The organism is Aedoeadaptatus acetigenes, from assembly GCF_025566985.1.
Lineage (GTDB): Bacteria > Bacillota > Clostridia > Tissierellales > Peptoniphilaceae > Aedoeadaptatus > Aedoeadaptatus acetigenes.
In genome coordinates this window covers 9,930-67,600 of record NZ_JAOQJD010000011.1, presented here as the reverse complement: position 1 = coordinate 67,600, position 57,671 = coordinate 9,930, and the positions used below count along the sequence as shown (strand labels likewise).

54 protein-coding genes (1 of these 54 only partly in view) are annotated in these 57,671 nt (G+C 49.6%); 33 read left to right on the top strand and 21 right to left on the bottom strand.

The genetic code is table 11. The annotated features are described in order from the left end of the window. The 25 genes from rseP to OCV31_RS07140 form a co-directional block, all read left to right on the top strand. Positions 1–418 carry the 3' portion of an RIP metalloprotease RseP gene (rseP, locus tag OCV31_RS07260; protein WP_148473874.1) on the top strand. It extends 581 nt beyond the left edge of the window, so only the last 418 of its 999 coding nucleotides appear in the window; the start codon falls outside the window, past its left edge; its stop codon occupies positions 416–418. A 14-nt stretch (positions 419–432) separates the two neighbouring features. Continuing rightward, positions 433–1,485 carry a flavodoxin-dependent (E)-4-hydroxy-3-methylbut-2-enyl-diphosphate synthase gene (gene ispG / locus OCV31_RS07255; protein ID WP_394800647.1) on the top strand — a complete coding sequence of 351 codons (1,053 nt, stop codon included), beginning with the start codon at positions 433–435 and terminating at the stop codon, positions 1,483–1,485. Then, positions 1,482–5,696: a PolC-type DNA polymerase III gene (locus OCV31_RS07250; protein ID WP_267303867.1), complete on the top strand. Its 4,215-nt coding sequence runs from the start codon at positions 1,482–1,484 to the stop codon at positions 5,694–5,696. Before ispG ends, OCV31_RS07250 begins: the two co-directional genes overlap by 4 nt. A gap of 73 nt (positions 5,697–5,769) precedes the next feature. Further along, on the top strand, positions 5,770–6,231 hold the full coding sequence (locus OCV31_RS07245; RefSeq protein WP_267303866.1) for a ribosome maturation factor RimP: 462 nt from the start codon (positions 5,770–5,772) through the stop codon (positions 6,229–6,231). A gap of 17 nt (positions 6,232–6,248) precedes the next feature. Continuing rightward, positions 6,249–7,538, top strand: coding sequence for a transcription termination factor NusA (gene nusA, locus OCV31_RS07240; protein ID WP_148473867.1), 1,290 nt, complete (start codon positions 6,249–6,251; stop codon positions 7,536–7,538). Positions 7,539–7,550: 12 nt separating this feature from the next. Then, positions 7,551–7,820, top strand: coding sequence for an RNase P modulator RnpM (rnpM, locus tag OCV31_RS07235; protein ID WP_148473865.1), 270 nt, complete (start codon positions 7,551–7,553; stop codon positions 7,818–7,820). 26 nt (positions 7,821–7,846) lie between these two features. After that, on the top strand, positions 7,847–10,261 hold the full coding sequence (gene infB, locus OCV31_RS07230) for a translation initiation factor IF-2 (protein ID WP_148473863.1): 2,415 nt from the start codon (positions 7,847–7,849) through the stop codon (positions 10,259–10,261). A 1-nt stretch (position 10,262) separates the two neighbouring features. Further along, positions 10,263–10,625 carry a 30S ribosome-binding factor RbfA gene (gene rbfA / locus OCV31_RS07225; protein WP_108831742.1) on the top strand — a complete coding sequence of 121 codons (363 nt, stop codon included), beginning with the start codon at positions 10,263–10,265 and terminating at the stop codon, positions 10,623–10,625. After that, positions 10,618–11,604: a DHH family phosphoesterase gene (locus tag OCV31_RS07220; RefSeq protein WP_148473861.1), complete on the top strand. Its 987-nt coding sequence runs from the start codon at positions 10,618–10,620 to the stop codon at positions 11,602–11,604. The genes rbfA and OCV31_RS07220 overlap by 8 nt, the downstream gene beginning before the upstream one ends. Then, complete coding sequence (gene truB, locus OCV31_RS07215) at positions 11,601–12,476, top strand: tRNA pseudouridine(55) synthase TruB (RefSeq protein WP_148473859.1); 876 nt, start codon at positions 11,601–11,603, stop codon at positions 12,474–12,476. The genes OCV31_RS07220 and truB overlap by 4 nt, the downstream gene beginning before the upstream one ends. Before the next feature lie 7 nt (positions 12,477–12,483). Further along, the gene (locus OCV31_RS07210) at positions 12,484–13,422 is read left to right on the top strand and encodes a bifunctional riboflavin kinase/FAD synthetase (protein ID WP_148473857.1); all 939 of its coding nucleotides are present in this window, start codon (positions 12,484–12,486) and stop codon (positions 13,420–13,422) included. Positions 13,423–13,520: 98 nt separating this feature from the next. Further along, a complete protein-coding gene (gene rpsO / locus OCV31_RS07205) occupies positions 13,521–13,787 on the top strand; it encodes a 30S ribosomal protein S15 (RefSeq protein WP_108831746.1) in 267 nt (88 codons plus the stop codon). Positions 13,788–13,843: 56 nt separating this feature from the next. Further along, a complete protein-coding gene (locus OCV31_RS07200) occupies positions 13,844–15,970 on the top strand; it encodes a polyribonucleotide nucleotidyltransferase (RefSeq protein WP_148473855.1) in 2,127 nt (708 codons plus the stop codon). A gap of 43 nt (positions 15,971–16,013) precedes the next feature. Continuing rightward, positions 16,014–16,457, top strand: a complete 444-nt coding sequence (gene dut, locus OCV31_RS07195; protein WP_148473853.1) for a dUTP diphosphatase — start codon at positions 16,014–16,016, stop codon at positions 16,455–16,457. A gap of 131 nt (positions 16,458–16,588) precedes the next feature. Next, complete coding sequence (locus OCV31_RS07190) at positions 16,589–18,772, top strand: DNA translocase FtsK (protein ID WP_267303865.1); 2,184 nt, start codon at positions 16,589–16,591, stop codon at positions 18,770–18,772. After that, on the top strand, positions 18,769–20,094 hold the full coding sequence (rimO, locus tag OCV31_RS07185) for a 30S ribosomal protein S12 methylthiotransferase RimO (RefSeq protein ID WP_148473849.1): 1,326 nt from the start codon (positions 18,769–18,771) through the stop codon (positions 20,092–20,094). Before OCV31_RS07190 ends, rimO begins: the two co-directional genes overlap by 4 nt. Continuing rightward, positions 20,078–20,611: a CDP-diacylglycerol--glycerol-3-phosphate 3-phosphatidyltransferase gene (gene pgsA, locus OCV31_RS07180; protein WP_148473847.1), complete on the top strand. Its 534-nt coding sequence runs from the start codon at positions 20,078–20,080 to the stop codon at positions 20,609–20,611. The genes rimO and pgsA overlap by 17 nt, the downstream gene beginning before the upstream one ends. 8 nt (positions 20,612–20,619) lie before the next feature. Further along, positions 20,620–21,876, top strand: coding sequence for a competence/damage-inducible protein A (locus tag OCV31_RS07175; RefSeq protein WP_148473845.1), 1,257 nt, complete (start codon positions 20,620–20,622; stop codon positions 21,874–21,876). Continuing rightward, positions 21,863–22,900: a recombinase RecA gene (recA, locus tag OCV31_RS07170; RefSeq protein WP_148473844.1), complete on the top strand. Its 1,038-nt coding sequence runs from the start codon at positions 21,863–21,865 to the stop codon at positions 22,898–22,900. The genes OCV31_RS07175 and recA overlap by 14 nt, the downstream gene beginning before the upstream one ends. Positions 22,901–22,903: 3 nt before the next feature. Beyond that, positions 22,904–23,884 (top strand): metallophosphoesterase family protein, encoded by a 981-nt coding sequence (locus tag OCV31_RS07165; protein WP_148473842.1) that lies wholly within the window; start codon positions 22,904–22,906, stop codon positions 23,882–23,884. Then, a complete protein-coding gene (locus OCV31_RS07160) occupies positions 23,881–25,320 on the top strand; it encodes an AAA family ATPase (protein ID WP_148473840.1) in 1,440 nt (479 codons plus the stop codon). Before OCV31_RS07165 ends, OCV31_RS07160 begins: the two co-directional genes overlap by 4 nt. Before the next feature lies 1 nt (position 25,321). Then, on the top strand, positions 25,322–25,561 hold the full coding sequence (locus OCV31_RS07155) for a hypothetical protein (RefSeq protein WP_148473838.1): 240 nt from the start codon (positions 25,322–25,324) through the stop codon (positions 25,559–25,561). Next, on the top strand, positions 25,558–26,220 hold the full coding sequence (locus OCV31_RS07150; protein ID WP_148473836.1) for a P-loop NTPase family protein: 663 nt from the start codon (positions 25,558–25,560) through the stop codon (positions 26,218–26,220). Before OCV31_RS07155 ends, OCV31_RS07150 begins: the two co-directional genes overlap by 4 nt. 147 nt (positions 26,221–26,367) lie before the next feature. Next, a complete protein-coding gene (rny, locus tag OCV31_RS07145) occupies positions 26,368–27,912 on the top strand; it encodes a ribonuclease Y (protein ID WP_148473834.1) in 1,545 nt (514 codons plus the stop codon). A gap of 63 nt (positions 27,913–27,975) precedes the next feature. Then, positions 27,976–28,980, top strand: a complete 1,005-nt coding sequence (locus OCV31_RS07140; protein ID WP_148473832.1) for a tyrosine recombinase XerC — start codon at positions 27,976–27,978, stop codon at positions 28,978–28,980. Positions 28,981–29,348: 368 nt separating this feature from the next. On the opposite strand, the gene OCV31_RS07135 is transcribed toward OCV31_RS07140, so the two are convergent. Further along, a complete protein-coding gene (locus OCV31_RS07135; protein ID WP_148473830.1) occupies positions 29,349–29,606 on the bottom strand; it encodes an AbrB/MazE/SpoVT family DNA-binding domain-containing protein in 258 nt (85 codons plus the stop codon). Positions 29,607–30,198: 592 nt separating this feature from the next. Beyond that, positions 30,199–30,432 (bottom strand): LysM peptidoglycan-binding domain-containing protein, encoded by a 234-nt coding sequence (locus OCV31_RS07130; protein WP_267303864.1) that lies wholly within the window; start codon positions 30,430–30,432, stop codon positions 30,199–30,201. Between the two features lie 297 nt (positions 30,433–30,729). Here OCV31_RS07130 and lexA point away from each other — a divergent pair, with 297 nt between their 5' ends. Together lexA and OCV31_RS07120 are read left to right on the top strand one after the other, a co-directional pair. Then, the gene (gene lexA / locus OCV31_RS07125; protein WP_148473825.1) at positions 30,730–31,353 is read left to right on the top strand and encodes a transcriptional repressor LexA; all 624 of its coding nucleotides are present in this window, start codon (positions 30,730–30,732) and stop codon (positions 31,351–31,353) included. 139 nt (positions 31,354–31,492) lie between these two features. Then, a complete protein-coding gene (locus OCV31_RS07120) occupies positions 31,493–33,058 on the top strand; it encodes a helix-turn-helix domain-containing protein (protein ID WP_148473823.1) in 1,566 nt (521 codons plus the stop codon). Positions 33,059–33,107: 49 nt separating this feature from the next. Here OCV31_RS07120 and OCV31_RS07115 read toward each other — a convergent pair whose 3' ends face one another. From OCV31_RS07115 to OCV31_RS07030, 18 genes are all read right to left on the bottom strand, one after another. Continuing rightward, positions 33,108–34,337: a methionine gamma-lyase family protein gene (locus OCV31_RS07115; RefSeq protein WP_148473821.1), complete on the bottom strand. Its 1,230-nt coding sequence runs from the start codon at positions 34,335–34,337 to the stop codon at positions 33,108–33,110. Further along, positions 34,306–35,244: a tRNA (adenosine(37)-N6)-dimethylallyltransferase MiaA gene (gene miaA, locus OCV31_RS07110; RefSeq protein ID WP_148473819.1), complete on the bottom strand. Its 939-nt coding sequence runs from the start codon at positions 35,242–35,244 to the stop codon at positions 34,306–34,308. Before miaA ends, OCV31_RS07115 begins: the two co-directional genes overlap by 32 nt. Continuing rightward, complete coding sequence (mutL, locus tag OCV31_RS07105; protein ID WP_267303863.1) at positions 35,241–37,091, bottom strand: DNA mismatch repair endonuclease MutL; 1,851 nt, start codon at positions 37,089–37,091, stop codon at positions 35,241–35,243. The genes miaA and mutL overlap by 4 nt, the downstream gene beginning before the upstream one ends. Next, entirely contained in the window at positions 37,084–39,645 is a 2,562-nt protein-coding gene (gene mutS / locus OCV31_RS07100) for a DNA mismatch repair protein MutS (protein WP_148473814.1), read from the bottom strand. The genes mutL and mutS overlap by 8 nt, the downstream gene beginning before the upstream one ends. Next, on the bottom strand, positions 39,632–41,008 hold the full coding sequence (gene miaB, locus OCV31_RS07095) for a tRNA (N6-isopentenyl adenosine(37)-C2)-methylthiotransferase MiaB (RefSeq protein WP_148473812.1): 1,377 nt from the start codon (positions 41,006–41,008) through the stop codon (positions 39,632–39,634). Before miaB ends, mutS begins: the two co-directional genes overlap by 14 nt. 96 nt (positions 41,009–41,104) lie before the next feature. After that, positions 41,105–41,650: a rubrerythrin family protein gene (locus OCV31_RS07090; protein ID WP_148473810.1), complete on the bottom strand. Its 546-nt coding sequence runs from the start codon at positions 41,648–41,650 to the stop codon at positions 41,105–41,107. A gap of 96 nt (positions 41,651–41,746) precedes the next feature. Further along, positions 41,747–42,814: a peptide chain release factor 1 gene (prfA, locus tag OCV31_RS07085; RefSeq protein WP_148473808.1), complete on the bottom strand. Its 1,068-nt coding sequence runs from the start codon at positions 42,812–42,814 to the stop codon at positions 41,747–41,749. After that, complete coding sequence (gene prmC, locus OCV31_RS07080; protein WP_148473806.1) at positions 42,807–43,631, bottom strand: peptide chain release factor N(5)-glutamine methyltransferase; 825 nt, start codon at positions 43,629–43,631, stop codon at positions 42,807–42,809. The genes prfA and prmC overlap by 8 nt, the downstream gene beginning before the upstream one ends. Then, the gene (locus OCV31_RS07075) at positions 43,622–44,548 is read right to left on the bottom strand and encodes a DUF1385 domain-containing protein (protein WP_148473804.1); all 927 of its coding nucleotides are present in this window, start codon (positions 44,546–44,548) and stop codon (positions 43,622–43,624) included. The genes prmC and OCV31_RS07075 overlap by 10 nt, the downstream gene beginning before the upstream one ends. Before the next feature lie 50 nt (positions 44,549–44,598). Further along, the gene (rpmE, locus tag OCV31_RS07070) at positions 44,599–44,799 is read right to left on the bottom strand and encodes a 50S ribosomal protein L31 (protein WP_108832136.1); all 201 of its coding nucleotides are present in this window, start codon (positions 44,797–44,799) and stop codon (positions 44,599–44,601) included. Positions 44,800–44,879: 80 nt separating this feature from the next. Next, complete coding sequence (gene glpX / locus OCV31_RS07065) at positions 44,880–45,848, bottom strand: class II fructose-bisphosphatase (protein WP_148473802.1); 969 nt, start codon at positions 45,846–45,848, stop codon at positions 44,880–44,882. Beyond that, on the bottom strand, positions 45,841–46,497 hold the full coding sequence (gene fsa, locus OCV31_RS07060; protein ID WP_148473800.1) for a fructose-6-phosphate aldolase: 657 nt from the start codon (positions 46,495–46,497) through the stop codon (positions 45,841–45,843). The genes glpX and fsa overlap by 8 nt, the downstream gene beginning before the upstream one ends. Then, positions 46,497–47,354 (bottom strand): class II fructose-1,6-bisphosphate aldolase, encoded by an 858-nt coding sequence (locus OCV31_RS07055; protein WP_148473797.1) that lies wholly within the window; start codon positions 47,352–47,354, stop codon positions 46,497–46,499. Before OCV31_RS07055 ends, fsa begins: the two co-directional genes overlap by 1 nt. Before the next feature lies 1 nt (position 47,355). Continuing rightward, positions 47,356–47,844, bottom strand: coding sequence for a 2-C-methyl-D-erythritol 2,4-cyclodiphosphate synthase (gene ispF, locus OCV31_RS07050; RefSeq protein ID WP_148473796.1), 489 nt, complete (start codon positions 47,842–47,844; stop codon positions 47,356–47,358). Next, positions 47,841–48,542, bottom strand: coding sequence for a 2-C-methyl-D-erythritol 4-phosphate cytidylyltransferase (gene ispD, locus OCV31_RS07045; RefSeq protein WP_148473794.1), 702 nt, complete (start codon positions 48,540–48,542; stop codon positions 47,841–47,843). Before ispD ends, ispF begins: the two co-directional genes overlap by 4 nt. Beyond that, positions 48,535–49,992 (bottom strand): peptidoglycan D,D-transpeptidase FtsI family protein, encoded by a 1,458-nt coding sequence (locus tag OCV31_RS07040; protein WP_267303862.1) that lies wholly within the window; start codon positions 49,990–49,992, stop codon positions 48,535–48,537. Before OCV31_RS07040 ends, ispD begins: the two co-directional genes overlap by 8 nt. Continuing rightward, positions 49,970–51,241, bottom strand: a complete 1,272-nt coding sequence (locus OCV31_RS07035) for an FtsW/RodA/SpoVE family cell cycle protein (protein WP_108832142.1) — start codon at positions 51,239–51,241, stop codon at positions 49,970–49,972. The genes OCV31_RS07040 and OCV31_RS07035 overlap by 23 nt, the downstream gene beginning before the upstream one ends. Before the next feature lie 4 nt (positions 51,242–51,245). After that, positions 51,246–51,683 (bottom strand): FHA domain-containing protein, encoded by a 438-nt coding sequence (locus OCV31_RS07030; RefSeq protein WP_108832143.1) that lies wholly within the window; start codon positions 51,681–51,683, stop codon positions 51,246–51,248. 131 nt (positions 51,684–51,814) lie between these two features. On the opposite strand from OCV31_RS07030, the gene OCV31_RS07025 reads away from it, so the two are divergent. From OCV31_RS07025 to OCV31_RS07005, 5 genes are all read left to right on the top strand, one after another. Further along, the gene (locus tag OCV31_RS07025) at positions 51,815–52,417 is read left to right on the top strand and encodes a regulatory protein RecX (RefSeq protein ID WP_267303861.1); all 603 of its coding nucleotides are present in this window, start codon (positions 51,815–51,817) and stop codon (positions 52,415–52,417) included. After that, complete coding sequence (locus OCV31_RS07020) at positions 52,405–52,689, top strand: GIY-YIG nuclease family protein (RefSeq protein ID WP_148473788.1); 285 nt, start codon at positions 52,405–52,407, stop codon at positions 52,687–52,689. The genes OCV31_RS07025 and OCV31_RS07020 overlap by 13 nt, the downstream gene beginning before the upstream one ends. Beyond that, the gene (locus OCV31_RS07015) at positions 52,670–53,458 is read left to right on the top strand and encodes a threonine/serine exporter family protein (protein WP_148473786.1); all 789 of its coding nucleotides are present in this window, start codon (positions 52,670–52,672) and stop codon (positions 53,456–53,458) included. Before OCV31_RS07020 ends, OCV31_RS07015 begins: the two co-directional genes overlap by 20 nt. Position 53,459: 1 nt before the next feature. Next, on the top strand, positions 53,460–53,939 hold the full coding sequence (locus OCV31_RS07010) for a threonine/serine exporter family protein (RefSeq protein ID WP_267303860.1): 480 nt from the start codon (positions 53,460–53,462) through the stop codon (positions 53,937–53,939). A 162-nt stretch (positions 53,940–54,101) separates the two neighbouring features. Next, a complete protein-coding gene (locus tag OCV31_RS07005; RefSeq protein WP_148473784.1) occupies positions 54,102–55,637 on the top strand; it encodes an IS1182 family transposase in 1,536 nt (511 codons plus the stop codon). Here the strand turns inward: OCV31_RS07005 and OCV31_RS07000 are convergent. Further along, entirely contained in the window at positions 55,592–56,866 is a 1,275-nt protein-coding gene (locus tag OCV31_RS07000) for an ISL3 family transposase (RefSeq protein WP_148473782.1), read from the bottom strand. The two genes, OCV31_RS07005 and OCV31_RS07000, sit on opposite strands and share 46 nt — an antisense overlap. A gap of 170 nt (positions 56,867–57,036) precedes the next feature. Between OCV31_RS07000 and OCV31_RS06995 the strand changes: the two genes are divergently transcribed. Further along, the coding region (locus tag OCV31_RS06995) for a transposase (RefSeq protein WP_148473895.1) at positions 57,037–57,671 on the top strand (635 nt) is incomplete at its 3' end.

The window sequence follows — 57,671 nt, the reverse complement described above, 5'->3', positions numbered from 1 at the left end:
ACAACCCACCAGCGAAAAGCATCCGGTAAAAGCCATGGGCGACGGATTCAAGATGACGGGGAAAGTTATCGTCACCATTTTCGACGTCTTAGGGAAATTATTTACGGGAAACCTGGGCGTAGACAATCTGTCCGGCCCCGTAGGCGTGGTGAAAGTGATCGGCGACTCGGCAAAGTACGGGTTCGGCTCTTTGATGTTTATCACGGCCTACATTTCGGCGAATCTGGGCTTTATGAACCTGCTGCCCATTCCCGCCCTCGACGGAGGCAAGCTCGTGTTTATCCTAATCGAAGGAATCACGGGCAAACCGGTAAACGAACGAATCGAACAGGGGCTTTCCGTGGCAAGCTTTGTCTTGCTCTTTGCTCTCATGATTTACGTGACGATTTTCGGCGATATTGCCCGATTCATCCAATAGAAAGGACGATGAACTTGTCTAAACACACGAGACAAATCGCTGTCGGCGACGTATTAATCGGCGGCGGCGCTCCCATTAGCATTCAGTCCATGACCAACACGAAGACGAAAGATGCGGTGTCCACCATCGATCAAATTCATCGACTGGAAAATGCAGGCTGCGACATTATCCGCGTAGCGGTCAATGATCTCGAGGATGCAGAAGCCTTGGATCAAATCATTCCCGCCATTTCCATTCCGGTCATCGCCGACATTCAATTCGATTATCGCCTGGCCCTTTACGCATTGGAGCACGGCGTCCACGGTTTGCGCATTAATCCGGGAAATATCGGCGAGGCCTGGAAGGTGAAAGAAGTGGCGGATGCGGCAAAGGCGCGGAACGTATCTATCCGCATCGGCGTCAACTCGGGTTCTGTGAAGCCGGCCTTCATCGAGAAATACCGTGGCGTGAACTCCAAGTCCATCGTGGAATCAGCACTGGATGAAATCGCCACACTGGAAAAATTCGGTTTCGACGCCATTAAAGTCTCTTTAAAATCCTCGGACGTGCGTCAATCCATCGAAAGCTACCGGGAATTTTCCCGCGTCAGCGATTATCCCCTTCATCTGGGCATTACCGAGGCCGGTGCCGGCATGAACGGCATCGTGAAATCGGCTGTGGGCATGGGTACCTTACTTGAAGAGGGCATTGGCGATACCATGCGGGTCTCCTTAACGGGCGATCCCGTCGATGAAGTGCACTGTGCCAAGGCCATACTGAAGAGTTTGGGCCTCAGGCGCGAGGGCATCGACATCGTCGCCTGTCCCACCTGCGGACGCACGGAAATCGACTTGATTCATTTGGTTAAGGATGCGGAAGATCGCTTTAAGGCCTTGAATTTCGAAGGAAAAATCGCCATTATGGGTTGTCGCGTCAACGGACCCGGCGAAGCCCGCGAGGCGGATTACGGCATCACCGGCGGAAATGGTCGCGGCGTCATCTTTAAAAAAGGCGAAGTCGTGGAAACCGTTGACGAAGCGCATCTATTAGACGCTCTTATCGACTTAATAGAAAGGGATCACCGTTGATCGACAAAAACACCCATCCATCAGAGCGCGCTTTGATGGATTTTATTTTAAATAAATCCCTGCCCATAAAAAAAGTGATCTATAATCGGACGCTTGCCGGTTTGACACTGGAAATGGATTGTGAAGAAGGGGATTGGCGCGATGAATTTGAAACGCTTCTGAAAAAATGCTATCCCACCCTTGCGGTCAAGACAAATTACCGGGAAAAGCAAGCGGAGCGGGCGGCGTACACGGAAGATGAAATCTATAATTTTTTAAAGGCCTCCATTACCGCATCCGATGCTTGGCTCGAGCGTGACTGTTTTATCATGAAGGAAAGCCGCATTACGCTTCATGTGCCCAACGCCACAGTGGAAAAGACCGTCCTCTCCATGCACATCGAAAGCAGGCTCGAAGAAATCACCGGTCGGCGCTATTTCCTGGAATGCGCCTGTCCGGACGGGGACTGCGAATTGAGTGCTTTGGACGAGTTGATCGAGAGCGAAGAATCGGTGTTCAGCGACGGCATAAAGATCGAAGCGCCTGCGGCGAAGGAAAAGGCGAAGAGCGACGAAGTTTACCAGTTCGGAAAAAATAAATTTGAACCCCCGACGCCCATAGGCGACTGTCGCGTCGGTGAGACCGTCACCATTACGGGATCCGTCTTCGACTTCGACGAGCGACCCATAAAAAACGACAAAACCCTGTTTATCCTCTCCCTTTACGACGGGACGGACAGCACCAATGTGAAGGCTTTTGTAAAAAATCAGGAAGCCGACGCCTTTGCTCAAACTTTTTCCAAGGGAAAGACCGTCTCCGTTCACGGGAAATACGATTTCGACAGTTTCGACCGCAGGGAAAGCGTCGTTGCGCGAAATATGAAGGTGGTTCCCACGCAAAAACGGGAGGACAAAAGCGCGAAAAAGCGCATCGAGCTGCACGTCCACACGAAAATGAGCAATATGGACGGCACCAACACCATCGACGATTTCGCGAAGCAGGCCAAGGCCTGGGGCCACGAGGCCATCGCCATTACCGACGACAATGTGGTGCAGGGCTATCCCGATGCCATGAGCGCTGCAAAGAAGCACGACATTCGCATTCTCTACGGCGTGGATGCCGATGTGGTGGACGACGGAGAGCATATCTTTAAAAACCCCGGGAACGCTCAATACGGGGCAAGTTACGTGGTCTTTGACTTAGAGACTACGGGCTTTTCGCCGCGCTTCGACGAGGTGACGGAAATCGGCGCCGTGAAAATTCGAGACGGTCGCATCGTGGATCGCTTCTCCACTTTCGTGAATCCCATGCAGCCCATTCCGCCGAAGGTGGTGGAATTAACCCACATTACAAACGACATGGTGGCCGATGCCGATCCCATCGACGTGGTGCTCCCTCGCTTTGAGGCATTTATCGACGACAGCATTTTGGTTGCACACAACGCTTCCTTCGACTCGCGGTTTATCGAATTCAGGCGGAAGGGAAAAGTCCCCTATGCCACCATCGACACCTTGCTTCTGGCACGTTCCTTGGACATTCAGGTGAAAAATTATAAATTAGGCACCTTGGCGAAGCGCTTCGGCATCAATTTGCAGGGCGCCCACCGCGCCGTCAACGACGCCGAGGCCACGGCGGAGCTCTTTATTCAGCTTCAGGCCATGGCGGCGAAGATCGGCATCGAGAATCCTGAGGATCTCAATCGCCTAAAACCGAAGTCGCCGGAAAAATCATTTCCGACGAAGCTCACGATTTTCCCGAAAAATCTCGAGGGACTTACGGCCATGTACCACTTGATCTCCGCCTCGCACATGGATCACTTCTTCCGAACGGCCCGCATGTTGAAATCGGAAGTGCTGAAATCGAAGAATAACTTTATTCTCGGCTCCGGGGGAGAAGGGGGCGAACTAATCGACGCCTACTTGCGCGGCGCGTCGGACGATGAGCTCAAGAGGATCGCGTCCATTCTGGATTACATTGAGGTGGCGCCCGTATCTCGCTACGAGCGGGCCTATGCCGACGGTCTGTTGCGAAGCGAAGAAGACGGAAAAGCCATGATTCGCGACTTGCTCGATTTAGGCCGAAGCCTGGATATTCCCGTCATCGCCTCTTCAGACGTGCGCTATATGAACAAAGAGAATGCCGAATTTCTCGAGATATTGGAATACTCGAAATTCCGCGGCCGTCCCTTTACAAATGGCGGCGCCTATTTTATGACCACCGACGAAATGCTCGAAGCCTTTTCTTTTCTCGCAGGCGATGCCGAAGCCGTCGTCATCGACAATCCAAAAAAGATCGCCGATTCCATCGAGGTATTTCCGCCCATTCCCTCGGGGAAATTTCCGCCGAAAATTAAAAATGCCGACGTGGATTTAAAGGCCGATGCCTTTAAACGGGCGCGGGAAATCTATGGCGATTCCCTGCCGAAAATAGTGGAAGATCGCCTGAACACGGAGCTTGAAAGCATTATCGGAAACGGCTACGCGGTCATGTACAAAATCGCCCAACAGCTCGTCGAAAAATCCAACGCCGACGGCTATTACGTCGGCTCCCGTGGCTCCGTCGGCTCCTCTTTTGTCGCCACCATGACGGGAATCACGGAAGTCAATCCCCTTATGCCCCACTATGTTTGCAGCAAGTGCAAACACAGTGAATTTATCGACGACGGAAAAGTGAGCACCGGCTTCGATTTGCCGAGAAAAAACTGTCCGGTCTGTGGCGAGCCATTGATTCGCGACGGCCATAAAATTCCCTTCGAAGTCTTTTTAGGTTTCTACGGCGACAAAGAACCGGACATCGACTTAAACTTCGCCGGGGAGTATCAGCCCACCGCCCACAAATTCATCGAAGATTACTTCGGCGAGGGCTTCGTCTTCCGCGCCGGCACCATCGGTACCTTGGCGGAAAAGACCGCCTTCGGCCTGGTGAAGAAATTTACCGAAGAAAACAATCTTCAGAAAAACCCCGTGGAGATCCTGCGTTTGGCAAAGGGCATCGAAGGAGTGAAGCGGACAAGCGGCCAACACCCGGGCGGCATAATGGTCGTGCCGAAAGACGAAGACATTCACCACTTCACGCCCATTCAGTATCCGGCGGATGAGAAGAAGAAAAACGTCATTACCACACACTTCGACTACCACTCCATTAGCGAAAATATTTTAAAACTGGACATCCTTGGCCACGATGCGCCCACAATTCTCCGCATGTTGGAAGACTTAACCGGCGTGGCCATGGAAGACATTCCCATGGACGATCCCGAAGTCATGAGCCTGTTTACATCCGCCGACGCGCTAAAAGTCGACGAATCCCTATTCTCGTCGCCTACGGGCACCCTGGGGATTCCCGAGTTCGGCACAGACTTCGTCGTGCGCATGCTCATGGACACGAAGCCCGCCACCTTCGGCGAGTTGGTCAATATTTCAGGCCTTTCCCACGGCACCGACGTGTGGACGGGAAATGCACAGGATCTCGTCCACTCAAGTAAGGCGACGATCTCCGAAGTCATCAGTACGCGGGAAGATATTATGAACTACCTGATTATTGCCGGTGCGGAAAACAAAGTGGCCTTCGACACCATGGAAGCTGTACGAAAAGGACGCGGTCTTCCCGAAAAATACATGGACGTGTTAAAGACATTGGACGTGCCGAGTTGGTACTTTGAAAGTTGCGAAAAAATCAAGTACATGTTCCCCAGAGCCCATGCGGTGGCCTACGTCATGACCAGTCTTCGCATCGCCTGGTACAAGGTTCATTACCCGCTGGCCTTTTACGCCGCCTATTTTACGACAAAACTTTCCGACCTAAACGGCGACCTTTTGGTTCAAGGCTATGACGCCGTTAAACAGCGTGTTGAATGGATCGAAGGAAACGACGAGGCGACGAAAGCGGAACTGTCTGAAATCCCTATTTTGAAAGTCGTATTGGAAATGATGGCGCGAGGCTACGAATTCGAGCCCATTCACTTAGGTGCCTCTCATTACGAGAAATTTTCCGTCTACGAAAACAAGGTGCTTCTGCCCATCAGTTCCCTTCAGGGGATCGGCCATACGGTGGCGAAGGAAATTTATGAGGCCATGAACGAACAGCCCTTCCTTTCCGTTGAAGACATGGTGAATCGAAGCGGCGCGTCGAAAACCGTCGTAGAGACCCTGAAAGCCCACGGCGCCCTTCAAGGAATCCCGAAAGATAACCAGTTAAGCATGATGGATCTTATTGGCGATAGTGCCAAAATGTGATATACTAAAGAAAAGATAGACGAGTAGAACTAGAGTGGGTCCACCACTCTAGTTTTTTATGGGAGGTGAGTTCTTGAAACATTCTCAAGTACGCGCGATTGTTTCGGAGGCGGCGGAAAAAGCGGCCGCCGAGCGAGAGTATGAGGTGGTGGAAATTGCCATCACCAACAAAAATCCGTCGCGCATTATAATTACGGTGTATCATCCCGATGGGGTGCAAATCGACGACTGCGCCGATATATCCCGTGCCGTAGGAGACATGATCGACGACAAGGATTTGTTTGAAGGCAAGTATACCCTGGAGGTTCAGTCCCCCGGATTGGATCGGCCCATTCGCACGAAAGATGATTACCGCAGGAACATGGGAAAAAAGGTCGAGGTTCACCTGTACAAAAAAGTAAACGACCAAAAAGAATATGTAGGTATTTTAGCGGACTACGGCGACGACACCGTGGATATCCGCACAGAAGATGGAAATATTGTCACCTTTGATTCAAAATCCATCTCATTAATGCGACAGGTCATTGAATTTTAGGAGGCAAAGAAAAAACGATGAACGAAGAGTTTATTTTAGCTCTGAAGCAATTGGAAAGCGAAAAAGGAATCCCGGAAGACGTGATTATCGAGGCCCTGGAAACGGCTCTTGTGTCCAGCTACAAGAAAAATTTCGGAACGACACAGAATGTCATTGTTGAAATCAATCGGGATACGGGAGAAATTTCCCTGGCCGCCGAAAAAGAAGTGGTGGATGAAGTCTTTGACGAGAACACGGAAATCGCCGTGGAAGATGCGCGAAGAGAAAACCCGAGGCTCGAAATCGGCGACATTTATTACGAAAAAATCGATCCGGAAAAATTCGGCCGCATCGCTGCACAAACGGCGAGACAAGTCGTCATTCAACGGATCAAAGACGCCGAGCGCGACGTGATTTACGACGATTACGCCGATCGGGAAAATGAAATCATTACATGTGACGTACAAAGAGTGACCAAAGGCAATGTCTTTGTGGATTTAGGAAAAACCGAAGCCATTTTGCCCGTATCGGAGCAAATTCAAGGGGAGTCCTACCACCAAGGCGATCGCTACAAAATGTTGGTACTGGAAGTAAATAAGCAGCCCAAAGGGCCGCAAATCGTGCTCTCCAGAAGCCATCCCAATCTGGTGCGCCGCCTCTTTGAACTGGAGGTACCGGAAATTCACGACGGCATCGTCGAAATCTTTTCCATTGCGAGAGAAGCCGGAAGCCGAACGAAGATCGCCGTGTTCAGCAAGGACGAGGACGTGGATCCCCTGGGCGCCTGCGTCGGATTTAAAGGCAGCCGCGTGAAGACCATCGTCGACGAGCTCCACGATGAAAAAATTGACATCGTCATTTGGGAAAAAGACATTGCCGCCTTTATCGGCAACGCCTTGAGCCCGTCGAAAGTAGTGGAAGTTTTCATCAATCAACGGGAGAAATCGGCCATGGTCGTGGTTCCGGACTATCAACTGTCCTTGGCCATTGGCAAGGAAGGCCAAAACGCACGTCTGGCAGCGAAATTGACCAATTGGAAGATTGACATAAAATCCGAAACCCAATTTGACGAATACCTGGATTCTTTGGGAATGGATGCAGACGACTTCAGAACCTACTTCGAAAATACCCAAGCCGAGGCGCCGGACGTGTCAGCGGCAGATGAATATTCTCCCGTCGAAGAAAAAATCGAATCCAATGAGGCCGATAATTTCGCCAGCATCGGCGGCTTAACGGGCATGGACTTATCGGATCTATTTAAAGACGCGGATTCGTCCTCGGAAGAAGATTACGAAGAAGAAGCGGAGAAAGCGAAAGAAGATGAGTAAGAGGATTCATCCATGAACAAGCCAAAAAAAGTGCCCTTGCGCAAATGCGTCGGGTGTTCAGAATCGAAACCGAAAAAAGAGCTCACACGAATCGTAAAAAATAAAGAACAAGAGGTTTTTATAGATGAAACGGGAAAAGCAAACGGCAGAGGTGCTTATGTTTGTAAAGATATAAAGTGTTTAAATAAGGCGATTAAATCGAAGGCCATCTATAAGGCATTGGGCAAAGATTTGTCCGAAGAGGCCATTGAATCGCTGCGCAAATCACTTTCAGATCTATAAACCCCTTATATTAAGGAGGTGTTCTCATGTCGAACAAACGAGTGTATACGGTAGCCAAGGAATACGGCATGGCCAGCAAGGATTTAATGGAAATTCTGGCCCGGGCGGATATTACCGTGAAAAGTCACATGAGTACTTTAACTGAAGAGCAGCAAAAGGATCTTTTGAATTATATCCGAAAGGCGCAAAGCGCCCAGAGTACGGGCGAAAACGAACCGGAAAAGAAAGATACCGAAACCAAGGCGAAGAAAGAGAAAAAACAGGAAGCGGCACCTGTGAAAAAACCTGCGCCTGAGACCAAGGAGTCGAAGCCGAAAAAAGAAGAGAAGATGCCGAAGAAATCCGAAGAAAAAAAAGAGCCGCAAAAACCCCGCAAACAAGCGGAACCGGCTGCGGCCAAAGAAGCGCCTACGCCTTTACGCAAAGAGCCTGAAAAGAGCGCAGAGGACGTGAATGTTCACGAAGAAAAGCAATTTTCAGACGGCACGGGCGGCAAGCATTCCGATAAAAAGAAGAACAAGAAGAAAAAACAAAAAGAAGCGAAAAAAGCGCGCAACAGGGAAGAGGGCGGCCAACGGGTTCAAGATTTTGAAAAACCCAAGGCGCCGAAGAAAAAGTCCAGAAGCCAAAAGCGTAAAGAACGTATGGCGAAGGAAGATGTAAAGGGGGACGGGGCTATTAAGATCAAGGCACCCTTAACGGTGAAGGAATTTGCCGACACAGTCGGCATCAGCTTGGCACAAGTTATAACAAAATTAATCGGATTAGGTGTTATGGCGACACAAAACGAATCCATCGATCGGGATGTCATTGAAATTTTAGCCGACGAACTTTCTATCGAGATCGAATTTATTTCCGAATCGGATTCGAATATCGAAGAGATCTACAATTTAGATCAGGAAGATCCCGAAGACAGTTTGGTGGAACGACCGCCGGTCGTTACGGTTATGGGCCACGTCGACCACGGCAAAACCTCGATTTTGGACGTCATTAAAAAGAGCCACGTCACCGCATCGGAAGCCGGCGGCATTACCCAACACATCGGCGCCTACCAAGTTTCGGCCAACGGCAAACTGATTACGTTTTTGGATACGCCGGGTCACGAAGCCTTTACGGCCATGCGCTCCAGAGGGGCGTCCATTACGGACATCGCCATCCTCGTCGTCGCAGCCGATGACGGCGTCATGCCGCAAACGAGAGAGGCGATTCACCACGCCAAGGCAGCCGACGTGCCCATTATCGTCGCCATTAATAAAATCGACAGAGAAGGCGCGAATCCCGATCGCGTGCGCCAGGAATTAACTGAAGAAGGCCTGGTTTGCGAAGATTGGGGTGGCGACACCATTATGGTCGAAGTCTCTGCAAAGACGAAGGAAGGGATTCCCGAGCTTCTCGACATGGTGCTTCTCGTAGCAGAAGTATTGGAACTGAAGGCCAATCCCGATCGCCTGGCCATCGGCACCATTGTGGAAGCCCGTCTCGACAAGGGCAAGGGCCCCATGGCTACCATTCTCGTGCAAAAGGGCACCTTAACCAGCGACAGCTATATCGTCAGCGGTACCTGCTACGGCCACATTCGGGCCATGACCGATGACAAGAAGAAGCGCTTGAAGACGGCCGGTCCGGCCACTCCGGTTGTGGTTCTGGGGCTCGACGGCGTTCCCAACGCAGGGGATACGGTCTATGCCGTTCAAGATGAAAAGACCGCGAGAGAAATTGCCGCGAGAAACATCGCCCACGAACGGGAAGAAAAGCTGGCCTCCAAGAACAAGGTATCCCTGAACAATCTCTTCGACAAGATCAAAGAAGGCGAGCTCAAGGATCTGAACCTGGTCGTCAAGGCCGACGTCAAGGGGACGGTAGAAGCGCTGAACCAATCCCTCTTGAAATTAAACGACAACGAAGATGTGGATGAAGTGCAAGTAAACATCATTCACTCCGGCACCGGCGGAATCAATGAAAGCGACATTAACCTGGCCTCCGCGTCCAATGCTTTGGTCATCGGTTTTAATGTACGCCCGAACATTAACGCCATCGAGTTGGCTAAACAAGAAGAAGTGGATGTGCGCACTTATCGCGTCATTTACGACATCCTAAACGACGTGAAAAATGCCATTAGCGGTATGTTGACACCGGAAATCACCGAAGAAGTTCTGGGGCGCTGCGAGGTTCGCGAAACCTTCAAGCTTCCCTCCAACGACATCGTCGCCGGTATTTACGTTCTCAAGGGAAAAATTGCACGAAAAGCATTCGTTAAAGTCCTGCGCGACGACGTGATTATTCACGAAGGCCCCATCTCTTCGTTGAAGCGCTTCCAAGACGACGCCAAGGAAATCGCTCAAGGGTACGAAGGCGGCCTCATGGTGGAAAACTTCAACGACATTCAAGTCAACGACTTGCTGGAATGCTATATCGAAAAAGAAATTAAGAAGGAAATTTAACATGAAGGATAAACGAGTTCACCGTATTTCAGAAGAAGTGAAGAGGGAACTCTCCGACATCATTCAAAACAAATTGAAAGATCCTCGGATCCCTCCCTTAACCAGCGTCTCCTTCGTCTCCGTCACGCGGGATCTCTCTTACGCCACCGTAGGGATTTCCATTTTCGGCGACGACGAGGCAAAAAAAGATGCCATGGAAGGCCTTGAAAGCGCCAAAGGCTTTATGAAAAAAGAGCTGGGAAGTCGCTTAAAATTAAGAGCCATGCCGGAGCTGATTCTGGAGCTGGACGAAAGCATCGAAAAGGGCATGGCCTTGGAAGAGACCATCAATAAGGTGATGGAATCGGAGCATCGCGGTGAGTGATATCAAGGCATTCGCCGAGCAATTAAAGAAAAGAATTGAGGACGCGGAGGTTGTGGGGATAATTTCCCACAAGAGTCCCGACGGCGACAATCTCGGAAGCTTGGAAGCTATGTGGGGCTGTTTAAAAGGCATGGGTAAAAAGGTGATCTACGTCTCAAATGACGACGTGCCGGCAGACTTTGCCTTTTTGCCCTCCACAAAAGAGCGGGTTGACATCGACTCGATCCATGAGCCCCTGCCTCTGTTAATCGCCTTGGATTCGTCGGACGTCCATCGTTTCGGCACCAAAGGCGAGGCGCTCTTTGAAAAGGCCGCCTATACGGTGAACATCGATCACCACATGAGCAACGATGCTTATGCCGATTTAAACTGCGTCTTGCCGAAGGCGACCTCTACGGGCGAAGTGCTCTTTCAGGTGTTTGAAGCCATGGACATTGAGCTCACGCCTGCCATGGCCACGGGGCTTTACACGGCGATCTCCACGGACACGGGGAGCTTTCAATACGACAGCGTGACGGGAGACACCCACCGCATGATCGCCGCCCTTTATGACGCCGACTGCGATCACAATGTCGTGGTTCGATCCGTGTATCAGTCCATGTCGAAAGAAAAGCTGGCCCTCCACGCCCGCGTCTTGTCCGATCTGAAGTTTATGGCCGACGGAAAAGTATCCCTCGCCATATGCCACTTAGAGGACATGGAACGCACCGGCGCTGCGAAGGATGCAACTGAAGGCATCGTAGAAAAGGCGCGGAACATCGACGGCGTGGAAATGGCGATTTTCCTGAAAGAAAAGGCCGACGAAGTGAAGCTGTCCTTCCGCTCGAAAAGCTATTTGGACTGCACGGAATTTGCTTCCGTCTTCGGCGGCGGCGGCCACATCCGCGCAGCCGGCGCGTCCCAAGGGGACAGTCTCGAAAATGTCCTGGCCAAGGTGGAAGCCTTGGTGCGGGAAAAGATAGAAAACAGGGATCGATGAACGGTATTTTATTAGTGGATAAGCCTGCAGGTTGGACTTCTCACGACGTAGTACAGAAAATGCGCCGTCTGTACGAAACGAAGCAAGTGGGCCACACGGGCACACTGGATCCCATGGCCACGGGCCTTCTGCCTATCTGCATCGGCAAGGCCACAAAGGTGGCGGAGTACATCTCCGACGATAAAAAAGCCTATTTGGCCCGAGCGGTAAGAGGCATTCGCACGGACACGGGAGACACGACGGGCGTGGTCTATGCCCGAAGCGATGTGCCGATTCCCGACAATCTCGACGATATTCTCCGGACATTTACGGGGGAGCAGCTTCAATTGCCGCCCATGCACTCGGCGCTGAAATACAAGGGCAAAAAGCTCTACGACTACGCCCGCATGGGCATCTGCGTTCCGCGAAAGAAACGGCCCATTACCGTGACGAAGCTTGCCTGTTTAGAACGCGGCGACACAGAGATCAGCCTTTTGGCGGAAGTGTCTTCCGGTACCTATATCCGCACACTTTTAGACGACATCGGCGTGGCGGCCGGCTGCTTCCTCACCATGTCGGATCTTCGCCGCGTGTCTGTGGGAAACACCACCGTCGACGGTTCCTACACCATCGAGGCATTGGAGGCCATGCCCCTCGATGCGCGAAAAAGCCTATTGCTTCCCATGGACCGGCTTCTCGACCATCTTCCGCCGATTCATTTGCCCGCAAAGCGATTAAAGCCCATGACCAACGGCATGTCCACGCGAATTTCCTTTCCCGTGGAAAAGGCCCCCATCTATCGGATTTACGCAGGGGATGTCTTTGTGGGCCTGGGCATCGTGAAGGAAGAAGATGGCACGACGAATGTTTGCATGAAAAAAGTATTAGTTTGAGGTGTTTATGGAGGTTATACAAGTCGATTTAGACTCGGAAATTTCCCAAGAGGCGACCATCGCTTTAGGAAATTTCGACGGTTTACACAGCGGTCACAAAGCTTTGATCGAAGAAGTAGTAGAGATGGCAAAGAAATTAAATTGCCGATCTTCCGTTCTTATGTTTAAGACCCACACGAAAAACACGACCGACGGCATTTCTCAGGAACTTTTAACCTCGCGTTCTCAAAAACACGACATTCTTCGTGAAATGGGCATCGATATAATTTACGAAATCGAATTTACCAAGCGGATTATGCGCATGAGCCCGGAAGCTTTCGTTACGGATTTTTTAGTCGGCCACTTAAAGGCCAAAGGCGTCGTCGTCGGCTACGATTATCGCTTCGGTTTTAAGGCCTCCGGAGATGTAACTACCTTGGATGAGCTTTGCAAGGCGAATGACATCGCCCTCTCCGTAAAAAAAGCCGTCACTTACGAGGATGAAGCCATTTCCAGCACGCGCATTCGTTCTGCGGTAAAAGAAGGGGACGTAAAGCTTGCCCGAGTCCTTTTAACGCGGCCATTTACCATTCGAGGCAAGGTGGTTCCCGGCAAGCAACTGGGCCGTACCATCGGCATTCCCACGGCAAATATTCTATATAACGCCAATTACGTCGTGCCGAAATACGGCGTCTACCTTACCGGCGTAACCGTAGACGAGATATATTACTACGGCGCCACAAACATCGGCACCAACCCGACCTTTGATGAACAGGGGATCAAGGTGGAAACCTATCTCTACGATTACGAAGGGGACAGCCTCTACGGAAAAATTATCGACGTGGCTCTCTTGGAATTCATTCGGCCGGAAGAAGCCTTCGACGGCGTGGAGGCATTGAAGGCGCGCATGGACAAGGATTTGTCCGATATTCGCGAGCGAATTTCCCGGGAAGAATTTACAAAATAGCCGATTAATGGTAAAATACTCGAGTATTGTTAGTTTGGCTCAGTTTGTCGATCCTCGACGCTTACTTAGTCAAACCGAATTTTAATTAGGAGGACATTATGTTATCGAAAGAAAAGAAACAAGAAATCATCAAAGCGTATCAAAGAGAAGAAGGGGACACCGGTTCTCCGGAAGTTCAAGTAGCTATTTTAACCTACACCATTAATACGCTGAACGAACACTTAAAAGAACATAAAAAAGACCACCACTCTCGTAGAGGTCTTTTGAAAATGGTCGGTAAGAGACGGAACCTGCTCCGCTATTTAAAGAACAAGGATGTAGAACGTTACAGATCCCTTATCGAACGTTTGGAAATCAGAGGTTAAGACAGGATTTTAAAGAGCGGGCGACCGCTCTTTCTTTATAGAGAAAAGAGAGTGACATGTATAAAACATATACGACGATGTTAAATAACGAGCCTCTGCATGTAGAGATCGGAAAAGTCGCCAAACAAGCTAACGGTGCCTGTTGGGTGAGACAAGGGGAAAGCGTCGTTCTCGTAACGGCTACGGCATCGACCAAGGCCCGCGAAGGCGCGGACTTTCTTCCCTTAAGCTGTGACTACGAAGAAAAATATTATTCCTCCGGCAAAATTCCCGGCGGCTTTAACAAGCGGGAAGGGCGCCCCGGCACCAATGCCATTTTAACCAGTCGCCTCATCGACCGCCCCATTCGCCCTCTGTTTCCCTCGGACTACCATCACAGCATTCAAGTGACGGCCACGGTACTCAGCTACGATCCCAACTATCCCACGGATATTTTAGCCATGATCGGCTCCTCTATCGCCCTGTCCGTCTCGGACATTCCCTTCCAAGGGCCCACGGGTTCCGTGCGCGTCGGCCACATTGACGGAGAAATGGTCTTGAATCCCTCCGTTGAGGATCAAAAGCGCTCTCGTTTAAATCTCGCCGTCTCCGGCACCGCCGATGCCATTATGATGGTGGAAGCGGAAGTGGATTTACTGGAAGAAAGCGACGTACTGGACGCCATTTTCAATGCCCACGAAGAAATCAAAAAGCTGGTCGCCTTTATCGACGGCATCGTCGATGAAGTAGGCAAAGAAAACATGGAATATGAACGCCTGGTTATCGACGAAGACTATAAGAAGACCATTTACGATGCGGTCTACGACAAGGTGGAAGAAGCCCTTTGGATCGCCGATAAAACGGAACAGGGTCACGAACTGACGAAGATCAAAGACGCCCTTATCGCCGATTTGGAAGAAAAAGAAGATTACAGAGACGTTCAGGTCAATACGATTTTCGAAGGCTTGACGCAAGAAATCTTCAGAAAACAGATTCTCGTGGACAGAAAGCGCAGCGACGGCAGAAGCTTTACTGAAATTCGCCCGCTCTCGTCGGAAGTCGGCCTTTTGCCTCGCGTCCACGGCAGCGCCCTCTTTACCCGCGGTCAAACCCAGGCCCTCACTTCCGTCACCCTGGCGGCTTTAACGGAAGGCCAAATCATCGACGGCTTGGATCCCGAATACACGAAGCGCTATGTCCACCACTACAACTTCCCGTCCTACTCCGTCGGCGAAACGCGCCCGCCGAGAAGCCCGGGTCGTCGCGAAATCGGCCACGGCAATTTGGCTGAACGCGCCTTAATTCCCGTGCTTCCCTCGCAAGATGAATTCCCCTACTACATTCGCGTCGTCAACGAAATTTTGGAATCCAACGGCTCCTCGTCCCAAGCGAGTATCTGCGGATCCACTTTGGCCTTAATGGACGCCGGTGTGCCCATTCACGCGCCGGTGGCAGGCATCGCCATGGGTCTTATCGACAACGGCGACGATCCCGTCATCTTAACCGACATCCAGGGCTTGGAAGACCACTACGGCGACATGGACTTTAAAGTGGCGGGTACCTCCGAAGGCATTACCGCCCTTCAAATGGACATTAAAATCGACGGCGTATCCAGAGAGATCTTGGCCCGCGCACTGAAACAGGCCAACGACGCCCGCATGGAACTTTTGGCCCACATGAAAGGCACCATTGCGGCGCCGAGAGAAGAACTCTCTCCCTATGCGCCGAAGATTACCGGGCTTCAAATCGATCCCGATAAGATCGGCGAAGTCATCGGTAGCGGCGGCAAGGTCATCCACAAGATTACGGAAGAAACCGGCGCACAAATCGAAATCGAAGACGACGGACGCGTATCCATCATTGCCAACGACGAGGGCGCTCTCGTGGCAAAGAAAATTATCGAAGACATCGTACACGAATTGGAAGTGGGCGAAATTTTCGAAGGAACGGTTACCAAGGTCGTGGACTTCGGCGCCTTTGTTGAAATCCTTTGGGGCCGCGAAGGGCTGCTCCACATTTCAAACATCGACCACAAGCGCATCGCGAACGTGGACGACGTATTGAAAGAAGGAGATAAGGTAAAAGTCAAGGTCATGAATCTGGATCGGGGAAAGATCGGCCTTTCCAGAAAAGCACTTTTGCCGAAACCGGAACGGAAACAAGGCTCCGTAGAAAAAAAGAACGAAAACAAAGAAAATAAATAGCACAGAAAACCGCTTCGGCGGTTTTTTTCATAAAGGAGATTCTATGAAGGTAAAAGTAGTAAACAAATCCCACCATCCGCTTCCTTCCTACAAAACCGACGGCGCCTGCGGCATGGACTTGCGCGCCAATCTAGACGCACCGAAGACTTTAAAGCCTCTTGAACGCGCCATGATTCCCACGGGCCTTTACTTCGAGATTCCCAAGGGCATCGAGGGCCAGGTAAGGGCGAGAAGCGGCCTTTCTCTGAAAAAAGGCATTACCTTAATTAACGGCATCGGAACCATCGACAGCGACTACCGCGGCGAACTTGGCATTCTCGTCGTGAATTTATCCGATGAATCGGTGACCATCGAAGACGGGGACCGCATCGCGCAGATGGTATTTATGGCCTATGAAGTGGCGGATTGGATTCAGGTAGACAACTTGGATGCGCTTTCGAAAACCGAGCGAGGCGAAGGGGGATTCGGCCACACGGGTCTGCGTTAAAATTAGGTAGAGAGGCGGGAATTATGTTATAATAAATCCGAACATATATTTGAGAAATGAGGGTTTCCTTGCCGACAAAAAGAAAAACCACGAAAAAAAAGACCGCCGCTCAGAGCCAACAAAGGGCCTACATGATCGGAGGCCTCATCATCATATTGTCCATACTTTCCATGTTGAGCCTGTACAGTGAGCAAATGGGCGTTTTCGGGGACCTGACCTCTTCCGCCATCGGAATTTTATTCGGAAAGGTCGGTCCGGTTTTTTGCGCCCTTCTTTTCGTCATCGGTTTATTTTTCATCACCGATTGGGACGTAAAGACCAAGATGAAGGTTTTGGGCTTAGGCCTTACGGTCTTTCTCATGGCCATTTTATTTACCTACGACCCGACGCGCCCGAGCTTAAGCTGGGACGCGCGAATAAATCTCACCGGGCCCTATGTGGATCCGGGCTTTCTCGGTGAAAATTTTGCACGCCTCTTCGTCGGCCTTTTAGGCACCGTGGGAAGCCGTACGGTATTGGCTCTAATTGCATTTTTCATGCTCTATCACCTGCCGTCGAAAGAGCGTCGGGATAGGACGAAAGAGAAAATAGCCGCCACCTTCCGCGAAAAGAAAGCGGAACGAGAAAAGCTTAAGAGTGAAAAAGAAAAGGCCGCGCTTCGAGAGGAAAAGAAGCCTTCGACGAAAAAGACAAAGGCGAAGAAGCCGATCACTTCCGGTGCCGACGCATTTAAAGAATTCGCTCCCGAAAAAAAACGGGAAGAGCCTGTTGAAATTCGCGACTATCGCCCCGCTGCCGAGGAACAACCGAAGCGCGCGGAGGCATTAAACGAATCGGAAAAAGAAGCTTTTGCAAAAGATATGCAGACGGAAGTTGAGGAAACCATCTACCATTTTCCGCCGATCAAATTATTAAAGAAACCCAGTGCAGGCCCCACTGCAGGAGACGGGGACATTCGAAAAAATGCCGATATTATTCAAGAGGTCATGGATAATTTCAATGTGGATTGCCGGGTGCGCGCCATTAACCGCGGCCCCACCATTACGTCCTACGAATTGGAGCCCTCTCCGGGAGTGAAGATCTCAAAAATCGTCTCCCTTCACGACAATCTAAGCCTGTCCTTGGCGAGCCCCGGCATACGAATCGAAGCGCCGATTCCGGGGAAGAGCGCCATCGGCATCGAGGTACCCAACAAAGTGAAAGACAGCGTCCATTTAAGAGAAATCATCGAAAGCGATGCATTCGAAGACCTGGATTCATCGGTTCCCCTCACATTGGGTAAAGATATTAGCGGAAACGCCATCGTTTCGTCCATCGACAAAATGCCCCACCTTTTAATCGCAGGGGCGACGGGCTCGGGAAAATCCGTATGCATTAACGGTATATTAATGGGTATTTTATACAAATCCGCGCCGGAAGACGTGCGCCTGATCCTGATTGACCCGAAAGTCGTTGAGCTCGGGATTTACAACGGCATTCCTCACCTTTTGATCCCCGTCGTGACGGATCCCAAGAAGGCGGCCTTCGCCCTGGCCTGGGCCGTGGACGAAATGGAAAAGCGCTACAAGGCCTTTGCGGAAACCGGCGTGCGCGACGTGTCGGGCTACAACGAAAAAATGAAGGCGGCAGGGGAAAAGACCATGCCGAAGATCGTCATCGTCGTCGACGAATTAAGCGATTTAATGATGGTGGCGGCGAAAGAAGTGGAAGACTACATTACCCGCCTGGCGCAGATGGCCAGAGCGGCGGGCATCCATTTGATCCTCGCCACTCAGCGCCCGTCCGTAGATGTCATTACCGGGACCATCAAGGCAAATATTCCCTCGCGAATCGCCTTTTCCGTGTCCTCTTCCATCGACTCCCGCACGATTTTAGATATGTCCGGGGCGGAAAAACTTCTCGGGAAAGGGGACATGCTCTTTTATCCCTCGAGTTTTCCGAAGCCGAAGCGGCTGCAGGGGGCATTTGTATCGGATCAGGAAGTGGAAAATGTGCTCGCGTTCGTGAAAAAGCACACGGATGACGCGGAGTACGACGAAGAAGCCTTGAACACCATGGAAAAGAAGGTGCAAAAGTCCTTTACCGATGAAGATCCCCTCTTGTACGATGCCGTGGACATTATCCTGACTCAGGAGCAGGCCTCCATCTCTTTTATTCAACGGAAGTTGAAGATAGGCTATGCACGAGCGGCCCGAATCGTGGATCAAATCGAAGAAATGGGCATTGTCGGCCCCAATGAGGGCACAAAACCGCGAAAATTACTCATGACAAAAGAACAAATCGAAAATATGAAAGAAAATCAGGAGAACATATGAAACAAGTGTCCATCGTCACCTTAGGCTGTTCCAAAAACGACATCGATTCCGGACAAATGCGCGGCGTCTTAGACGAGTCTCGCTTTGCCTTTACGGATCTAGTGATGGAGGCCGAGGTGATCGTCGTCAACACCTGCGGCTTTATCGATGCCGCAAAGGAAGAATCCATCGACACAATCTTGGATTTAGCCAAACTAAAGGAATCGGGAAAACTGGAAACCCTGCTCCTCGCAGGATGTTTGGCCCAGCGCTACCCCGATGAACTTTTGGAAGCCATTCCCGAAGCCGACGGCATCATCGGCCCGGGGCATATTCGCTCCATCAATGAGGCCATTCTAAAGGCGGAAAACCACGAAAAGCCTATTTATGCCGCCGCCCTTGAAAACGACTATATCGAAGACGCCCGCAGGGAAGAGGTGTCCGTTACCGAATACGTAAAAATTTCGGAAGGCTGCAACAACCGCTGCGCCTACTGCATCATTCCCTACCTAAAGGGAAACAACCGCAGCCGCTCCATGGAGCATATAGTGGATGAAATCCGCCATCTCGTTAAAAGGGGCACTCGCGAGGTCATTCTTATCGGCCAAAACACGACGGACTACGGCATCGACCTCTACGGCAGATATGCTCTGGTGGATTTGTTAAAGGAATTAAGAACCATCGAGGACCTGCGTTGGGTGCGAATACTTTACGCCTACCCCGATCACTTCGACGATGAACTTATTGAAGAAATGCGGGACAACCCGAAAATTCTTCCCTACATCGACATTCCCATTCAACACGTGGCGGATCCCGTTTTAAAGCGAATGAATCGAAAGACCGATCGCCGCGCCATCGAATCGTTAATTACGCGCCTTCGCCGCGCCATACCTGACATCGCCATACGCTCCACCTTCTTATTGGGCTTTCCCGGCGAGACGGAGTTGGATTTTCAAGAGGTCTTGGATTTCTTAAACGACTATCCCTTGGAGCGCGCCGGCGCCTTCGCTTACTCTCGGGAGGAGGGCACACCGGCTTCCGCCATGGCAGATCAAGTCCCCGATGATCGAAAAGAAGCCCGCGTCGAGGCCTTTATGGCGGCGCAAATGGAACAGTCGGAAGAACTCATGGAAAAACAGATCGGCCGCGTTTTGGAAGTTTTGGTTACGGAAGTCACCGAAGACGGAGCCATCGGCAGGAGCTATTTAGACGCGCCGGATATCGACGGCATGGTACTGATTTACTCGGATGAAAATTTGGCCGTCGGCGACTTTATTAAAGTTGAAATTACCGAGTCTACGGCATATGATTTAGGTGGTGATTATCTTGAACATTGCAAATAAGCTGACGATTATGCGGCTCTTTTTGGTGCCGGTTTTTGTCATTCTTTTTTTATTAAATACACCGGCCACACGCCTTCTTGCATCGCTCGTCTTTTGCGTGGCAGCCTTTACGGATTTTCTCGACGGCCACTTGGCCCGAAAATACAATCTCGTAACCACCTTCGGAAAATTTCTCGATCCCTTGGCCGATAAAGTGCTCACGATCTCGGCCTTTATCATGCTGGTGGAAGAAGGCATTATTCCCGCGTGGGGCGTCATTATTATCGTCGCCAGAGAATTGGCCATTACGGGCTTTCGCATATTGGCCGCATCCGACAATGTAACCATTGCCGCGAGCCCCTTCGGAAAGATCAAAACCATTACGCAACTGGCATCTTTAATTGCCCTTTTATTCTCACCGCCTATTCCCGAAAACATCGGCGTCGTATTGTTTTACATCGCCGTCCTGCTTACGGTTTTAAGCGGCGTCGATTACTTGATCAAGAATAAAGATGTCCTGGATTTGGAAAATATATAGGAGCGTCTATGAAAGCAGAAATCATAACCATCGGAACGGAAATACTAATCGGATCCATTTTAAATACCAATGGCCCCTACCTGTCACAAAAACTTACCGACGCCGGCTACGATGTGGAGTATCACGCCTCGGTTAGGGACAAGTATGAAGCCATTCGAGACGCCATCGAGACGGCCCTTACCCGGTCCGATGTAATCTTTCTCTGCGGCGGATTGGGACCGACGCAAGACGACATGACGAAACAGGCCCTGGCCCACGCTTTGGACTTGCCCTTGATTTTCGACGAAAAACAGTGGGACTATATTCGCAATGTCTCCATGAGTTTTTCTAAAAACATTACGGAAAACAACAAGCGCCAAGCGGAATTTCCCGAAGGCGCCGTGGTCATTCCCAATCCAAAGGGAACGGCGCCGGGATGCATGCTGAACTACGAAGGCAAGCAATTTTTTATGCTCCCCGGGCCGCCGCGGGAATTTGAGCCCATGGCGGACGATATCGCAGCCAATTATCTAAATCCGGTCCACGGAAAGAACTTCATTACAAGTTTGCGTCTGGTAAATATCGGCGAATCCAAATGTGAGTCCATGTTCCGGGAGGCAAAGATCGAAACGGAAAACGTGGAAATCAACACCTTTGCCAAAACCGGAGAAGTGGAAATAAAAGTTATCGCCCACGCGGAGGACGAGGCCGAAGCCGAGATCATCGAAAAAGAATACGTAGAAGCTCTCCGCGCCCTTCGGGAACTCTTTTCCGAGTATATCTACGGCGACGGAGAAAGAGACGTCTTCGAAACTTTGGTTGATTGCCTGGCGGAAGAGAAGTTTACCATCAGCTTTGCCGAATCGGTGACCGGAGGAAACATGGCCCACATGATCACCTCCGTGGCCGGCGCAAGCAATGTGCTTCACGAAAGCTACATCACTTACAGCGACGAGGTGAAGGAAAAGCTGCTCTGTGTAAATCCCGACACCATTTCAAAAGACACCGTGGTCTCCGAAGCGGTGGCTTCTGAGATGAGCCTAGGCCTTTTCGAAAAAACGAAGAGCACCTACTGCGTCGCCACCACCGGCGAGGCCGGCCCGGAATCGGCGACGGGAAAAGATGTGGGCACGGTTATTTACTCTATTCGAAAAGACGGAGAAGAAGTCTTGCGGGAGAGCCGCATGTACAAAGACGATCGCACCACGATTCAATATCGCAGTTCGAAATACATTTTGGCGAGGATTTTATTACACGAGTTAGGAGAGGCACATGGACGAGAGTAGAAAAAAAGCATTAGACGATGCCATCGCGAAAATTGAGAAGGAATACGGCAAAGGCGCCATTATGCGCCTGGGCGAAAACGCCAATTTAAACATCGAATCCATTCCCACCGGCGCCTTAAGTTTGGATATCGCCTTGGGAATCGGCGGCATCCCCAGAGGCCGCATCATCGAAATTTACGGCCCCGAATCTTCCGGTAAGACCACACTGGCCCTGCACATGATCGCCGAAGCGCAAAAGCTCGGCGGCACGGCGGCTTTTATTGACGCGGAACACGCTCTCGACCCTCAGTACAGCAAGAATCTGGGCGTCGATACGGAAAATTTAATCATCTCTCAACCGGACACCGGGGAACAGGCCCTCGAAATTACCGAAAGCTTGGTCAGGAGCAATGCCGTGGATTTAATCGTCGTAGACTCCGTGGCGGCACTGGTGCCGAAAGCGGAAATCGAAGGCGAAATGGGAGACAGCCATATGGGTCTGCAGGCTCGGCTCATGAGCCAAGGGCTCAGAAAATTAACAGGCGCCATCAGCAAATCCAAGGCATCCGTAATTTTCATCAATCAATTGCGCGAAAAAATCGGCGTCATGTTCGGCAATCCGGAAACCACCACCGGCGGCCGCGCCCTGAAATTCTTCACTTCCGTGCGCATGGATATTCGCCGCATAGACAGCTTGAAAAAAGGCGATGAAATTATCGGTAACCGCGTCCGCGTGAAGGTCGTGAAAAACAAAGTAGCGCCCCCCTTTAAAAAGGCGGAATTCGATATTATGTACGGCACGGGCATTTCCAAAGTGGGCTCTATTTTGGATGCCGCCGTGGAAGCGGGCATCGTGGAAAAATCCGGTTCCTGGTTCGGCTATGGCGACGTCAAACTCGGTCAGGGGCGCGAAAATTCCAAGGCCTATTTACAGGAAAATGCCGATCTCTTAGACGAAATCGACGAAAAAGTCCGCATTCACTACAAACTGGGCAACAAACACAGCAACGAAAACGAGGCAGGCGAACCTTCCGAGGAGGAATAGTCGTTGAAATTCCTGTACTTCACAGATAGTCATATTCGAGGAACGAATCCGAAATCCAGAACGGATTCGTTTTTCCATACGGTCAAAATTAAATTACAGGAAATTCAATCCGTGGCGCGGGAAGAATCGGTGGATTATATTTTACACGGCGGCGATCTTTTCGATCGCCCGGACGTTTCCATTTCCGTAATGAACGAGATCATTCCTATTTTAAAGGGATTCTCCGCGCCCATATATGCCATCAGCGGCAATCACGACATCTACGGCCACAACCCCGTCACACTGCCCAGGACCATGATGGGACTTTTGGACACCTTAGGCATCATTCATTTAATTAACCACCGGAGAATCCTTTTAAAAGACGAGGAGACCACGGTTCAGTTAAGCGGATCCCCCTATATGTACGGTCTGGATCGGCAGGAAAACCGGCATCTTTACATCGTCGATGAACGAGATCCCGATACGGACTATGCCATTCATCTGGTTCACGGCTTTTTAATGGCCGGCGAGGTAAGGGCTATGTTTTCCCATACGACCATCGACGACATTAAAGATACAAAAGCCGATTTAACTTTGTGCGGCCACTTACACGACGGTTTTCCGCTGACGGAAGTAGACGGAAAATCATTTCTCAATCCCGGCGCCATGGTTCGGATTTCAAATTCCATGAAAGAGCTGAAACGGCGGCCCAAGATCGTTCTTATCGACGTGAAAAAGAACAAGGCTGCCATCGAGGTGCGGGATTTAAGATCCGCCTTGCCGGGCCCCGAGGTCTTGGACCGAAGGGAAATCGAGATGCATAAATTTAAGAGGCAGGAATTGGCGGAATTTAAGGAATCCATCGACCGCTCGGGAAATTACGACCGCATAAACTTCTTCGATCTCCTGGCCGACATCTCCGCTAACGAAAATTTGGATCCTGCCATAAAAAAAGAAGCCATGAAGCGTATCGCCGAAGTTCAGGAGAGGAGGAGTATCCTTTGAATTCCATCGAAAAAATCATTCTCGTGAATTTTCAATCCCACATGTACTCCGAACTTTCTCTTTCTAAAGGCGTCAATGTCATCGTAGGCCCTTCAGACAGCGGCAAGACAGCGATCATGCGGGCCCTGCGTTGGAACATGTTTAACGATCCCTCCGGCGTGGAATTCGTGCGTGAAGGAGAGTCGGAGGTATCCGTCACTGTCCGCTTTCAAAACAAGGTGGAAGTGGAGCGCAAACGCACTCGCTCGAAGAATCAATACATTTTGCGACAACCGGGTGAAGAAGAGTTGATCTTCGAGGGCTTCGGAAAAAACGTACCCGCTGAAATCGAAGAAGCGATCGGAATTAAAAAGGTTATGCTGGACGATAAAAAATCCCTGCCTCTGAACTTTTCCGATCAACTGGACGGGCCCTTTCTCCTTCAGGAAACCGACGCATACAAGGCCCAGGCCATCGGACGCATGGTGGGCGTGGATTTGTTAGACGAAACCATGCGTGACACCCTTCGCGACAAAAAACAAATCGCCATACGCCGGGAGATGCTCGAGGCCGATTTACAGGAAACGGAAGATTCCCTCAAAGCCTTTTCGGATTTGGACGAGGAAATCGCCGTTCGGGAAAAAGTGAGCGAAATCCTTTTTGCCGTATCGGACCTTCGGGAAAAGATGGAATTGGCAGAGGCGTATAGGCAAGAACGCATCTCCATCAGAGAAAATCGGCGGAAGGCGGAAGACATCTTAAAGCGCTACGCCGTACTGGATCTATTGGGAGAAAATATTTCCTCCCTGCAAAACAAGGTAAGTCAATACGGCAGGGAGCGCCTCCTCTCAGATCTGTTTAAACAAAATGCATTCAATCGGAAGACCACCGCATCGGTGCTTGAAAATTACGAAAATGTGGAGACGCTTCGGGAGAAGGTTCGCGAAATGAGGGAAGTTAAAAATACCTACGACAATATTCTACCCCTGTATCTTTCCCTCGCAGCAGCTCAAAAGGCGAAAACGACAAATCAGAAGATTCTGGATGCGACAAAAGGCCTCGGTGCCATTCTATCCATGGAAGTTCAAAAGAAGTACAATAAGCTCATCGATTACAGAAGTTTGCTGGCGGCTTTTCAGGAATTAAACGCGCGAATAAAAATGGGGGAAGCCTTCCTGGCTCGCTTCAGTCAATTGGACGGCCTGGAGAAACTAAACGGTCAAATGACGGAAGCACTGGAAAAAGATCGATCCCTTCATGCTCTTTTACAGGAACAAAAAAGGCTCAATCATGAAAAAGAAAAGCTTTCGGCCGATCTTTCCCGCTTCGTCGACGACGATCGACGGGCCATGGACGCGTACTTAAACGGCCTTTCCGAGGCCGGCACCTGCCCTTTGTGTAAACAGCCCATAGACGATGGGGCCCTGCACGCCATTAAGCATAGTTTGGAGGATTAGGATGAATTTAGAACAACGGATCAGCGAATTAAATCAGCGCTACGAGCAGGCAAAGGACACGCGCAAACGCGCCGAGTGGCGCATGGAAGAGCTGGAGCGGGAAGAAAAGGAATTAAACGAAAAAATCAAAGCCCTGGGCTTCGATCCCGCGACCTTGGAAGATGAAATCAAGCGCATGGAATCCGAAATCCTTCGTCTGCTCGACGAAGCGGAAAAACTTCTCCCCGAGGATAAAGCATGACCTACGAAGAAGCCTATAAGCGGTTTGAGTCCTTTTCAAAAGAGGTTAGCCGCCGGGAGGGCATTCGCGATTCCATTCTCGATCAGGTGGAAAAAAAGAGGCAGGGGATCAGAGAAGTGGAAGCGGAAGAGAAGAAGCTCAGCGGCGTGGTCTTTCTTTTGCAAAAGGCCGCCGACTTTTCCAGAAACCAAGCCACGCACCAAATCGAAGACATCGTCACCCAATCCATCGCCTACATTATGCAAAACAGCTCCAGGTTTATCGTAGACCTCTCCGAAAAGCGTGGACTTCCTATCGCCGAGTTTTTCGTGGAATCCGATTACGGAGAATACAAAGTAAAGACGAAGCCGGAGATGAGTCGTGGCGGCGGCGTCGTAGACATCGTGAGCCTCGCTCTGCGCATCGCCTTTTTGGAAAACCACCGGCCGAAAATGGACGGACCCCTCTTCCTCGACGAGCCCGGAAAGCACATCAGCGACGATTACATCTTTAATATGGGGGAATTTGTAAAGGAATGTTCCCGTCTTTTTTCCAGGCAAATCATTATGGTCACCCACAACGATTATCTGACAAACATTTGCGACAAAGCCTTTCGCGTGGATATACGAAACGGCATCAGCGAAGTCGTTGAAATCATCGCCGAGACCGACGAATCCTAACGTACAAGGGACTGCCATGCGGTCCTTTTTTTACTGCAAAGAATGTGGCGAAAAGAAATCATCGAAACAAAAGATTCAAATTATGATATAATAAACAAGTGGTTTATACCATTTGAATCATGAAAATTAAATAAGGAGGTGTTCCATATGCCCGCATATTTGGTATCTATTCTGGGGGCATTGGTATTTGGAATCCTCGGAGTAGCTATTGGTTATTTTTTACGCAAAACATTGGCTGAAGGAAAGCTCAATCATGCGGAAGAACTAGCAAAGAATATCATTATTGATGCGGAACGTGAAGCCGAAAACAATAAACGCGATATTTTATTCCAAGCGAAAGAGGAAATACACAAGCTTCGGGATACGGTCCAACAGGAAAGTGATGCTCGAAAAAACGAACTGCAGCGCTACGAAGATCGCTTAAATTCCAAGGAAGATTTGCTTCAATCGAAAAGTGCGACCTTGGAGAAAAAGGAAAGCCAGATTTTCGACCAACAAGCGCGCATTCAAGAGAAGGAAGATCTTATCGATGAATTGGTGGACAAGAAGTCCGAAGAAATTCAACGGATCTCCGGCTTATCCAAAGAGGAAGCCAAACAAATTCTTCTCAATGAATTGGAAAACGAGCTGACCCAAGAATCGGCGGTGAAGATTCGCGAATACGAACGCTACGTCAAAGACGAAAGCAAAAAAATCGCTCAAGACGTTATCGTTCACGCCATTCAACGGATCGCAGCCGACGAAGTGGCCGAGTCCACGGTCTCCGTGGTGAACTTGCCCAACGACGAAATGAAGGGCCGCATCATCGGTCGGGAAGGCCGAAACATTCGTGCCATCGAAGCCTTAACCGGCGTCGATTTAATCATCGACGATACGCCGGAAGCTGTCGTCGTCTCTTCCTTTAACCCCATTCGCCGCGAAATCGCGCGCCTAACTCTGGAAAAATTGGTCCTCGACGGACGAATCCACCCGACGCGCATCGAAGACACGGTAGAAAAAGCGAGACAGGAAGTAGATGAGATCATCAAGGAAAGCGGCGAAGAAGCTGCCTTCGAAGCCGGCGTTCACGGCCTTCACCCGGAACTGGTGAAGTACCTTGGCCGTTTAAAATTCCGTACCAGCTTTGGACAAAACTGTTTGCGCCATTCCGTGGAAGTGTCGAAAATTGCCGGCTATTTGGCCGAAGAAATCGGCATCGACTCGAAACTGGCCAGACGTGCCGGCCTGCTCCACGACTTAGGAAAGTCCATCGACCACGAAGTGGAAGGACCCCACGTGGAATTAGGTGTGGAACTGGCTAGGCGCTACAAGGAGCCTGAAGCCGTCATTAACGGCATCGAGGCCCACCACGGCGATGTGGAATTCGATTCACTGGAATCCGTCTTGGTGCAGGCAGCCGACGCCATCAGCGCGGCACGACCCGGTGCACGACGGGAAACCATCGAAAACTACATTAAGCGGTTGGAACAGCTGGAGGAAATCGCCACCGGTTTCGACGGCATCGAAAAATCCTACGCCGTCCAAGCCGGCCGGGAACTGCGCATCATCGTGAAGCCCAAAGAAATCGACGAGGCCCACATGGTGACCACGGCTCGAAACATCGCCAACGAAATCGAGGCACAGCTGGATTTCCCGGGTCAGATCAAAGTCAATGTGATCCGCGAAACCCGCGCCGTCGAATACGCCAAATAAAAAAACCTGCCTACGGGCGGGTTTTTTCTTGTTTTCTTTGCTATGATAGTTACGAGGTGACACATGATTCGCTCAACTATACTGGACGACTACCTAAATTACCTGCGCGCCGCCAAAGGCCGCAGCGACGGCACGATAAAAGAATATTATTACGACATACGACAATTTCTTCGTTATATGCGCGTTCGAAAAGAAGGCCTCGTCGTAGATTCCTTAGACGAAGTTGACATCGACACCGTCGATAAGGCCCTTTTGGAACAAATCGACAAGAGCGATGTTTACGCCTATATTTCCTATTTGGATAGGGAAAGGCAAAATAGCAGCCGAACGAAATTTCGAAAAATTTCTTCCGTGCGCTCCTTTTTCGACTATCTGACCTATAAAGTGGATGTATTGGATAAAAACCCGACGGAAAACATCGACATGCCGAAAATCGAACGTTCTCTTCCCGTCTACTTAACATTGGAAGAGGCCGTGCGACTCTTGCATTCCGTTCAAAATTATAAACAGAAAGAGATCTTCCGCCGGCGGGATTACGCCATCGCCACCCTGTTTTTAAACTGCGGCCTGCGCCTCAGTGAACTCGCATCATTAAATGTGGAAGATTTAAACAAAGACCGCACCCTGCGCATTTGGGGCAAGGGCTCCAAGGAACGACTGGTCTATTTAAACGACAATGTTCAGCGCTCCATCGATGCCTATTTGGCGGCGAGGAAGGCCGAAGGTTTGGAGGAAGAAGGGGCCCTCTTTTTAAGCATGCGCAAAAGCCGCATGAGCAATCGCTCCATTCAGCATATGTTGGAAAAACACTTGAAAAACGCCGGATTTGATACGAAAAAATACACCGTGCATAAGCTGCGCCACACGGCTGCCACCTTAATGTATCAATTCGGCGACGAAGACCTGAAATCCCTTCAGGAAATTCTCGGCCACGAGTCTATTTCAACGACGCAAATCTACACTCACGTCAATATGGAAGACATTCGCCACACCATGAGCCAAAACCCCTTGGCCAATGTGGAGGACGTGGAAAAAATGCTTGAGGATGCGGAAAAAGAAAAAAAATGATCTGTTCGACGGAATCATACGTTCGAACATTCGATCTCGTTTCCGGTACATGATTTTATAAATATACAACCATTTTCTGAAATCATAAATTTATTTTTCAGGGCCTCTAAGCGACGAATAGCATACTTTTTATTATTAACCGGCTTTCTATGTGCTTTATGAATAAAATGCCCGCTATTTCGATTCTACGGCGTCAATATCAGGAAACGACGGTATCCATGGTTTAATATCATCAATCGATGATACGATACGCCATGAGCCGGCCTTCACTCAGTAAAAAACCTCCTATGCCAAAAAGCAGAGGAGGTTTTAAAACTTATTCAGAACATCATGGTGCCCTATATCGCAAAGAAGTAAAACTTCGGGCATTACTTATCCAATTCCTCGAAAAGAGAGTCGATGGAATCAAAAACCAACTGGTTCCCGTTTTTGATGGATTCCTTAATTTCTTTCACTTCGGCCTTTAAGCTCCTTATAACGTGTTCGGGATAGACTGCAACGGGCACGAGGACAATTTTTCCGTTGTCTTCGGTGACCTCAAACTGATCGCCTTGATTTAATTCCATAGACTGAACGATGTCTTTCGGAATGGTCACTTGTGATTTCGCTTTTAATCCAACTAACATAATAAACCTCTTAAGTTGGAAATTCATACTTTCTAACTAAAACATAATTGTTTTCTTGATGGACGTCAAGTGATTGCTTAGCAGAACCGTCCTTTGATTGAATAGATGATTTCATAAATAGTATCAAAAGTACTTAGGACGATAAATAAAGATCGCTCGGAGGTATTTTGGTTAGGATCCACGGGACAGAGATTTCGAAGTATAATTTAGGTGGATCGTGGGATGGAATTCATCCTTTGCCCAAAAACGAAGCCGCAAAATCGAATTTAAGACCTTTAAATGAAAGATTCATAGCGTTGCATATAGAAAAAACAGAACCGTTTAAAGGGCCTTAAAGATTAGCGATCGCTCCTCTTTATGAAGTAGTTCGTTTTAGTCACAAAATTTATATTTTGTGACTAATTATATTCAGGGTGTCTTTTAAATCTCACGACATCATGTTCTCTCTTCTTTTATCTCTTTCCAAAACGGTTCATCCGAAAAGGCATGAAAAAAGACGGCGCCTGGCCGTCTTTTCGTTTGTGTATTTCTAATTATGTGCCGGTCGCGCCGAGAGCTACGCGACACCACCGGTAGGTCATCCTTGATCAATTCAATTAGAGCGAAGTTCGCGTTCCTCCAATACGACATAAATCGTCTCTCCGGGCTTTAAGGTGCAGTCATCCTTTAAACCATTGGCTTCCACCATCCGGTGGATCATAAGGCGCAAATCGTCGCCCTCATTGGCATAGGACGATGCGATGGACCACAGGGTATCTCCCGGTTTGACACAGTATTCTTCCCGCACCTGATAGGTTTCCATGCTCTTCGGTACAGTGGTTCCCATAATGCTCAGTAACAAAAGAAGAATAATCGGCAGCAGGCGTAGGCGCTTTCTTTTTTTAAGGGCTCGTTGGGAAGGATGTTTATTTATTTGACAGGGGCGATTTATGGTTTTCTCTCTTTTCATTTCATGCCTCCAAAAATTAAATGTTCGATCGTATGTTTTGAAACTATGTTCGTACGTTTGTTCCAATTGTATCTGAACAATTGTTTCCTGTCAAGCTTTTTTGAATGTATGTTTGAAATGTTTGTTCGTCTCTGATATACTAAATGTACCTCATGAAAAGGAGCGATATATACCATGTATGAAGATCTTGAAAAACGGGAAATGGAAATTCTCTTTTATATTAAACGCTTTATCGATTCCAACGGCTACCCCCCTTCTATTCGCGAAATCTGCAACGGCTGCAACATTAAGAGCACATCCACCGTTCACTCCAATTTAGAAAAGCTGGAACTTAAGAATTACATTCGTCGCGGCGCCACCATTAATCGGGCCATCGAGGTAATCCGTCAGGATGACGATTTTCTCTCCGCCAAAAAGAAAACCACCGATATTCCTATTCTCGGCCGCGTCGCCGCCGGACTTCCCATTTTAGCTTCGGAAAATATTTCCGACACCGTGCCCATGGCCACGGATTTTGTAAAAGACCGCAATCTCTTCTTTTTAACGGTTCAGGGAGAAAGCATGATCGATGCCGGCATTTTAGACGGCGATCAGGTTTTGATCGAACCTGCCTCCTCCGCCGAGGAAGGGGAAATTATTCTGGCCCTTATCGAAGACGAAGCGACCATCAAGACCTTCTATCGCGATGAAGAAAATCAACGCTTCCGTCTCCAACCGGAAAACAGCACCATGGAGCCCATTTACGTGGACGATCTCAAGGTGCTTGGCCGCGTCATCGGCCTCTATCGCCTGTTTTAAACCAAAATGCCGCCGAGTTTCCTCGACGGCATTTTTTGAGCGCTTTTTTCTACTCGACGACCGTTTCTTTCTTCTATTTTCCCGCAAAAAGGATATAATAGAATAATATTTCTTAATCTTCTAATGCAACGGAGGCAGTATGTTATTTTTAAATCAGGACAAAAACTTAATGGCCCTTCTGACCATTTTATATAAGGAGCGTAACAAGTGGATCCAACTGGGGGATTTGGCTGCGGTCATCGGCGTCACAAAAAAGACGGTCCGCAACTACGTTCGCATCGTCGAGAAAAAGTTTAAGGACCATGCCGAATTTTTTTATAACGGCTCCATGCTTTACGTGCAGTTCCGCCCGAACTTCGGTTTAATCAGCATGAAGAAATTACTGGTTCGCGAATCACTGCTCTATAAAATTCTCTTTCAGGCATTTTTCGATCCCACCATTAAAAAATCGGATCTCGCCTTTGATTTGGGATTCAGCGAAACGTCGATTTATCGCCACGTGCAAAATTTTAACGAGCAGCTTGTGGGCGTCTACGATCTTTCTTTCTCCTATTCGGATTTTCAGTTCGAAGGTGAGGAAAAAGAAATCCGGAATTTTTACGTGAATATGTTTATCGAGACCATGTTGCATCCCGGCGAATGGCCTTTTTCAGGCACGATCCGGGAAGACCTCGTGGAGACTTTTGCCGAGCGCATGTACAGCTTCCTCCACTTCTCCCCTTCCCCGGCACAACACAATTACATAAAGGTATCCATCGCCGTGTCGTTTTTCCGCCTCATGCAGGGTCATACGATTCATACGGAAAATTATCGAGACGAATTAATCGCCAATGCGAAATTGCTGGCCACCGACGAGGTAGTAAAGAAATTAATTGACGACGTCATGCCCAAGAAACAAGTGAGCACGCCGGTGGATCTTTTGGTGAGCATCTTGTCTATTTTTTATGCGGAAGAAAATCCCATTCTCTTCGACGACCCGGATCTTTTAGAGGAAAAACTCCAATCCATAAAAAGTCGTGAAGACTTTTTTAAATCCCACTTGCCGGGCTTTTTGGATCAATTTCATCTGCAACTGGAGGATCGGGACGAATTGTATCGCTCCCTGGCGGTTTACTTTACCTATCGCCTCTCCAATTTTAAAAAACGGGAATTCTTCCTTAAGCGTTCCACCTACTTGCTTGCCTACATCTCCTTTGCAAATCCGGAGCTTCACACAGAGTTGACGACGATTTTCAAGGAATTTGTCCGCGAATTTCCGGAATTCATGGACTACGCCATCGACGAACTGACCCTGGCCTTTTACAGCCTCTGGCCGGATCTTCTCTCTCAATTATTTTACGGCCGCGAGCCCTACAAGGCCCTGGTGGTCAGCCAGGACGATTCCTTTTTCGGAAAAACGCTGGTTCACTTGATCAACAAGGGAACGTCGAATTTAATTCACGCCGAGCTTTACGACGGTTATCGCGTCGACATGAATCATTTGGCCCGGCTTCCCTATGATTTAATCATCACCGACTTTTTCGTTGAGTCCGTGCCGGAAGGGGCCTTGGTCTATACTTTCGGCCAACTGCCCTCGCCCTATGAATTGCAGGGCCTGTGCCGCGATTTAAGAATTAAGAAGCAGGGATACGACACCGATTTCAAAAAGCGAAAAGGCTATACGGATATTTCGGAATTTAAGCGGCTACTCGCCGTTTATTCGTAATAAAAAATGACCCCGAGCTTCCGTCACTGCGGAAGGCATCGGGGTTTCTTTATGCCTTTTGATCGAGGGCGTCAAGTACCTGAATCAGGGCGAGTTTTATGTGTTCGTAAGTAAGGCCGCCTTGGAAATACACGCGGTAGGGCGCGCGCATGGGACCGTCGGCAGACAATTCGATGCTGCTTCCTTCGATAAAGCCGCCCGCCGCCATAATGACCTGATCTTCGTAGCCGGGCATATCCCAGGGATAGGGCGTAACATGGGAATCCACCGGCGAGGCCGCCTGAATAGCGCGGCAAAAACGCACGAGATTTTCCGGCGTCTCTAAGGCAATGGATTGGACGATGTCGCTTCTCGGATCCGTGGATGCAGGGATGCAGTCGTAGCCCATGGTTTCGAATGTTTTCGCAAAGAGCATGGCGCCTTTTATGCACTGGGCCACGCGATGGGGCGCGAGAAACAGGCCCATTAAGGTGTTTCGGGTTTGCCCGAAGGAGAGGCCGCATTCCTTGCCGATGCCCGGCGCCGTCAGTTCCGCCGCCACTCGCTCGATGATTTCTTCGCTTCCGACGACGTAGCCGCCGGATAGACTCAGGCCGCCACCGGGATTCTTTATGAGGGAGCCCGCCATAACATCGACGCCGATTTCCGTGGGCTCGATTTTTTCCGTAAATTCGCCGTAGCAATTATCGAGAAAAATTATGCCGTCGTAGCTTTTTCTGATTTCTTCCACCGCTCGCTTGATTTCATCGACGGTAAAGGCCCGTCGATCGGAATAGCCGGTGGAGCGCTGCATAATCACAAGATCCGCGTCATGGGACACGAAATCGCTAATGGCTTCGTAATCCATGGCGCCATCATCTTTTAAAGGAAGCTCCCGATAACCGATACCTTCAGATTTCAAGTTCCCCGGCGCATTCCCGGCGGTGCCCAACACTTTGTGCAAGGTGTCGTAGGGAGAGCCGGAAACGGAGGCGATGGTATCTCTCGCCTTCGTCAAGGCTTTTATAGTGAGGGCGATGGCGTGGGTGCCGGAAACCATATTGGGCCGCACCAATGCGTCTTCCGTGTGAAAGAGTGCGGCGTAAACGGCCTCCACCTTTTCCCTGCCTACATCCCCGTAGCCGTAGCCGGTCGCCCAGTTGAAATCCGCCGACGCCAATCGTACGGATTGCAGAGCCTTTAATACTTTTTCCTGATTAAATAAACAAATCTCATCCAGTGCAGCAAAGGGTTCTTGAAGGCTCGCTTCAATCGCCATTAAATCCGCGATCTGTACCATATTTTTCTCTCTCCAGTTCTAAAATCTTCTCAAGTGCCGCATCTTTCGTCAATTCAGACATGGGAATGAACACCGCATCTTCTTCCTTGCGAAACCAGGTCATCTGCCGCTTGGCAAAATTTCTGGAATGTTGTTGGATTTTTTCGATGGCAGTGGCTTCATCCCACTCCCCTTTTATATACTTCACCACTTCTTTGTAGCCGATGGATCCCATAGGCTTCACATCGCCGCCGTAGACCCTATAGAGCTCTTCCACTTCATCGTAGAGCCCCGCCTCCACCATTTTCAGTACGCGGCGGTTAATTCGATCGTAAAGCGCGTCCCGCTCCCAATCCAACACGATGTACAGCGGATCGACGCCTTTGCGCTTTTTCCGTAGTTGCTCTGTTTCCACATGGCCGGATTCGATTCGTTCCAGGGCGCGAATGACGCGGCGGGGATTGTTTAAATCCACGGCCTCCGCCATGGTCGCGTCCTTCTCCTTCAATAAAGCCACCATATATTCGAGTCCCCGTCGATTATAAAGATTGTTGAGTTCCTTTCGACGTTCGGTTGAAGGCTTTTCGGAAAAGTCCAAATCGTAAATTAAGCTGTGAATGTAAAGGGCCGTTCCCCCGCAGACGATGGGAATCTTTCCCGCGCGCCACAGATCTTCAAAAATCGGCGCGGCGGCTTCGTAAAAATCGGCGGCGGAATAAAATTCGTGAGGATCTTTTATGTCGATAAGATGGTGGACAATGCCCTCCGTCTCCTCCGGCGTAATCTTTCCGCTACCGATCGTAAAACCGCGGTAAACCTGCACGGAATCCGCGGAAATGATCTCCGTATGGAGTTTTTTAGCGAGGGCCACGGAAAGGTCGGATTTCCCGGAACCGGTGGGCCCGGTAATTAATATGAGCGGTTTCATAGTCCCTCCCTTAAAAACAGTTTTTCGAAGGCGCGTTTTTCCACGTGAATCATGGTCGGGCGCCCGTGCGGACAGGTAAAGGGCGTGTCCGCGTCGTTTAATTCCTCGAGAAGGGCGTAGGCTTCTTTTTCGGAAATGGTATCTCCTGCTTTAATGGCGCTTCTGCATGCGAGGCGCATGATTTTATAAATGTTTTGCTCTTTCACATTGACGCCCTCGTTCAATAGATGAATGGAGTCCAAAAAGAATTGCCGAAAATCGTCGATTAATATATGCTCCGGCACCTCGCGAATCACGATGTCTTGCTCGCCGAAGACTTCGGGATAAATACCGAGGCGTTCATAGTCGGCCATATGTGTTACCACGGCGTGCATTTCCTCGGGACTCAGGTGCATGGTAATGGGCGCGAGAAGGAGCTGGGTCGCCACGGCCCGTTCACGAATTTTTTTGCTGTAACGTTCGTAAAGAATTCGCTCGTGGGCCGCGTGCTGATCCACCACGAGGACGCGGTGATCCTTCTTGTTTTCAAAAAGCACGTAGGTTTTGAACACTACGGCCAAAAATTGGTAAAGACTTACATCAAGGGGCTGCACTTTTTCCGTCGCTTCCGCTTCTGTTTCTATATCAATTCTTTCTGTATCGGGGGAAGATTCCGTAAGCGAGGGCTCTGTTTTATCCCCGTACACTTTTTTATCTTCCGCCGCAAGGGCCACGCGATCGGAGTAGTCAAATTCCGGCACTTTCGGCTTCTCTCTTTCGATCTTTCGTTCTCTGCTCAACTCAAAGATTGTTTTTTCCGGTACCGGCGCTTCCGCTTTTTTCGTATCTTCATTTAGGGCATCGATCGAAGGAATCTCCCGCTTAGGCAGAAGTTTCTCTTCCGCCAAACGCTCCAAAATCGTCGTCAGTTGATTTTCATTGGACAGACGAATTGTTTGCTTCTGCGGGTGAATATTCACATCGATTAAGATGGGGTCGATGGTAATGTAGAGGACGTAGACCGGATAGTGGTTCAAGGGAATTAAGGAACGATACACCTTTCGAATGGCCCGGGCGATGTCGTTGCTCTTGACGCCGCGGCCATTTACGAACAGAAATTCCCGATCCGGCGTCGCCCGGTGGAGCAAGTTATTGCCGATAAAGCCTTCGATTTTGTAAGATTCCGTATCGAAGGAAATAGGCAGGAGATTTTTTGCAATGTCCTTTCCGAGAATGGAATAGATATGATTGATCTTGTCGTCGGAGACTTTCGAATGGAGCAAGGTCTTTTGATTGCGGGATAGGTGGATGGAGACGTCCTGATGGCTCAAAGCCAATAGTTCCACCACTTCGACGATGCGGCGAATTTCTTTCGTCGTAGTGTTTAAAAATTTCTTTCTCACCGGGGTGTTGTAAAAAATATCCCGCACGATCATCGTCGTGCCTACCGGTGCGCCCACGGGCTCCCCTCGGGATACGACTCCTTTTTCCACGGTAAATCGGTAGGCGAAGTCGCTCTCGGCCGTTTTCGTCACGCATTCCATTTGGCTGATATTGGCGATGCTTGCCAATGCCTCGCCGCGAAAGCCCAAGCTCGTAATCATATCTAAATCGGAAATGGTACGAAGCTTTGATGTGGCGTGGCGGGAAAATGCCTTGGTAATCTGGCTTTTTTCGATGCCGTCGCCATTGTCGGCGATACGAATTTCGTCTAAAAGATTATCCGATAAGCGAATGCTGATTCGATCGGCATTTGCGTCGATGGCATTTTCAACCAATTCCTTAATGATGGAGGCGGGATTTTCGATGATTTCGCCCGCAGCGATTTGAGAAATGGTCTGATCGCTTAATGCATAAATTTCACGCATCGGCATCCTCCTTTAAGGCTTCGAGAAGCATCAGGGCTTCTAAGGGCGTCGTTTGATTGATGTCGATGGATCGAATTTTTTCCCGCAATGGATCCGGCCCCTTGTCGGCGACGACGACATCGTTTCTTACAGATTCTACGGCTTTTCCACGGCCGTCGGATTCCAAATGATCGAGAACATTTCGCGCCCGCTCGATGACCTCGTCTTTTACACCGGCAAGCTTCGCCACGTCGATACCGAAGGAGTAATTGCTTTGGCCGACAATAATTTTCCTTAAAAAGCGGATCTCGTCGTCCACCTCTTCCGTGGCTACGGTCACATTCAAAATGCCGTCGTAGCGATTTTCCAGTTCCGTGAGTTCGAAATAGTGGGTGGCAAAGAGGGTCTTCGCGCGCACTTCTTTGTAAATGTATTCGATAATGGACCAGGCGATGGAAAGGCCGTCGTAGGTGCTGGTGCCCCTGCCCACTTCGTCGAAGAGAATCAAGGAACGCGCCGTGGCGAGGCGCAAAATTTCCGCCACCTCCGTCATCTCGACCATAAAAGTGGACTGGCCCCGCGTCAGGTAATCGGAGGCGCCGATCCGCGTAAAGATTTGATCAACCATGGGCAGATTCGCCTCTTCCGCCGGCACGAAGGAACCGATTTGGGCCATAATCTGAATCAAAGCTACTTGGCGCATGTAGGTGGATTTGCCTGCCATATTGGGTCCAGTGATAATCTGGAGAAGGACCTTCTCGTCGTCTAAATAGGTGTCGTTGGGAATATAGGGCTCATCCATGGTGCGCTCCACCACAGGATGGCGACCGTCTTTAATAAAGAGCACACCGCCGTCGTTGAAGCGGGGCCGGCGGTAATTGTATCGCTCCGCCACCTCGGCCAGAGCACAAGCCACGTCCAGTTTCTGTATGGCTTCGGACAAATGCTGAATGGACGGAAGCTTCGTTGCGATGCGCCTTTCAATGGCCTCCAAAAGCTCCAATTGCCGCTCCAGTGCGCGCTCTTTTCCGTGGAGGATCTCCTCTTCCCTATTTTTCAACTCTTCGGTGAAAAATCGTTCGCTGCCCACGAGGGTCTGTTTTCGGATAAAATGCTCCGGCGCCTGATCCACATAGGATTTCGACACCTCGAAAAAATAACCCAGTATTTTATTGTACTTTATTCGCAGATTCTTAATGCCGCTGGCTTCACGCTCTTTTTCTTCCAGCTGCAAAATCCATTGCTTGCCGCTTTCGGAAAGAGCGAAGAGTCGGTCCAACTCCTCGTCCACGCCATGGGCCATAAAGCGCTGTTCCCGATAGTTTGCCGGCAACTCGTCGATAAAAATTTCCCGCAACTGATCCGAAATCTCTTCCATGAGATCCACGCCGTCAAAAATTTTAAGGAGAGCTTCGTTCTCCGCCTTCTTGAGAAGCCGAACAATCAGCTGCACCGCCTCTAAACTCTTTACGAGTCGCTCAATTTGTTTCGGCGTCATGGTCTCGTTGGCGATGTATATGGACAGGCGGTCGATGTCGTAGATCGCCGCCAGCTGCTCCTGCAAATCGTCGAACAAAATCCGGTCGCCGTGAAGGGAGTCGATGCGATCGTAGCGTTCATTTAGCGCCTTTTCATCCATTAACGGGCGCAAGATGGACGTGCGCAAATAGCGGCTCCCCATTTTCGTCTTGCAACGATCCAAAATGGCGTAGAGGGAGTGTTCCTTTTGATTGTCGTGGTTGTTGTTCACGAGCTCCAAATTGCGAATGGTGGTTTCGGAAAGATCCATAACAGCGTCGTGATCCTCACGGGCGGAGATGTGAAGGTGGGTCTGTCTGCGATGCTGCGTCGCTTCCAGATAAGCCAGTAAATTGGCGAGGGCGACGCTGTCGTAGTCGATTTCCCGATTCAGTTCTTTGTAAGACGCTAAAATTTCGCGATGGTCCCGAGACACTTCGCCATTCTTTAAAACATCGTAGCGTTTCGCCAGTTTTCGAATTGTGGCCTTTTCCGAAAAAGCACGATCATAGAGAATCTCCGCCGGACGGTAAAGGGAAAACTGCTTTTCGAGAAAACTTTCGGTTTCCCGCTTGTCCCAGCAGACTTTTCGGTCCATGTATACTTTTCCCGCCGGATAATCGCAATGCGCCAGCTCCACGATCTTTCCCTCCCGGGCGATGCTCGTAAGAATGCGGCTCTCCTCCCCTTCATCTTCGTCGATAAAGGTGCCGGGGGTGACGACCTTCGTGACTTCTCTTTTCACCAGGCCCTTGGCTTGTTTCGGATCCTCCACCTGATCGCAAATGCTCACGGAATGGCCCATTTTCACCAGGCGCTTTATATATTGATTGGCCACGCGATAGGGCACGCCGCACATGGGGATCTTTTCATCCAACCCGCCGCTTTTTTTTGTGAGCGTCAAATCCAAAAGATCGGAAACGACGATGGCGTCGTTAAAGAAGAGCTCGTAAAAATCCCCGAGGCGATAAAATAAAAAAGCATCGGGGTTTTCATTTTTTGTTTCGACGTAGTGGCGCATGGCCGGCGTTAATTTTTCGAAATCACTGCTTTCCATGAACGATTTCTCCTTCTAAAGAGAATGTATTGCCTCCTGTAATTTTCACCGGCACCATTTTGCCGATGGAATCCGCATCGTATGGCGCGTGGACCAGTTTGAATCCGGCGGTCCGTCCGCTCATTTTCGTCGGATCGTTTTTACTTACCGATTCAAACAGCACCTCTTGCACCGTGCCGTGCAGGGCTTCATACTTTTCTCGTTGAATGGTATAAACCGCATCTAGAAGGCGTTGGAACCGCGCGTCCTTCACGTCCTTCGGCACTTGATTTTCCATTTTATCGGCGCGGGTGCCTTCCCGTCTCGAATAAATAAAGGTAAAGGCGTTGTCGTATTTAACACGCTTCACCAAATCCAAAGTGTCTTCGAAATCTTCTTCCGTCTCGCCGGGAAAACCAACCATAATATCCGTGGAAAGAGAAATATCCGGACGAACGGCGCGCACTTTGTCGATCAGTGTAAAGTAATCTTCTCGGGTGTAATGACGATTCATCATCTTCAACACGCGATTCGAACCGGATTGCACAGGGAGATGTAGGTAATTTGCGAGCTTCGGCAGATCCTTGTAACAGGCAATTAAATCATCGGACATATCCTTCGGATGGGAGGTAGTAAAGTGGATGCGCTCAATCCCCTCCACCTCGTGTACCATGCGCAGAAGCTCGGCAAATGTGATTTTTTCCTCTAGATTTTTTCCGTAGGAGTTCACATTTTGCCCCAACAGAGTCACTTCGTTGACCCCGTCCGCCACGAGGTTTTTAATTTCGTCTAAAATATCTTCCGGTTCCCGAGAGACCTCGCGGCCACGGGTATAGGGCACGATGCAATAGGTGCAGAAATTATTGCAGCCGTAGACGATATTCACGTAGGCCGCATTTCCGGCCGTTCGAGAATAAATTTGATTGTCGAAATTCGTATAGCTTTCGTCAATATCCACCACGGCGTTTTTCTTGTCGTCGCTTTCCAAAATCAGCTGAGGCAGACGGTAGATGTTGTTCGTGCCGAAGACGATGTCCACGTGGTTAAACGTGTTCAGCACATAATCTCTGGATTCCTTTCGCTGCATCATGCAACCGCAGACGGCCACTTTTAAATCTTTGTTTTGCTTCTTAATATGCTTTAAGCGACCGATGTGCCCGATTACCTTGTCTTCCGCGCTGTGGCGAACGGAACAGGTATTGATAATCGCCAGGTCCGCTTCTTCTTCCCGATCGATCTCTTTAAAGCCCATGGTATTTAATAATGTTTTTATTTTTTCCGAATCGTGTTCGTTCATTTGACAGCCGTGGGTGGTAATGACGTAGGTTTCACCGCCGTGGACTTCCTTTACACGTTCGATTAAATGTTGAAATTTTTCTTCCATGCTTACTCCTTTGATTAACAGTTCTTCTCATTATACCATAGTTGAAATCGAAATTTTGGGCATGAAAAAAGACACCCGAAGATGTCTTTTTTGTTCTTAGTAAGCGACAAATGCCTTGGATTTGGTGTGGCAGATCGGGCATTCTTCTTCGCTTGCATCAAAGGTGATGTAGCCGCATACGGGGCAGAGAAGAATGTCTTTTACGTCTAAATCCTTGCCTGCGTCGACTGCTTTTTTCGCTTCTTCGTAGCGAACGGCGTGGATTTTTTCAGCTTCGATGGCATAACGCATGGCTTTGACAGCTTCGTCTTCGCCTTGCATCTTAGCTACTTCGATAAATGCGGGATACATTTCGGTAAATTCGAAAGTTTCACCGTCGATACCTTTTTGAAGGTTTTCGGAAGTGCTGCCGATACCGAAACCGGCCATGCTGGTGACGGCGAAGTCACCGTGAATGTCTTTCAGGGCTTTGAAGTGCAGATTGCCGTGAACGCGTTCAGCTTCAGCGGTGCAGTTGAAGAGACGTTCAACATTGGGGAAGCCTTCCTTGCCGGCAGCTTTTGCCCAAATACCGTAGCGGACGTGTGCTTGGCTTTCGCCGCCGAATGCGCTTCTTAAGTTGTCTTGTGTCATTGCGTGCATAATAATGCCTCCTTATATCATGTTGTTTCTTTGCCCCTTCATTATATCTTATAAATGATAATAAAACAAGCTTTCTTAATAATTAGGCTGGCTTTCTCAGTCGACGCTTTCGATTTTCGCCGCTTGATCCGCCGCCGTCAGAGCATCGATCAAATCGTCCAAATCCCCGTTGTTAATGTCGTCGATGCGGTGGCTCGTGTAGTTAATGCGGTGGTCGGTAACGCGGCCTTGAGGATAATTGTAAGTGCGAATCCGTTCGGAGCGGTCGCCGGAGCCGATTTGGGATTTCTTCTCCTTGCTCAGTTCATCTTCCTGCTTTTGCAGCTCTATGTCGTAAAGTTTCGCCTTCAAAATCTTAAAAGCCTTGTCTTTATTTTTCAACTGGCTCTTTTCATCTTGGCAACTAACGACGATCCCCGTGGGCTCGTGGGTTAAGCGTACGGCGGAGTCCGTGGTATTTACCGATTGACCGCCGTTTCCCGAGGAGCGGAACACGTCAACGCGAACGTCGTTGGGGTCGATTTCCACTTCCACATCGTCGATTTCAGGCATGACGATGACCGTAGCCGTGGACGTATGGATTCGGCCCGAGGATTCCGTTTCGGGCACCCGTTGCACGCGATGAACTCCCGATTCGTACTTCAGGCGAGAAAAAGCGCCCTTTCCCTGAATCAATAGAATCGCTTCCTTAAAGCCGCCGATGCCGTTTTCGTTGCTGGACATCATTTCGGTTTTCCAATTGTGATTGTCGGCGTAGTGAATGTATTGACGCACGAGGACGCCGGCGAACAGGGCGGCCTCGTCGCCGCCGGCGCCGCCGCGCACTTCCACGATGACGTTTTTGTCGTCGTTTTCATCTTTTGGAATCAAGAGAATTTTTAATTCTTCTACGATTTCTGCCAAATGCTCTTCTTCCATTTTCAGCTCTTCTTTTACGAGCTCCCGCATGTCGTCGTCCAGTTTCTCGTCGAACATGCTCTTGTTTTCGGCAATGGCCTCCGTCGTTTCCGTGTACTCTTTGTATTTTTTCACGATGGGCTCGATTTCCGCGTGTTCAATGGCCGTCTTTTGCAAGAGCTTGCTGTCGCTTTGAACTTTCGGATCCATCATCATCTCGTTCAGTTCATTGTAGCGATCTTCGTATACAGATAAATTTTCAAACATTTTCTAACCTCCCAAAAACGACGCGATCCAAGCCGCTGAAATCTATCTCGGAACCGATGGCCGAAAAATCATGGTCTTTCAGTAGTTTTTCTATATCTTTTCTCTGCTTCGCCCCGATTTCAAATACCAACCAGCCCCCGGGATTCAAAAACCGCGGCGCATCTTCGACGATCTTTCGGTAAAAATCCAAGCCGTCTTCGCCCCCTTCAAGGGCCAAATGGGGCTCGTAAAGGGCCACGCTCTCATCCAGTTCCCTCATTTCATCGGCAGTAATGTAGGGCGGATTGGAATAGATCACATCATAGGTGCCCTCTACGGAAGAAAAGAGATCGGATTGAATCAAATAAACATTCGAGGCTCCGTGCTTTTTTCTGTTAATTTCCGCGACATTCAGTGCGTCCGAGGAAATATCTGAGGCATCAATGATCGCCCGGGGATAAAGCCGCCCCAGAGTGATGGCCACGCAGCCGCTTCCAGTGCCAATTTCGAGGATGTGGGTCGCGCGAGGCGCCAGACGCAAAATAGATTCCACGCTTCTTTCCGTGTCGTAACGTGGAATTAAGACTCGCTCGTCTACATAGAAGGCCTCGCCGTAAAAATAAGCCTGTTTTAAAGCGTAGGCCATGGGCATGCCCCGCGCCATTTTTTCAACGGCAAGGCGCAGGCGTGAAACTTCGTCCTCGGAAAGATTTTTTTCCGGATTCATAAAAAGAGCTTTTTGATCCATCTGAAAGAGGCCGTCGAACAATTCGTAGGTCCTGCGCCGATCCCCTTTTAAGGCCGCACAAGCCTCTTCAAAGGCCGCCTTTACTTCCATAGATCACTTTCCCCTTCGGCGGGTAAGACCGCCTTTAAAGAGGCGATGCCCACTTCGATTTGGCTGTCGTCGGGCTCCCGCACGGTAAAATGCTTTTGAATCATCAGCCCCGGGTAGCGCAAAGCCATGGTAAGGGGCGTGTCGTATTTTCCCACCAGGCGATTGACTTCGTAACTTACACCTGCGATTAAGGGAAAGACTAAAAGACGCACGAGGACACGGCCTAAAAATGAGGGCCAGCCGAAGAAGGATAGAATGATCACCGAAAGGATCAGGACCATAAACAGAAAACTCGTGCCGCAGCGGGGATGGAGACGGGAATACTTCCTTACTTCCTCCACCTCCAGAGGCGCGCCGGCTTCGTAGCATGCGATCGACTTGTGTTCCGCGCCGTGGTATTCGAAGACGCGACCGATGTCTTTCTGCTTCGAAATCAATGCCATATAGGCAAAGAAGATACCGATTCGGAATACGCCCTCCACGAGGTTTAGCAAAACGGAACTTGTAATGTGCCGTTCAAAATACGTGGCCAGCACATTGGGAAGCACCATAAAAAATAAAACGGCTAAAAGAACAGAGAAACTTACGGTAACGATCTGCTCGATCTTTTCTCCGTGTTCCGGGAAATGTTTGGTGAAAAAGTCCTCTTCTTCGCCTTCCTCGTCTTCCCAAAAAGAAGCGGAATACATAATGGCGTCCACGCCGATGACCATGGCCTCGATTAATTTCACGGCGCCGCGAATAATCGGCCAATTTAAAAAGGGATATTTATCGGCAATGCTTTTGTTATTATCGACGCGCATGGCGATGTCGCCCCCGGGTTTTCTCACGGCATAGGCTGTCTTTGAAGGACCGCGCATCATGACTCCTTCGATGAGGGCCTGACCGCCGATGGTTGTCTTAAAGGATTCGTTCATATACGGTGAAACTCCTTAAAAAAAAGGGCCCGCTTTCACGGGCCGTCTTCTTATGATCTTTTGTACTTTTTGTTGAATTTATCAATACGTCCGCCCGTATCAGTAAACTTTTGACGTCCTGTGAAGAAAGGATGACATTCGGAACAAACTTCCACTTTTAAATCCTCTTTTACAGAGCCCGTCGTAAAGGTGTTGCCACAAGCGCAAGTGACCGTAGCTTCCTTATATTCGGGATGGATACCTTTTTTCATCTGTCCACACTCCTTTCTTTAAAAATTCATTTCGTATTACTAACTTTTATAGGATAGCATACTTTCTTCTTTTTGTCAATTTACTTTGCGTATTCCGGCTTGTGATTTAAGTCGTGAACGCTGTCGATAAAGCGAACGGTCTTCGACGGCAAACGCAAGACCAAAGATTGGGTCGTCGCTTTATTGCCCTTCATGTAACGCACGCCTTTAAGCAAATCGCCGTTGGATACGCCGGTGGCGGCAAAGATCACATCGTCGCCCTTGACGAGATCTTCGATGGTGTAGATTTTGTCGGGATCGGCTTTACTTTTTTCTACCCGCTCTCTTTGCGCGTCGTCGTAGGTGACGAGCTTCCCTTGAAGGTCGCCGCCCAGGCACTTTAAGGCAGCTGCCGCAATGACACCTTCCGGCGCACCGCCTATGCCCATAATCATATCAATACCGCTCTCTTCAAAGCAAGTATAAATTGCCGTAACGATGTCGCCGTCTTTAATTTTCTTGATTCGGGCACCGGTGGCGCGAATTTGTTTGATTAATTCGTCGTGACGCGGGCGATCCAAGACGGAAACGGTCATTTCTTCCGGCAACTTGCCGATGGCTTCGGAAACGCGGCGAATGTTGTTTTCCACAGTATCGTCCAGGCGGATGACGCCTTTCGCTTTCGGCCCTGCGGCGATTTTTTTCATATAAACATCCGGCGCATGCAAAAGGCAACCCTTCGGCGCCACGGCCACGACGGCGATGGCGTTGTTCATGCCGTTTGCGATGGCCGTCGTGCCGTCGATGGGATCCACGGCAATGTCCACTGCATCATCGGTCCTTTGGCCCGTGCCGATTTCTTCGCCGATGTAGAGCATGGGGGCTTCGTCGATTTCCCCCTCGCCGATGACGACTCTGCCTTTAATGTGTACCGTATCAAACATGCGGCGCATGGCATCCACCGCCGCGCCGTCGGCGCCGTTTTTGTCGCCTTTTCCCAAAAAGCGCGCACCGCTTAATGCGGCCGCTTCCGTAACCCGTGCTAAATTTAAACTGAGATCTCTATCCATTGACTCTCTTCGTCCCTTCAAAATCTTTGTTAAACTGTGCGATTCCCTTATCCGTCAACGGGTGCTTCAACATTTGATGAAACACCTTGTAGGGCACGGTTGCAATGTGGGCGCCGGCCTCAGCCGCTTTTTTCACGTGGAGCGGGTGGCGTATGCTCGCGGCAATCACTTCCGCCTCGTAGCCGTATAAATCCATAATTGAAACAATGCCACGGACCAATTCCATGCCGTCGTGACCGATGTCGTCCAGTCTGCCTAAGAAGGGACTGATAAACGAGGCGCCGGCCGCCAAGGCCAGGAGTGCCTGATTTTCGGAAAAGATTAAGGTGCAGTTGGTGGGAATGCCTTCCCCTTCCAGAACGCGAATGGCCTTTAATCCTTCTTCGTTCATGGGAACTTTTACCACGACATTTTCGTGAATGGCGGCGAGCTTTCTTCCTTCGGCAATCATTCCCTCCGCGTCCTCTGCAGTCACTTCGGCGCTAATGGGCCCGTCGACGATGGAGGCGATTTCTTCGATAACCTCTTCGAAGACCACGTCTTTTTCTTTCGCGATTAAAGACGGGTTCGTGGTGACGCCGTCCAAGATTCCCCAGGCTTCGATTTCCTTAATTTCGGAAATATTCGCCGTGTCGATGAAAAACTTCATTATTTCCAAGCCTTCCCGTCGCTGCCGAAGACTTTGATTTTTTCCTTTACCGTGTCGGTCATTGCCGCACGTGCCGGTTTTAAAATCTTTCTCGGGTCGATTTCGTCGGGGTTTTCTGCTACAAAGGCCTTGACGGCACCGGCAAAGCTGGCGCGAATGTCCGTGTCGATGTTGATCTTTCGAATCCCCGCTGCCACGGCTTTTTCTAGGGTGTCGTAGGGAACGCCGCTGGATCCGTGAAGGACCAAGGGAACGCTGACGACGCGGTCGATTTCTTTAATGCGGTCGATGTCCACTTTCGGCTCGCCCTTATAGACGCCGTGTGCCGTGCCGACGGCGATGGCCAGGGAGTCGACGCCGGTTTCTTCAACGAAGATCCGTGCTTCTTCCGGATCCGTGTAGGTGGCTTCTGCATCGGAGACGACGATTTGATCTTCCGTTCCGCCGATTTTTCCGATTTCGGCTTCTACGGATACGCCGACAGAGTGGGCGATTCGCACGATTTCTTTCGTGAGGCGAATATTTTCATCCAACTCATGTTTCGAGGCATCGATCATAACGGAAGTAAAGCCGCTGCGAATGCATTTCATGATTTCTTCGAAATCCGTGCCGTGATCCAAGTGCAGAGTCATGGGCACGTCGATTCGATCAGCGGTGGTTTTTACCAGAGAAGTAATGTAGTCGACGCCGGCGTATTTAATGGCTCCTTGAGACGCCTGCAAAATAACCGGTGCACGGAGATCATCCGCCGCTTGGGCAATGGCTTGAATGATTTCCATATTGTTTACATTGAAAGCGCCGACGGCATAGCCGTGTTCGTCTGCATGTTGTAAAATTTGTTTTCCCGTAACTAACATTTTATCGTCCTTTCTTTTCCGTAGGTTCCAATAGCACGACCGCCATGGCCGTCATGCCTTCTCCTCTTCCTTCATACCCCATTTTTTCGCTGGTCGTCGCTTTTACGGAAATTGCGCTCACATCTTTTTCGCACACTGCAGCAATGTTTTCGCGCATGGCGGGAATGTAGGGCGCCAGTTTCGGCTTTTGGGCGATTACCGTGGCATCGATGTTGCCGACGGCATAGCCCTCATCCTTGACGATGGCCATGACTTTTTTAAACATGCCCATGCTGGAAGCGTCTTTGTACGCGGGATCCGTGTCGGGAAAAAGCTTCCCGATGTCTCCCAAAGCCAAGGCGCCTAAAATGGCGTCTTCAATGGCGTGAATGAGCACGTCGGCGTCGCTGTGGCCCAAGAGGCCACGCTCGTAGGGAACTTCCACGCCACCGAGTATGAGTTTTCTGCCTTCGACGAGTTGATGGACGTCGTATCCGATTCCGATTCTCATGGGCTCTTCCTATCTGAATAAATGGCATCGGCAAAGATCAAATCTTCCGGTGTGGTGATTTTAATATTGTTGTAGGAACCTCGGATCAGCTGCACCTTCCGACCGGTTTTCTCCACGAGGGAGCAGTCGTCGGTTCCGTAATAACCTTCGTCAAATGCCTGTTCGTACGCGCGGACTAAAATTTCTTTTTCAAAGCCCTGAGGCGTTTGAATGGCGAAAAGCTTCGAGCGATCCGGTGTGACGGCGCTCCATAGGCCGTCTTCGCTGATTTTCACCGTGTCCTTCATGGGCGTCATTAAGCAGCAGGCGCCGCTGTTTTGAGCTCCTTGAATGACGGCGCGCACTTCTTCTTCCGTCACAAAGGGCCTGGCGCCGTCGTGGGTCAGAAGAATTCCGTCCCAGTTCTTCAGAAATTGAAGGCCCTGCCATATGGTGTCCTGACGCTCGTCGCCGCCGACGACGAGGTAAATGCTGTGGTTTAAATCCATGGCTTTTAAAATATCCCGCATCATGGCCTCTTCCCCTTCGCGAATCAAGAGGACGATAAAGGAAATTTCATCCATACCGTCGAAAATCTCGATGGTGTGTCGCACCATGGGCTTGCCGTGAATGGGCAAGTACTGCTTGTTTTGTTTTAAATTCATGCGCCGTCCCATGCCGGCGGCGGCGATCATGACGCATACCTCTCGATCAATCATCGTCCGACTCCGGAAGATCGTGGGCTTGATTAAAGTCGATATTGTTTAAGGCGTAGACGATAATGTCTCTGGCAATGGGGGCCGCCACGCTCCCGCCGGACTTGCCCGCCTGTTCGAGGATAACGGCGACGGCGATTTGGGGATCTTTCGCCGGCGCAAAGCCGATAAACCAAGCGTGGTTTTCGCCGGAGGCATTTTCCGCCGAACCGGTTTTCCCGGCTACTTGTGTGGAATTTAACGCGGCGCGTCTGCCCGTCCCGTCTTCTACGACGGAAATCATGTATTTCGTCAGTGTATTCGCAATATCCGGCGTCGTGGCTTCCGACAAGACCTTCGGCTCTTTCTCTTCAATGGCCGATCCCTTGGAGTCTTCCACTTCTTTTACTAAGATCGGCGCCATCATCTTGCCGTCATTGGCCACTGCAGAAGCCACCATAGCCATGTGCAGAGGCGTGGCCAAAACATCGCCCTGACCGATGGCCGATGCGGCCAAGGTGGTCTTCGGGAGATTCTTTTTGTAGTCGAATACGGAGACGGAAACAGGAAGATCGAAGGGAACTTTCGAATTGAAATAGAATTTATCCGCCGTGCCTCCCAATGTATCCTTCCCTAATTTGGATCCCTTGTCCACGAAATAGGTGTTAATGGATTTCGCTAAAGCTTCCCGAAGGTCTACGTTTCCGTACTGGGCTCCTTCGGCGTTTTTAAATTCCCGCCCGTCCACGACTTGGGATCCCGTGTCTTCGTAATTTAAGCCGATTCGGTCTTGCCCCAAAAGAGAGGCCGCCGTAATGACTTTAAAGGTGGAACCCGGCGGGTAGCGCCCGTTAATGGAGCGATTCAATAGGGCTCCGGACTCGTTTTTCTGTAAGGCATTCCAATCCTGCGCGATGGTCGAAGAATTAAAGTCCGGCAGAGAAACCATGGCGTACACTTCCCCGGTCTTCGGGTTCATGACTACGATGCTTCCCTTTTCCGTGTTTTCTTCCAAGAGCTCTCGCGCCTTGGATTGCACTTGGGTGTCGATGGTAAGGATCAGCGAATTGCCGTCTTGTTTTTTCGAGCGAATCATATCCGAAATCGCCTTTAAAGTGCGATTGCCGTTGCGATTCAGCAGGTAGTCGTTATAGGACGACTCCAAACCGCTTTTGCCCAAGGAGGGATGGCAATAGCCGATAATATGGGAATACAAAATGGGATAGGCATACTCCCTGCGGTAATTTCCCGCCTCGCCCTTGGACGTGGCCAAGACTTCCCCGTTGCGGTCGTAAATGTCGCCGCGCTTAATCTGCGCCTCTTCGATATAGCCCCGCCGATTGGCAGGATTGCGCTTCACTTCCTCGGCCTGGAAAAAATAGAAATAGGTTAGATAAATAATGCAACTTAGAAATAAAAGGACCAAACCGGCGAGCAAAAAAATGATGCGTTTATTTTCCGAATGCTTCATCATTCACCTCGCCTTTCATAATTTCCCGCTCATACTTCCACGACAAATCTTCCGACGCCACTTGCAAAATGCCCAGGGCAATAAAGCTGGACAGAATGGAGCTGCCGCCGTAGGACATAAAGGGAAGGGTGATCCCGGTCATGGGGATCAGCTTCGTTACGCCGCCGATGTTTAAGAAGGCCTGGACGGAAATTAACACCGTGGCCGATATGGCGAGCATGCGATAGAATTTATACTCTTGTTCCAAGGCGATCTTAATGCCCCGGTAAATTAACAGAATGTACAAGAGAATAATTGCGAAGCCGGCAAACAGACCCATTTCCTCGCAAATGACGGGAAAAATAAAGTCCGACACGGCCACGGGAATCAGCTCCGGATGGCCGAAGCCGATGCCTGCGCCGAAAAATCCGCCTTCGGCAATGGCGAAGAGGGCTTGCACGATTTGCCTTCCGGCCCCGTACACGTAGCTCCAGGGATCAAGCCAAATGTCGATCCTGGTACGCACGTGGCCGAAGAGGAAGTAGCCCACAACACTTCCTAAAGCCAAGAGCGCAAGATTCACGAAAAAGGCCTTGATGTCCGGGTCGTAAACGAATTGGATGGCGATGTACATGGCCATAAATAACACGGCCGTACCCAAATCCCGTTGAATAAACAGAAGCAATACGAAAAAGTAAATAATCGCCATAATAATATAGCTGGTATAGGGATACTTCTTGTATTTTTCGTAATTGCAGTAAAAACTGCCTAAGATAAACATGAGTAGGATCTTAATGAACTCCGTCGGTTGGAAGACGATGGATGATCCGATACTGAGCCAGTTTCTCGCGCCCCGCACCGTATTGCCGAAAACGATCGTCGATAAAAACAGCAGGACGCTGATCAAAAGAGCCAGCGAGCCGTAGCGCTCCACATGGGGCACGACGCGCACGACGAAATAGGTGGCGTAAAAAAACAATACCCCGATAAATGCCCATTGAAGTTGTCTAATGCCCGTCTCCGGCTGAATGCGGAAAATCGTGATGACACCGATGGTCAAGAGGAGGGATACGATTAAAAATATATAATTATCGCCGGTGGTAATTTTCCCCAGGATAAAGTTTGAAATGTAGATAACAAAAATGAGACCGCCCGTTAAAAACAACAATTGGCGATCCAAATGGCCTTCGTAGGTATAAAAAACCAAGGCGATGGCCAATATTTCAAAAATGAGCAGTAAGTCTCGCGGTCGTCTGAACAGTTTATTATCCACAAAATCACCTACTTTGATCGACAAACAGGAATTGAATAAAGCCCACGCCGATGCGGTCGCCATTTGTCAATTCCGTTTTCTCGTAAAGGGTTTGACCATTTAAAAACGTGCCGTTGGCGCTGTTTAAGTCGCGAATATAGTAATGGCCGTTTTCCTTTTCAATAATCAAATGATTTTTTGAAACAAAACTGTCCTTAATGACGATGTCATTTTTACTGCTTCGCCCTAATTTCGTCGCGCCTCGGAGCACGTAGTATTCTTGCATTTTAAAATTCAGTGAATCCAGTCGATTCACTACTTTTAAGTACGCTTCATCCTTGCCGATGTCCATGGATTGCATGGATCGAATATCCAAATAAATCATACGAATGATCGTAAAAATAAACAGGTATATGATTAGAATGAAGATGTATTTAAATATCTGTGAAAGTATGGCAATCATCCTGCACCTCATCTCAATTTTACATAAATACTATCACAGCAACGGTCCGTTTTCAACGTTTCCGCCGCCTCAATGATCCGAATCATCGAGAAGAAATTTCAAATATATGTTAAAATAAGGCGGTGATGCCTATGAAGATTTTAAAGATAAAAAAAGAGGGCCAGCACTATTTGATCTACCTTTCCGACGAGGAGACCCTGGCGCTGAAAGAATCAGTGTTCGTGCGCCACAATTTATATAAGGGAAAAGACCTGGATGAAGAGGACGTGGCGGCCATTGCCTTCGACAGCGCGCGGCAAGAGGGAATCGACTTGGCTTTAAAGAAATTGACGAACCGAAAGACGGAGCAGGAGATTCGCGAACTTTTAATCGACGCAAAATTGAGCGAACAGGTGATCGACGAGGTCGTGGCTTACTTAAGCGAATACGGATTTTTAGATGACGAGGCCTACGCTCTCTTATTCAGTCGGGACAAGCGCAACATTAACGGCTACGGCCCGGTGAAAATCGCCTACGCCCTGCGCAGAAAAGGGATCGACGACGAATGCATCGCCCGTGGGCTGGAGGAATACACGACGGATTCGGAAAAAGAGTTGATTCAATCCATTGTGGAAAAGAAATACCTTCGCGGCGGCGAATTAAATAAGTCGTGGGAAAAGATCGTGCGCTTTCTTCTCTCCCGCGGCTTTCACTACGACGCCGTGAAAGACGTATTGAGCCAATGGAAAAATTGAAAAAACACTACGTCTACATCCTTCGCTGTGCAGACGACACCCTATACACGGGCTACACCACGGATCCGGCCAGGCGCCTCGAGGAACACAACCGGGGAGTCGGCGCCAAGTACACCCGCGCCCGCCTGCCCGTCGATCTCGTGTATGTGGAAGAAGGTGCGGACAAGTCTTGGGGGCTACGCCGGGAGGCTGCCATTAAAAAGTTGCGCCGCAAAGATAAATTGGAATTAATAATGAAAGCAGGTGATAAGCATGGAAAAACTTCACGTTAATGATTTAAATGAAGCTAAAAATGTTATTAATCTGGCCATGATTACGGGCCAAATGCTTATAAAAAACGGTGCGGAAATCTACCGCGCCGAGGATACCATAGAGCGTATGTGTGCCGGCGTGGAAGAAATTCGCGAGGTGGAGGTTTTCGGCCTGAGTTCAGCCATTTTTGTCTCTGCACAATACACGGGCGAAACCATTACCATGTTTAAAGACATCGAATCTCAAGGTGTCCACCTGTCTCGTATCGATGCCCTGAATTCTTTTTCCAGGCGATTCGTCGCCGGAGAATTTTCTCTGGAAGATGCGAAAAAAGAGCTCTTATCGATCTCTACATTAGAAAAGTGTCCCATTCCTATGGCCATGTTCTTTACCGGCCTATGCAGTGCGTCTTTTGCCATTATGTTCGGAGGCGATTGGATCGACTTCGGCTACACTTTTTTCGTCGGAGCGATTTTAAGCTTTTGCATGCGCTTCACCTCCCGCTACTCCATTTCTTTCTTTACCGAAAGCTTTATCGGGACCATGGTGGTTTCCATACTCGCCCTTATCGGCGCATCCGCAACGGATCGGCTACACATGGACATGATTATTATCGGATCCATTATGCCCTTGGTGCCAGGGATGCAGATTACCAATTCACTACGGGATATCATCAGCGGGGACTTCCTCTCCGGCATGATCGGGATCACAAAGGGAATCTTTGTCGCCCTCGCCATCGCCCTCGGCGTAGGACTTATCTTAAATGTACAGAAAATTATAGGAGGCTGATATGGCAATTTCAAAGTTAATCCTTATGTTTATCGCCTCTGTCGGATCGACGATCGGCTACGCCATTCCGGTGGAAGCACCGAAGCGATCCCTGATTCCCGCCGCCTTAAGCAGCGGTTTCGCCTATTTCGTCTATTTGAAAATTTTGGATTTTAACGGCAGTGCCGCCTTCGGCGCCTTTATCGCCGCGTTGATTATGGGTACCTTGGGTGAATTTTTATCCCGACACTACAAAATGCCCGCGACGATTTTCGTTCTGCCTCAATTAATTACCCTCGTGCCCGGCGGCGGCATGTACTACACCATGAGCTATTTGATTCAGGACAATATGGAATCCTTCGTCCGGGAAGGCGTCAATACTTTTTCCATCGCCGTGGCTCTTTCCTTGGGCATTGCCGCATCCAGTTTGTTTTCCCGCTCCTTAAGAGCCTTCAAAAAACGTTCCGTACACAATACCAAGCCGATGTTTCACAAGTATTAATCTCTCGAATTTATCCCGTAAACGCAAAAATCCATGCCTTGCAGCATGGATTCAGAGTGATGACAAAGGGAGGGAGAATCATCCGATTCACCCTTCCTTTTTTTGTGTCATCAAACAGCATTCGCCTCAATTATAGTAAAATAGAGAAAAAAGGAGGTTGCTATGCTGCACAAAGAAGACAAGAAAAAAGTAGAACAAATTCAAATGATTGCTCTGGATCAACTCGTGCCGGCAGATCATCTTTTGCGAAAAATTGACCGTTACGTGGACTTCGACTTCATCTATGACCTGGTGGAAGACCTTTACTGCCCAGACAACGGCCGACCCAGCATCGACCCCGTGGTTCTCATTAAACTCGTCTTCCTTCAACACCTTTATGGCATTCGCAGCATGCGCCAAACCATCAAAGAAGTCGAAGTCAACCTGGCCTATCGTTGGTTCTTGGGACTCGACTTCTACGATAAAATCCCCCACTTCACCACCTTTGGGCAAAACTACCGTCGGCGTTTTCAAGACACCGACCTATTCGAGTCCATCTTTACCAACATCCTTCAACAAGCGATGGACCAAGGCTTCGTCGACACACGCCTCCAATTCGTCGATGCCACCCACGTCAAAGCCCATGCCAATCGCCACAAAAACAAAAAAGCCGTGGTGAAAAAACACGTGCGAAGCTACCAACAACAGCTTGAAAAAGAAATTGCCGACGATCGAAACGCACACGGAAAAGACGACCTCAAACCACCGAAAAATCCGCCCACCGATACCACCACCGTCACCCAATCCACCACCGATCCCGAAAGCGGCCTCTTTCACAAAGGCGAGCACAAAGAAGTCTTTGCCTACACCATCCAAACCGCCTGCGACGCGCACGGATGGATCCTCGCCTGCCAAAGCTTTCCCGGCAACCGCCACGACAGCAGCACCTTCTTCGACTTCCTTCCCAAACTCCAAACTTTAAAACCAGAAAAACTCGTCATGGACGCCGGCTACAAAACCCCGGCCATCGCCAAAACCCTCCTTGAAAAAGACATCCTGCCCGTCTTCCCCTACACCCGGCCCAAACACAAACCGGCCCTCGACGACCCCTACTACAAGCGCGACTTCGTCTACGACGCCTACTACGACTGTTACCTCTGCCCGGAAGAAACCATCCTCTCCTACAGCACCACGACACGTGAAGGCTACCGCGAATACAAAAGCAATCCAAAAATCTGCAAAAACTGTCCTACCCTTCACCGTTGCACCGCCAGCAAAAACCATCAAAAAACCGTTACTCGCCACCTCTGGCAAGACGCCCTGGACGTCGCGGAAGACTACCGCTACACCACCCAAGGAAAAGCAGAATACAAACAACGCAAAGAAACCATCGAACGGCAATTCGGCAGCGCGAAAGAATACCATGGCCTACGTTACACCAACCAGCGTGGACGAAAGAAAATGGATCTAAAAGCGGTGCTGACCTTTGCATGCATGAACATGAAAAAACTGGCACTGATGATGGATCGAAGAGAGCGGGACGGAGGAGGCGACGGCCCTTCTTTTACTGATTTATGGAGAAAATGGATTGACAACATAAAAAAGGTTCTATGTCAACCATTGGGGAGTCTAGTGAAAACTAGGCTCCTTTTTGTTTTCCTAAAAGCCATTCATCACCGGTCTTTTGAACAGACGAAAAGCAGTTTTGTTCGGAAATGATGAAAGTTACGCATCCCAAAAGCGACGCGCTTCACGGTCTTGATCTTGTTGTGCGTTCCTTCCACGTAGCCGTTACTCCACGGGTAATCAAAGCTGTTGGTAATCTCATCGAACCAGTTTTTGTAGGCGCGCAAGCAGTAGCGCCACTCCTTTAGCCCGCCTTTCTTTGCCTCTTCCATCCACTTTGAAAGAGCGGTGGCGGCGGTTTCTTTGTCGTTCTGAGAAAGGACGTAGGTGTAAAAGCCTTCTTTTAAGATGTAGGCGGTTCGAATGGCGTCGCTCTTTTCGAGCATGGTGGCGACGAGACCTTTTTCCGCCTCTGTAAGGTCTTTAGCCGGCTTTTTCAGTAGACTGCGGCTTCGTTTAAACCATTTTCTTTCCGTCGCCGTCATCCGTTTCTGTTCCTGCTTCCGCACATTTTCCAAGGCCCAATGGACTTGACGGATGAAATGGTAGCGGTCGATGACATGGGTACTTTGTGGAAAGAAAGCCTCTTTCACGCCTTTAAAGGTGCCGCACATATCGCTGACAAAGATTTCGACGCCACGTCGTTCCGCTCGATCAATGGAAGAGAAATAAGCGGCTAAATCCTTGCCGTAGCGCGTCGGAAGGATATCGATGATTCGATGGGCCTCTCCATCGGCCAAGGTGGTCTGGTACTTGCTTCCGCCACTATCGCCCTTAAATTCGTCGATGCAAAAGACGCGAGGCAGCCGTTGACGGGGCACAAACAGACAAGCCACGATACGGAAAATACTCGTCGTTGAAATGCCCACTTCCCGCGCCAACTCCGACACAGAACGAATATCCCGAAAAGCATCCACCACATAAGCAATTAAACGCTTTGTCATCTGCTTGCCCTTGGCGGCAAAGGAAAGAGGTGCCTCAAAGCGCGCCCCGCAATCCTTGCAATCATACCGTGTCTTCTTAACCCGCAGAAGCACGTGCTTTCGGCGCATCGGTGCGTCCCGAAGCACTTGCTCCCGGTGATCGTGGACCCAAGCGTGGGTCGAGCCACAGTGAGGACAAACCCGATCATAAACGGGTTTGCAGTCAATGGTAATGAGCCGTCTTTCTTCTAAAACAGCGGTAACCTCGACGTCTTGGATTCCTAAAAGTAATGTGGTAATATTGTTTTGCACTTGTTTGACCCCCTTTATTATTTTGTGGTGATTTAATTTTAGGCGATAGGGAAAACAAGTGCTATCTTTTTGCACAAAAATATCCATTGAGGAGCTTACTCCCCAATGGATATTATAGAGCCTAAAAAAACGGCCTCGCGCCGTTTCAGAGTGATGACAAAGGGAGGGAGAATCACCCGATTCACCCTCCCTTTTTGTGTCTTAAAACCGCTTTAAGCCACTCATCTATAGTAAAATAGAAACAACAGGAGGTTGCTATGCTGTACAAAGAAGACAAGAAAAAAGTAGAACAAATTCAAATGATCGCTCTGGATCAACTCGTGCCGGCAGATCATCTTTTGTGGAAAATCGATCGTTACGTGGACTTCGACTTCATCTATGATCTTGTTGAAGACCTTTACTGCCCAGACAACGGCAGGCCCAGCATCGACCCCGTGGTTCTCATTAAACTCGTCTTCCTTCAACACCTTTATGGCATTCGCAGCATGCGCCAAACCATCAAAGAAGTCGAAGTCAACCTGGCCTATCGTTGGTTCTTGGGACTCGACTTCTACGATAAAATCCCCCACTTCACCACCTTTGGGCAAAACTACCGTCGGCGTTTTCAAGACACCGACCTATTCGAGTCCATCTTTACCAACATCCTTCAACAAGCGATGGATCAAGGCTTCGTCGACACACGCCTCCAATTCGTCGATGCCACCCACGTCAAAGCCCATGCCAATCGCCACAAAAACAAAAAAGCCGTGGTGAAAAAACACGTGCGAAGCTACCAACAACAGCTTGAAAAAGAAATTGCCGACGATCGAAACGCACACGGAAAAGACGACCTCAAACCACCGAAAAATCCGCCCACCGATACCACCACCATCACCCAATCCACCACCGATCC

Excerpts from the sequence above, each read along its gene's own strand:
- OCV31_RS07200 (WP_148473855.1), top strand. The coding sequence starts at position 13,844 with ATGTATAAAACATATACGACGATGTTAAATAACGAGCCTCTGCATGTA.
- OCV31_RS07015 (WP_148473786.1), top strand. The coding sequence starts at position 52,670 with ATGGAAAAACTTCACGTTAATGATTTAAATGAAGCTAAAAATGTTATT.
- OCV31_RS07190 (WP_267303865.1), top strand. The coding sequence starts at position 16,589 with ATGATCGGAGGCCTCATCATCATATTGTCCATACTTTCCATGTTGAGC.
- rnpM (WP_148473865.1), top strand. The coding sequence starts at position 7,551 with ATGAACAAGCCAAAAAAAGTGCCCTTGCGCAAATGCGTCGGGTGTTCA.
- OCV31_RS07115 (WP_148473821.1), bottom strand. The coding sequence starts at position 34,337 with ATGGTACAGATCGCGGATTTAATGGCGATTGAAGCGAGCCTTCAAGAA.
- lexA (WP_148473825.1), top strand. The coding sequence starts at position 30,730 with ATGTATGAAGATCTTGAAAAACGGGAAATGGAAATTCTCTTTTATATT.
- OCV31_RS07130 (WP_267303864.1), bottom strand. The coding sequence starts at position 30,432 with ATGGGAACCACTGTACCGAAGAGCATGGAAACCTATCAGGTGCGGGAA.
- OCV31_RS07020 (WP_148473788.1), top strand. The coding sequence starts at position 52,405 with ATGGAAAAATTGAAAAAACACTACGTCTACATCCTTCGCTGTGCAGAC.
- prmC (WP_148473806.1), bottom strand. The coding sequence starts at position 43,631 with ATGGAAGTAAAGGCGGCCTTTGAAGAGGCTTGTGCGGCCTTAAAAGGG.
- OCV31_RS07090 (WP_148473810.1), bottom strand. The coding sequence starts at position 41,650 with ATGCACGCAATGACACAAGACAACTTAAGAAGCGCATTCGGCGGCGAA.
- OCV31_RS07005 (WP_148473784.1), top strand. The coding sequence starts at position 54,102 with ATGCTGCACAAAGAAGACAAGAAAAAAGTAGAACAAATTCAAATGATT.
- fsa (WP_148473800.1), bottom strand. The coding sequence starts at position 46,497 with ATGAAGTTTTTCATCGACACGGCGAATATTTCCGAAATTAAGGAAATC.
- OCV31_RS07030 (WP_108832143.1), bottom strand. The coding sequence starts at position 51,683 with ATGATTGCCATACTTTCACAGATATTTAAATACATCTTCATTCTAATC.
- OCV31_RS07025 (WP_267303861.1), top strand. The coding sequence starts at position 51,815 with ATGAAGATTTTAAAGATAAAAAAAGAGGGCCAGCACTATTTGATCTAC.
- recA (WP_148473844.1), top strand. The coding sequence starts at position 21,863 with ATGGACGAGAGTAGAAAAAAAGCATTAGACGATGCCATCGCGAAAATT.
- miaA (WP_148473819.1), bottom strand. The coding sequence starts at position 35,244 with ATGAAACCGCTCATATTAATTACCGGGCCCACCGGTTCCGGGAAATCC.
- OCV31_RS07150 (WP_148473836.1), top strand. The coding sequence starts at position 25,558 with ATGACCTACGAAGAAGCCTATAAGCGGTTTGAGTCCTTTTCAAAAGAG.
- OCV31_RS07175 (WP_148473845.1), top strand. The coding sequence starts at position 20,620 with ATGAAAGCAGAAATCATAACCATCGGAACGGAAATACTAATCGGATCC.
- OCV31_RS07140 (WP_148473832.1), top strand. The coding sequence starts at position 27,976 with ATGATTCGCTCAACTATACTGGACGACTACCTAAATTACCTGCGCGCC.
- dut (WP_148473853.1), top strand. The coding sequence starts at position 16,014 with ATGAAGGTAAAAGTAGTAAACAAATCCCACCATCCGCTTCCTTCCTAC.
- rpsO (WP_108831746.1), top strand. The coding sequence starts at position 13,521 with ATGTTATCGAAAGAAAAGAAACAAGAAATCATCAAAGCGTATCAAAGA.
- rpmE (WP_108832136.1), bottom strand. The coding sequence starts at position 44,799 with ATGAAAAAAGGTATCCATCCCGAATATAAGGAAGCTACGGTCACTTGC.
- OCV31_RS07055 (WP_148473797.1), bottom strand. The coding sequence starts at position 47,354 with ATGTTAGTTACGGGAAAACAAATTTTACAACATGCAGACGAACACGGC.
- mutS (WP_148473814.1), bottom strand. The coding sequence starts at position 39,645 with ATGGAAAGCAGTGATTTCGAAAAATTAACGCCGGCCATGCGCCACTAC.
- OCV31_RS07010 (WP_267303860.1), top strand. The coding sequence starts at position 53,460 with ATGGCAATTTCAAAGTTAATCCTTATGTTTATCGCCTCTGTCGGATCG.
- mutL (WP_267303863.1), bottom strand. The coding sequence starts at position 37,091 with ATGCGTGAAATTTATGCATTAAGCGATCAGACCATTTCTCAAATCGCT.
- OCV31_RS07040 (WP_267303862.1), bottom strand. The coding sequence starts at position 49,992 with ATGATGAAGCATTCGGAAAATAAACGCATCATTTTTTTGCTCGCCGGT.
- OCV31_RS07120 (WP_148473823.1), top strand. The coding sequence starts at position 31,493 with ATGTTATTTTTAAATCAGGACAAAAACTTAATGGCCCTTCTGACCATT.
- OCV31_RS07135 (WP_148473830.1), bottom strand. The coding sequence starts at position 29,606 with ATGTTAGTTGGATTAAAAGCGAAATCACAAGTGACCATTCCGAAAGAC.
- OCV31_RS07210 (WP_148473857.1), top strand. The coding sequence starts at position 12,484 with ATGGAGGTTATACAAGTCGATTTAGACTCGGAAATTTCCCAAGAGGCG.
- nusA (WP_148473867.1), top strand. The coding sequence starts at position 6,249 with ATGAACGAAGAGTTTATTTTAGCTCTGAAGCAATTGGAAAGCGAAAAA.
- ispD (WP_148473794.1), bottom strand. The coding sequence starts at position 48,542 with ATGATTGATCGAGAGGTATGCGTCATGATCGCCGCCGCCGGCATGGGA.
- ispF (WP_148473796.1), bottom strand. The coding sequence starts at position 47,844 with ATGAGAATCGGAATCGGATACGACGTCCATCAACTCGTCGAAGGCAGA.
- glpX (WP_148473802.1), bottom strand. The coding sequence starts at position 45,848 with ATGGATAGAGATCTCAGTTTAAATTTAGCACGGGTTACGGAAGCGGCC.
- OCV31_RS07155 (WP_148473838.1), top strand. The coding sequence starts at position 25,322 with ATGAATTTAGAACAACGGATCAGCGAATTAAATCAGCGCTACGAGCAG.
- miaB (WP_148473812.1), bottom strand. The coding sequence starts at position 41,008 with ATGGAAGAAAAATTTCAACATTTAATCGAACGTGTAAAGGAAGTCCAC.
- infB (WP_148473863.1), top strand. The coding sequence starts at position 7,847 with ATGTCGAACAAACGAGTGTATACGGTAGCCAAGGAATACGGCATGGCC.
- prfA (WP_148473808.1), bottom strand. The coding sequence starts at position 42,814 with ATGTTTGAAAATTTATCTGTATACGAAGATCGCTACAATGAACTGAAC.
- OCV31_RS07000 (WP_148473782.1), bottom strand. The coding sequence starts at position 56,866 with ATGGATATTTTTGTGCAAAAAGATAGCACTTGTTTTCCCTATCGCCTA.
- rny (WP_148473834.1), top strand. The coding sequence starts at position 26,368 with ATGCCCGCATATTTGGTATCTATTCTGGGGGCATTGGTATTTGGAATC.
- rimO (WP_148473849.1), top strand. The coding sequence starts at position 18,769 with ATGAAACAAGTGTCCATCGTCACCTTAGGCTGTTCCAAAAACGACATC.
- rbfA (WP_108831742.1), top strand. The coding sequence starts at position 10,263 with ATGAAGGATAAACGAGTTCACCGTATTTCAGAAGAAGTGAAGAGGGAA.
- truB (WP_148473859.1), top strand. The coding sequence starts at position 11,601 with ATGAACGGTATTTTATTAGTGGATAAGCCTGCAGGTTGGACTTCTCAC.
- OCV31_RS07075 (WP_148473804.1), bottom strand. The coding sequence starts at position 44,548 with ATGAACGAATCCTTTAAGACAACCATCGGCGGTCAGGCCCTCATCGAA.